The sequence below is a fragment of the Diplocloster modestus genome (assembly GCF_019042245.1).
Classification (GTDB): domain Bacteria; phylum Bacillota; class Clostridia; order Lachnospirales; family Lachnospiraceae; genus Diplocloster; species Diplocloster modestus.
Genome location: NZ_JAHQCX010000001.1, coordinates 604,901 through 647,725 on the forward strand (window position 1 = coordinate 604,901; position 42,825 = coordinate 647,725).

Here is a 42,825-nt window from a genome sequence, read left to right on the forward strand (position 1 = left end):
AACTCTAAAAGCCGTCGCCGAGGATATGACGGCGAAAAAAGATCAGTTGGGAATTAAAGGTGTATTTGCCTCCACTTCATTTTCCGCAGGAAATGACTGGAGATGGCAGACCCATCTGATGAACCTTCCGATGTATTATGAATTTAAAGACAGCGGTAACAAAAACCCGGACACCATTGAGTTTTCTTACAACGAGAATTTTAAAAATATATTTGACCTGTATTTGAACAATTCTCCGACTGCTCCGGAAGCACTGGGAAGCAAATCCGTGGATGACTCCATGGGCGAATTCGCCCGGGGAGAGGCAGCTATGGTACAAAATGGAAACTGGGGCTGGAGTGAGGTACAGAAAGCGGAAGGCAATACGGTAAAAGAAGAAAACATCAAGTTCCTGCCCATCTATATCGGTGTGGAGGGAGAAGAAAAACAGGGACTTTGTATCGGAACGGAAAATTTCTTAAGTGTAAACAGCCAGGTGTCGGCAGACGATCAAAAGGCTTCCATCGATTTTATGGAATGGGTGTTCAGCTCTGATAAGGGAAAAGAATTTGTGGCGAAAGACCTGGGCTTTATCACTCCATTCAGCACCTTTGAGGATGCGGAAAAACCGGTGGATCCTCTGGCAAAGGAAGTGGACCGCTATATGAAGAATGGGGATCTGTATACGGTAACCTGGGATTTTACCGCCTTCCCCAGCCAGGAATTCAAAAACATGCTGGGCGCGGATCTGCTTTCTTACGCGCAGGGCAATCTGAAATGGGAAGAGCTGGTTACGAATACCACCCGGAACTGGGCGGATGAAAAGGAAATGTCAGCTCAATAAAAGCCGTCTGTCAGGCGGGGTATTCAAAAGAGAAAATGTCGAGAAGGGTGAGTACCGATGGAAGAATGCTCACCCTTTTTCCGAGCATCCATACAAACAGACCTATAAAGAAAAGGAGAAGTAATTTATGCAGAAAACGTATAAAAAATACTTTCCGGTATTTGCCCTGCCGACACTGATCGCTTTTGCTATTGCATTTTTGGTTCCGTTCCTCATGGGCATATATTTATCATTCTGTAAATTCACTACGGTGACTAACGCAAAATGGGTAGGAATCGCCAATTACACCCGCGCGTTCTCCAACCGGGATTTCCCCAACGCTCTATGGTTTACGGTCAAATTTACGGTGATTTCCGTAATCCTTATCAATATTCTTGCCTTTCTGCTGGCTTTGCTGCTGACCAGGAAAGTAAAGGGGACCAATGTGTTCCGCACGATCTTCTTCATGCCGAACCTGATCGGCGGCATCGTACTGGGTTATATCTGGCAGCTGATCATTAACTCCGTACTCCTATCGACAGTCGGTGCGGATATCACGGCCAGGGCAGGCTACGGCTTCTGGGGGCTGGTGGTTCTGATGTGCTGGCAGATGATCGGTTATATGATGATCATCTATATCGCGGGAATTCAAAATGTGGCACCGGAGCTGATCGAAGCCGCCCAGATCGATGGCGCCACCAGATGGCAGGTCCTCACCAAGGTGACCATCCCCATGGTCATGCCGTCTGTTACGATCTGCCTGTTCCTGACCATATCCAATTCCTTCAAGCTTTTTGACCAGAACCTGTCGCTGACGGCGGGGCTGCCTGGGAAGCAGACCCAGATGATGGCGTTAGACATCTTTAACACGTTCTATGGCAGAAACGGATGGGAAGGGGTCGGACAGGCGAAAGCCGTGATTTTCTTTATTATCGTAGGAATTATCACTTTCTCCCAGCTTTGGCTGACCAGACGAAAGGAGGTTGAGGGCTGATGGAAAAAAAGCAGTCTGGAAATACTATATTATTTCTATTCCTTTTGCTTCTGTCGGCGGTTTTTTTGGCGCCGATCCTGATGGTGCTCATGAATTCCTTTAAAGGAAAGCTGTATATCAGCGACGCTCCGTTTCAGCTGCCTTCGGCAGCATCCTTTGCCGGTTTATCGAATTATTTTCAGGGTGTGGAGAAAAGTGGATTTTTTTCGGCTTTTGGATACTCCCTGTTTATCACCGTTTTCTCGGTAGCTGCCATCGTATTACTGACTTCCATGACTGGATGGTGGCTGACACGGGTTAAGGGCAGATTTACAGGAGGCTTGTATTACCTGTTTGTATTTTCCATGGTAGTACCGTTTCAGATGGTCATGTTTACCATGAGTAAGCTGGCTAATATGCTGTATCTGGATAATCCTGCCGGTATGATTGTGCTGTATGTGGGATTCGGTGCGGGTCTGTCTGTGTTTATGTTCTGCGGGTTTGTAAAATCCATACCCATCGACATCGAGGAAGCGGCGATGATCGACGGCTGTAATCCGATCCAGACTTTTTTCCGGGTGGTGCTCCCCATCATGAAACCCACGGCTATCACGGTGGCGATCTTAAATACGATGTGGATCTGGAACGATTATCTGCTGCCCTATCTGGTTATCGGGTCGGACTATAAGACGATACCGGTAGCAGTCCAGTATCTGCGGGGAGGCTATGGGTCCGTCGATATGGGACATATGATGGCCGTGCTGGTTCTTGCAATAATTCCTATAATTATCTTTTATATTTTTTGTCAAAAGTATATAATTGAAGGAGTGGTCGCAGGAGCGGTCAAAGGCTGAAGGAAAGCCATAATCATAAGGAGGATATACAATGAGAGCGAATGGAATATTACTGCCGGTTTCCAGCCTGCCCTCCAGATATGGAATCGGCTCGTTTTCCAAAAGTGCCTATGAATTCATTGATTTTCTGAGAGACGCGGGACAGGCATACTGGCAGATTCTGCCCCTGGGCCCTACGGGATATGGGGACTCCCCGTATCAGTCTTTTTCCACGTTTGCTGGAAACCCATATTTTATTGACCTGGATGAGCTGATCGTGCAGGGGCTTCTCACCCGGGAAGAGTGTGAGGCCTGTGATTTCGGAGACAACCCGGTCTATATCGATTATGAAAAGATCTATCTGTCCCGATTCCGGATTCTGCGGCGGGCTTTCGAAAGAAGCCATATCCAGCAAAATCCAGATTTTCAGAAATTCTGCCAGGATCAGGCCCTGTGGCTGGAAGATTACAGCCTGTACCGGGCGGTAAAGGATTCCTGCGGCGGTGTCAGCTGGATCGAATGGCCGGAAGGCATCCGTCTGAGAAAACAGGAGGCTCTGGCCGATTACGAAAAAAATTATGCGCAGGAAATCGATTTTCAGAAATATCAGCAGTATCTGTTCTGGACTCAGTGGAAAAAATTGAAAAATTATGCCAATGCAAACGGCATCCAAATCGTCGGTGACCTTCCGATCTATGTGGCCTTTGACAGTGCCGACAGCTGGGCCAACACAGACCTGTTCCAGTTCGATCTGGAGCTGAAACCCATAGCGGTGGCCGGCTGTCCGCCGGATGGATTCTCCGCAACCGGACAGCTCTGGGGAAATCCGCTCTACGACTGGGAATACCACAGGCAGACCGGCTTTGTCTGGTGGATGAAACGAATCGCTCACTGCTTCCAGCTATACGACATGGTCCGGATCGACCATTTCCGTGGCTTTGATGAATATTACTCCATTCCCTACGGCGAAAAAACCGCAGTGAACGGAACCTGGAAACCAGGCCCGGGTCTGACATTATTTGAGACTTTGCAAAGAGAGATGGGGGATCTGAACATCATAGCTGAAGATCTGGGGTATTTGACCGACTCCGTCCGTAAGCTTTTAAAAGATACCGGTTATCCCGGCATGAAGGTCCTGGAATTCGCCTTTGATTCGCGGGAAGAGAGTGACTACCTGCCCCATAATTACACCAAAAATTGCGTTGTGTATACTGGGACCCACGATAACAACACCGTTCAGGGATGGTACGATGAACTGTCAGACCACGACCGGGAATTCTCAGCCAGATATGTTGATAACAAAGATCATACCAGAGGACGCATCCACTGGGATTTCATTCGTCTGGCCATGGGAAGCGTAGCAAAGTTGTGTATGATCCCGATCCAGGATTTCCTGGGACTTGGAAGCGAGGCCCGGATAAATACGCCATCTACGTTGGGAGATAATTGGAAGTGGAGACTTACCGATGGGCAGCTGACTGTGGAATTGGCCCGGGAGGTCCGTGAGTTGACCTGGCTGTATGGGAGGGGATAGGGGAAGGCAAGCCAGTCTCCCCGCCTGCGCAGCAGGATTGCAGGATTTATAAAACTTAAACCGTAATCTTCCCTGTAAACAGCTGATCCAGGACGATACAGACAGATCCGTAAAGGGCACTGTTGTCCTCGAAGCGGGTCTTAAAGATCCGGATCGTGCGGTTGTTTTTGAAGATGCTGATCTGATTGACCGTGTAGGCGATGGAGGCCAGGATTTCATCGGGAAGATAGAAGGCTGAGTGGCCGAAAACCAGGGTGCTGATATCTATGATATTGATCAGGTTGTTCAGCGCATAGGCTAACTGCTCGGAGACGTTCTCAAGGATGCTGTATGCCTTGGGAGAAGTCTTGCAATATTCCATGGCTTCCCGGAAAACGGTAAATTCTGTTCCGCAGGCCTCGTTAATTTTGGAAAGGATCACAGGTACACTGGCGTACAGTTCCAGACAACCCCGGCTACCGCAGTTGCACTTGGGACCGTCGAAGTTAATCGTGGTATGGCCCAGCTCCCCGCAGGAACCAGTGAGATTGTTCACCAGCTGCCGATTGGACACGATGGCGGAGGCAATCCCATTTGCCAGTCCGATATAGAGAAAATTCTCTTTTTCCTGACCGATGCCGTAGTACATTTCACACAGAGCGGCGGCCTGCATGTCGTTTTTTACGAAAACAGGAACCGGAAGGCGGGATTGTAAATATCCCAGGATGTCCAGCTCTTTGATATCGAAGAAATTGGTTACGTTTTTAATGATACCGTGGATTGTGTCCACGACACCGATCGTGGAGATCCCTATCCCCAGGATCGGTCTTTCGCTCAGGTGAAGCAGATGATCCGCCAGATGCCAGATCTTTTGCAGAATCGTATCCGGAGTTTCATCCGGCTGAAATTCCTCCCGCTTAGCAGCGATCAGTTTAAGGCTGAAATCACTCAGAATTCCGAATAAAAAATCCTTGGAAACCCAAATCCCGGCAACTAACGGGGAGTGTGGAGAGATGGTCAGATACTTCGGATTCCGTCCCACATTTTTAACGTCATTTTCCATATCAGACTCAACAATTATTTTCTGCTGCAGTAATTCCGATGTTATGTTGGTCAGGGTCATAGAGGTCAGTTTCGATGCTTTGGCCAGATTATTTCTGGTAGTCTTGCTGCTGGTCGAAATCAGTTGCAAGATCAAAGCACGATTAAATTCCTTAACACCGATAAGATTTAATCCTGACTTTTTCATAAACAAATACTCCTGATTAGTAAAATATTTTTATTATTTTATTGTAACTCATTTCAAAGACGATGTAAACCTTTTAAGAGAAAGATATTACCATTGAAGGATGAAAAGTAACATGAATGGGGAGAGTACGGAACATCAAACATCCCGCAAAAACTGCTTAGGAGACAACCCGGTTTCTTTCTTAAAGACCTTACTGAAATACAGCGGGTCATCATAGCCCACGAAGGCGGCTACGTCTTTGATCATCAGCTTTGGATCGGAGGTGAATAGTTTTTTTGCCTTCGTGATTCGCAGCTTTACAATATCGTCCAACAGGTTGGTGTTTTTGTTTTCACGGTAAAGCTTGCTGAGATAGGCCGGAGTGAAACCAAAATGATCGGAGATCTGTTTGATGCTGATGGGTTCGGTGTAGTGCTGATGGATATAACTGTCAATGCGCAGCAGAATTTCGTTTTTGTCATGGCTGTTTCCCTGGGAATTGCTCATCTCACAGAAAAAGTCGTAGAAGACGGAGATGATATTTTCATAGAGCGCCTCGTAGGATTCGGAGAAGATAACAGCGTCATTGACCAGCTCCATGGAGGAAGCGCCATTGGTTGTAAGCTGTTGGTTGTTCAGGCAGTTGCTCATCAGGACATTTAAGTATTCGGTCACACCAAACTGTGTCATTTTCCGCTGGTGTAAAGCCTGCAAAAAGTGCCGCAGCACAGTTTTAAACAGCGAGATGTTGCGCTGGGTAAATAAATTGGTCAGCTGATTTAAATAATTATTGAGCAGTTCATCGTAGGGAAGCCGGTAATCCGGCTGCTTTTTCTGATAGAATAGCAGCTGGGATTTGCCGATGATGATACCTCGGCTTAACTGGAAACGAAGGTTTTGAATTGACTTGCCTACAGAGTGGATGCTGGGAGCGTCGGCGCTGACGATGACGGTCAGCGGAATGGGATGTTTCAGAACCGGTTTGAAAATATTGCGGATCTGCTCTTCGCGGTTGAGGGTCTGGCAGGTTTTTAAAGAAAACATCAGGTTTTTTTCAAATATGGACTTTCCTGGAATAATCCAATAGTCCTGGACCATGTCCGTATTCTGGTCAAACAGCGCGTTGACGTCAAAGGAGTCGCAGTAATTCTTTGGAACTGCGTCAAAAGCGGTGGGGAGAAACGGAAAATTACCCATACATAGAATGGCCAGACAGTATTCCGGATTCATCCCGTCTTCCCCGACCGGGGGGAGGGACGATGCGGGGTTGTTGTTCTGCATCCCCTCCAGACATTTTTGCTCATAAGCCTTCTTCAAATGTTCCTGGATCTCATTTTCATCAATGGGCTTTAGAAGGTAGGCAAATACCCGGAGCTGGATCGCGCGTTTCGCATAGGAAAATTCACTGAAACCGGTCAAGATCATACACAGGATATGGGGATAGTGTTGATTGATATGTTCAATCAGTTCCAGACCGTCGACAACCGGAATGTGGATATCGGTGATGACCACGTCGATCTGATTCCCTTTTTCAGACAGAAGGTCGATTGCTTCCTGGCCGTTGTAAGCGCTTCCCGCGATTTGATAATTTTGCTGAAAGGCTTCTATGGTACATGACAGACTTCTGAGAATCAAAGGCTCGTCTTCAACAAGTAAAATATTCATCATCTAATTTTCCTCCTATCTTGATCATGGTGCCGCCTTCAGCGAGAGACTGGATTTGGAAAGTCAGACTGTCCGGATAGCGCATTTTTAACCGGGCGATCGTGTTGATTAAACCCATTCCGCCGATTTTCAGGGAGGCTATGGTATTGGATGAATTATCCATGAATTCCGATAACTTCTTCTGAATCTTTTCCGCTTCCTCATCCGTAATCCCCAACCCATTATCCTGAACCGTAATGGACCAGAAATAATCATTTTTAATCGTGCAGCTGATCTTCAGGTGCCAGGGAGGTACCACTTTCTTAAATCCGTGCTGGAAACTGTTCTCCAGAAGCGGCTGAAGGAAGAGCTTGGGAACCCGGAAAGCATCTATATCCAGCTTGGAATTTATGTACAGCTCATAGTCAAACAGTCCCTCATAGCGGATTTTCATCAGATTCAGATAAGTTTCCGCGTCGGTGATCTCCTCGCGCATCGGGACGCCTTCCTCGTCATAGGCCGAGATATACCGAAGCATACGGGCCAGATAGTCGCAGATCTGCCCTATTTTTTCCGTATCCTGCTCCTTACTCATCGCCTTGATGATGGTCAGGATATTGCAGATGAAATGTGGATTTACCTGGGACTGGAGGGCGATCATATTGGCCCTGGCCTCATAGGCCTTGGTCTTGACATTCTCCTCCATGGAATTTTTCAGCCGTTTCATCATTTCGTCAAAGGCCATGGTGAGGCCGACCAGTTCGTTGGAATACTGGCTGGTGTCCACATTCAGGTACGGAGAGTTTAAGGTGATCATGTTGACGGATGCGGTCAGCTGGCGAAGGGGTTCCGTTGTATTCTTCATAATTTTAAACAGGACTGCAAGGCAGATCAAAAGGATGCAGACGCTGATAAGAAGTACGGATATGCACAGCCGGGATACGATCTGGAAAACCTGATTCTGGTGTTGGGCCAGCATCAGGAACCACCCGTTTTCCAATCGAACGGCACTGTATACATGATTATCCGCTATGGTATAGACAGGAGTCAGATCAGGGGTGGGTTCCTCCTGATCAAAGGGAAGGCCGGCCAGAGCAGGAATTTCATCCGATGTTCCGTAGATCGCTGCGCCGTCGGCTGTATATAGGTAACTGTCCACATTGGGGACATCCAGTGTCATGATCTGGTCGATAAACTTGGAGGGACACTGGATTTCCACAATTCCGGTAGGCAGATCGATGATCAGGGAATCAAAGATTTCCCGGTACAAAGATATGTATTGGATCGGTTTGGAGTTCCAGGTGTCCGGGGATAAGGGAGTGATATTGGAATTACTGTGAATAATCGGGAGCGAATGGTACCATTGCAGATAATCATCGGAGCGAAGCTTCTCTTTCACCATCGATTTGCTGTAAGGGATACCGGTGGATATAAAGTTGCGCTTGCCGTTAAACAGATTGATGCGGAAACGGGAGGAAGAGTTAGGAACCGTGATGGAAGTAATAATATTATAGATAGACACAGAAAGTTCCTGGTTGGTTACCTCACGCATCCGGGTATCATGAAAGGCGCTGATAATGTCCGGATTCGTGGACACATACAGGGAGATTTTGTCCATGTCATCAAATAGAAGCGTCAGCTCATTGCCCGTTTTGGCAGCCAGTTCATTCAGGTTATTCCGGGATGTTTTGGATATCTCGCGGTAAACATAATTGGAGAAAAAGATCAGGAAAATCAAAACCATGGAAATGATAATGATAGAACTTTTCAGGAATAATTTTTTTTGAAAACTACTTTTCATAATAACCTCCGGAAGTAGGCATTTATAAACGCTGATATTTTATAGCATTATTATAGAATAAGGAGATGAAAAAAGATACTTGATGCAAAATATTTCCATATTTTAGGCTGACATTTTCCATTTCGATTTTGGGAAATAGCTCCTATAATAAAGGACATGAAAGAAATGTAAATTTACACGATTTCAAGGGCACTGTAAAAATAGCAGCGCTCGAAAGCACCTCGAAATGCAGTGCAGGGGATATGCAGCTATCAATAGCCCCGGACGCTTTCCGTTACTGGAAAGAGGGAAGAATCTAAAGGAGGATTCAGTATGAAAAGAAAAGTTTTAAGCAAAATTTTAGCAGTCTCTATGGTGCTGGCTATGACCGCAGGCATGACAGCCTGCGGCAGCAAAAGTGAAGAACCTGCGCCAGCAGCCACACCCGCAGCAGAACCGGCAGAGTCTAAAGCACCCGCCGCGACCGACAGCGGATCGGACAGTGGGCAGGCAGGGGACACAGATTTCTCGATTCTGGAAGGAAAGACCATTTCCTTTATGACCAGCCAGGCGAAGTTCTTTGACGCTTATAATACCATGGCGGAAGCAATCAAAGCAGATTACGGCTGTGAAGTAGAATTCCAGGTAATCCCGGATGAAGAATATGACTCATTAATAAAAGTAAAATTATCCACTTCAGAAGTACCCGATGTGTATGAGGCGAACCTGCCCAGTCTGAACGAGGCGTACGGAGCTCCCCAGTACTGCGAGGATCTGAGCAATGAACCGTGGGTGGCAAGACTTGTGAATCCGGACCTGATCAAAGATACTGTGGACGGCAAGATCTATGGCATGCCCAAGGAATCATCCTCCGGGTATCAGGCAGTATATTACAATAAAAAAGTAATGGCAGATTGTGGAATCACAGATCCCCAGCCTAAGACCTACCAGGAGTTCCTGGACATCTTAAAGACTGTCAAGGAAAAAGGAAACGGTGTGGTTCCTTTCTATCAGACCAACGCGGACAACTGGACCACCCAGATCTTCATGACAGGAGGAATCGCCTGTGCACTAGGAGATAAAGCGGTCGAGACCACAGATAAATTATTGAAAAATGAGATTAAATGGACGGATATTCCCGAGACCTCCCAAGTGCTTCAGAATTATGTAGATCTGTACAAAGATGGATATATGAACAATGATATGATGTCTGTCGGCTATGACACAGCGGCAGAAGCCATCTGCACCGGCAAGGCTGCGATGTATTTAACCATCGAGCAGTGGGCGGCCGACGCCATGAAAAAATATCCAGACTGTGAAATGGGTTCCTTTGTAATCCCTCATGCAGACCATGCACTGCTTCCTACCGGAAATTATGTACAGGGCCTGTTCGTACCGAAAGCCGGCAAGCAGGTAGACGCGGTAAAAGCCTTCCTTCAGGTATGGTCCATGCCCAAATACCAGAATCTGTACTATGAAGAAAATCCCGGATTCCCCGCCTACAACGACGTGGACGGCGGTGACGTAGTACCTGTTGTACAAAGTCTCGTAGACCAGTATATCACCACAGGGAACTATGTATTTGAAATGAACAGCCTGATGGCTGCATCCAGCGGTATCAATGTAGATGTCTGGAACTATTATATCGAAGCACTTCAGGGCGACAAGACACCGGATGAGGTGTTCAAAGCAGTCCAGGCTGACTATGTGGATTACATGGAACAGCAGGGGGCAGAAGGATTTTGAGTTAGTTGATTAAAGGGACTGAAACGGTCTGGAGTGGTCCGGAGCGGTCCGGCGCAAGGGGTGGCTGTGCGGGGAGGAACCAAAAAGTAACGGGATCCGAATCGCATCAGCCAGGCCTAAGAACGGGTAACTCCGATGGTGGGAGAACCTCTTATTAGCAGGGCCTGGAACAAACTCGCCAAAAGCGGCTCGGACAGTGTTCCAGGCCCTGCGAGGTTCTCCCACCATCTGCGTAACCCGTTCTAAGGCCTGGCTTCAAGCGATTCGGATCCCGTTACTTTTTGGTTCCTCCCGCACAGCCACCCCTTGCGCCGGACCGCTCCTGCTTTACTATTAGTTTCGTTAGATGTTCAAATTCAAATTCCGTCTATTTTATATCCTGCATAATTTGACTGACAGAAATACTTTATTATAGTTATAGTTCCAACAAAATATAGTTATAGTTCCAACAAAAAACAGGAAACCCATTAGTGTATTAGGAATTTTGTTTTTCAATCTTTCAGGGACACTATTGAATAGATTGTAAATATGCTGCGAAATCAACAAAATATTACTATGATAACACGGTCCTGAAAATTCCATTTCAGAATACATACCACAGCGTCCGAAATTTTTAAAGGACCATATAAATAACATTGCAAATAACGCTGAAAAGCCATATAAAACCAGTTAGAACATGGCGCTTCGCTTTCACCAGGAAAGGGAGCGTGGAGTCCAACGGGCGGGACAGAAGTATCGGGGGCCAAACCGCTTGAGGCCCGGCCGATGCGATTTGACCCCGATACTTCTGTCCCGCCCGTTGGACTCCACGCCCCATCCCTCAGCAGCCCTCCCCCCAGACTAGCTGAGCAAAATAATCCAAAAGGGGACTGCAGTAAGGAGGAATCTATATGGAGAAAAGAAAGAATAAGTTTTATCCGAATTATTTTACATTTCCGGCAATTATTATTTTTAGTATATTTTTTGCGCTGCCGATTATTGCCGGGTTTGTCTTAAGTTTTACGGACTGGAATATGAAACGGCTGTATGAACCCCATTTTAATGGGTTGAAGAATTTTATTTATCTGTTTCAGGATGAGTATTTTCTGCTGGCTTTAAAGAATACGTTTATCTTTGCGATCATTACCACGGTTCTGATTGTGGTGCTGGGACTGCTGTTAGCGCTGGTTTTGAATAACGCGGTGAAGGGAAAGAGTTTTTTCCGAACGCTGTTCTATCTGCCGGCAGTGCTGAGTTTTATTGTTATTGGTATTATGTTTACTTCGGTATTTAAGATGAATAACGGGGTGTTTAATCAATTTCTGACCATGTTGGGCCTGGAAGGGCTGGTGACTGACTGGCTTGGAAATAAGACCACGGCCATGGGATGTATTATCTTTGTTCAGGTCTGGAAATGGAGCGGGTTTGCCATGGCGATTTTCCTGGCAGGACTGCAGGGGATATCCAAAGACTATTATGAAGCGGCTCTGATTGACGGCGCTAACAAATGGCAGCAGTTCAAGTCGATCACATTTCCACTTCTGGCGCCGGCTTTCACGGTAGTCGTTACGATGAATACGATCGGCGGTTTCAAAGTGTTTGAGCAGGTGTACGTTATGACGGGCGGCGGTCCGGGTAACGCCACACAGGTGTTGAGCACCTATATTTATAAAGCGTTCTCAAAAGGGACTCTGGGAAGATCAACGGCTATGGGCCTGGTTCTGTTCCTGATGATCGCGGTGATCTCGGAGGTCATTAACCGGATGCTGCGTAAGAGGGAGGTGGATCTGTAATGAGTGCAAAGACCAGAAAAATAATGAGTTCCGGTGCCCTGACGTTTCTTATGGCTGTGATCAGCCTTGTGATTATTATTCCGTTATTGGTGATGATTCTGGGATCCTTTAAGAATCCGACGGAAGCGCAGCTGTTTAATCTGCATCTGCCTACGGAATGGCATTTTGACAACTATAGCTATGTGATTCAGAAGGGCGGGATCGGACTGGCATTTGTCAACAGTTTGATTATTACCGTGGTTGTGACGGTATTCGTCCTGATCAGCGGGAGCCTCTGCGCGTTCGTGGTTTCCAGGAAAAATACCAGATATACGAATTTTGTTTACAATCTTTTTTTGCTGGGTATGATCTGTCCCATCCAGATCGTTACCACCTTCGGTGTGTTAAAAAGCCTGAATCTGGTGGGTACTTTCCTGGGAGTTATGGCGGTGGAAGCTGCCCTGCAGCTGCCCTGGACGATATTTACACTGTCGGGATTTATCAAGAATGTACCCAGGGATCTGGATGAGGCGGCTTTCATCGACGGGGCTTCCCCGGCCCGGATGTTCTTTACGATCATTATGCCGCTGATGAAGCCGATCCTGGCTACCGCGCTGGTTACGACGGCGATGTATGCGTGGAATGAATTCATGATCCCCATGTATTTCTTTAATTCCTCATCAAAATGGACCATGCCTCTGACCGTTTATAATTTCTTCGGGCAGTACGCCAGCAACTGGAATTATGTGTTCGCGGATCTGGTACTGACCGCTCTGCCTATCGCGATCCTGTATCTGTGCTGTCAGAAATACGTAATTTCCGGGCAGACGGCAGGTGCGGTGAAAGGTTAATTTGCATAAAGTAAATGGTACACGGTGTTAAGAAGTAAGCTCAGGGAAAAGCGTTTATAGGCGCGGCAAACGCGCCGCTGGAGGAAAAAATGGATATGCGGTTTCGTCAGGTACATCTGGATTTCCATACTTCGGAACAATTAGAACATATAGGGGAGAAATTTGACAAGAAGCAGTTCCAGCAGGCACTAAAAACAGGACATGTGGATTCCGTCACGGTATTTTCCAAATGCCAGCACGGCTGGTCCTACCATCCGACAAAGGTGAATCAGATGCATCCGCATCTGGAATTTGACCTGCTGGGGGCAGAGCTTTCGGCATGCAGGGAAATCGGAGTAAATGCCCCGGTATATCTATGTGCCGGCCTGGATGAGAAGGAAGCTGTGCGCCACCCGGAGTGGCTGGTCAGAAACCGGGATGAGAGCTGCGGATGGACAGGAAATTTCTCAGGGGATGCCGGGGTGCATCTGCTCTGCTTTCATACAGGGTATCTGGAACTTCTGCTGGAGCAGATCGGGGAGGTTATGCAGAACTACAGCCCGGATGCGCTGTTTCTGGATATTGCCTCGGTTCATCCCTGTTACTGTGCAGCCTGCAGAACTGATCTGATAAAGAAAGGAAAGGATCCCCGTGATGAACAGGCCGTCATGGAGCAGGCGGAGGAGGTATACCGGAATTATGCCCAAAGGGTCCGGGAAACCGTGCGCCGTTACAGCGGTACCTGTGAGATCTTCCACAACGCCGGGCATCTGATCAGAGGCCGGAGGGATCTGGCTGCCTATAACACCCATTTGGAACTGGAAAGCCTGCCTACCGGCGGCTGGGGATATCACCACTTTCCGATGTCTGCGTCCTATGTGGCGAATCTGGGTATGGACTATCTGGGCATGACCGGAAAATTCCACACCACATGGGGAGAATTCGGCGGATTCAAGCACCCCAATGCACTGCGGTATGAGACCGCTCTTTGCCTGGCTCTAGGAGCCAAATGTTCCGTGGGAGACCAGCTGCATCCTTCCGGGGAGATGGATATGGCTACCTATGAACTGATCGGGAAAGCTTATGGGGAGGTAGAAGAGAAGGAGAAATGGTGTCTGGACGCACAGAATTGTTATGATATCGGGATCCTGGGGGATGAGGCGGTGAACTGCCGGGTATCCGACAAAAGTGTCCGGTCCTTTGCGGATATCGGGGCTAACCGGATTATGCTGGAAGGACATTACCTGTACCGTTTTATTGATCTTGAGGAGGAGTTTCATTCATATAAACTGTTAGTTCTTCCGGATACTATAAGGCTGGATGATAAACTGGCCAAACGTCTTAAGGAGTACGTAGACGGCGGTGGAAAACTGCTGATGAGCGGGCAGAGCGGCCTTGAGAAGGATCGGGAACATTTTGCCCTCGAATTCGACACCGAATACAGGGGAGAGAACCTTTATAAGCCGGATTATATGATCCCCAGTTTTGCGTTGAGTACCGGAAACAGTGCCCATGTGATGTATGAGCGCGGATATCTGATCGAGCCTGGACATTCGGCACAGGTATTTGCCGGGCGGCAGAATCCATATTTTAACAGGGATCTGCTTCACTACAGCTCTCATCAGCATACCCCCAATGACAGCCGGGTGACTATGCCGGCTGGGGTGATAAACGGGAATATTGCCTATATCGGCTGGGATATCTTTACGGATTACGGAAAATTAGGATCACTGCACCATAAGGAGATGGTACGGTACGCGATCGACCAGTTACTGGGCCAGGAGAAGACACTCGTGACTGACCTGGTGGACCGGGGGATCACCACAGTGACAAAACAGCCCCGGGAAAACCGCTATATCCAGCATCTGCTGTTCGCCCACACGACAAACCGCGGGACATTTACCTGGGAAGGCAGGGAGAATCCCATGGAAGTGATCGAAGACATCGTGCCGCTGTACAGGGTAAATGTGTCACTGAAGCTTCCGGAAAAGGTGAAAAGCATTTATCTGGCGCCTGGGATGACAAAGCTGGATTTCCAAAAAGAGGACGGACGGATCGTCTATCAGGTACCGGAGGTGGAGTGCCATCAGATGGTCGTTATAGACGTGGAACCCGAGTAAGATAAAATCGTTGCCAAAGGAGTATAAAAATGACTGGCCGAAACTTTTTAGTCACTGCGGAAGCAAGTATTCATAGAATTGTGCAGGAGGAGATGAGACAGCAGCAGTTTGCCGGCGCGTCTGTCCGGATCCTGCACAAAGGTGTGCCGGTTTTATGCGGAAACTACGGATACGCGGATCGGGAAGCGGGAAAAGTAGTCCAAGACGACACGATATTCAGGCTCTATTCTTTGAGCAAACCCATAGCAGCGGTAGCGGCTTATATACAATTAGAGCGTGGGCTCCTGGATCTGGAAGCACCGGTTGCCAGGTATCTGCCGGCATTTTCAAAGATGCAGGTTTATACGGATAAAGGGCTGGTACCGGCCAAACGGCCTATCCTGGTCCGGGAATTATTGAGCATGACATCGGGATTAGTCTATCCGGATCCAGACCCGGTAGGGGCGTATATGCAGGAAGTATTTACCAGGTCGGGGACCAGGTACCGGGACGGGAATCCCATGAGCACGGCAGAGGTCGTTGACGCGATAGCCGAAAAGCCTCTGGCGTTCCAGCCGGGAGAACAGTGGAGATATGGGACCAGTACGGATGTGATGGGCAGGATTATTGAGGTGACAGCGGGGATGAGTCTGGGAGAATTCTATCGGAATGAGATCTTTGAACCGTTGGGAATGAAGGACACCGGATTCTATGTCCCAAAGGAAAAAACAGACAGGCTGGCACAACTGTACTCCATGGAAGCTCACGAAGATGGAAGCCAGAGGCTGGTTATCGAAAAAGAGAGGACCATGGGACTAACGGACTGTCTCTCTTTGCCGGCTTATGAATCAGCAGGAGCTGGCCTGTTGTCCACGATGAGTGATTATGCCAAATTTGCCGTGATGCTGTTGGGAAATACACAGAGAAATGGAACAGGGATACTGGGACGTAAAACTCTGGATCTTATGTTAAGGCCGCAGCTTACACAAGAGCAGGATAAAACCATCTATTTTGAACATCTGAAGGGATACAGTTACGGGAACTTTATGAGATTTTACAAGGAGCCCAACGAGGCGGCCAGCAGCGGCTCACCCGGTGAGTTCGGCTGGGACGGCTGGACCGGTCCTTATATGGCGGTGAACCGGGAAGATGATTTTATCCTGCTCTTTATGACACAGCGCTGCGGTTACTGTAATCCAGCTTTTATCCGGAAGCTTCGCAATATTGCCTATGCCATACTATAATGACAGGGAGGAAAAATATGCTGACAGATACATTACCACAAATCAGGGAAGACATAGAACTTAAACTTCCCCATTTCCCCACAAGAATGCAGGCTGCCGTTTTCAGACTCTGGGAAATGGTGCCGGCCTTTAGGCTGGCAGAAGTTCTGGAGACCGATGAGGCCCATATCCGGCAGCTGGCACAGGATATGGCGCTTCCGCCGCAGAAAAATACCGGCGAGTGGATGGAAAAAGGATATATAACCATAATTCGCAGCGCCTGGTATCTGCTGCCCTATGAACAGCTGCTGAAGCTACTGGGCTGGGATTCTGAACAGCTGGCTTTTATTCTGAAGGAGGACGATTTCCTGGATATCAAGCTGGGAAGTCTGAAACCAGCCTGTAAGCCGGTTTTATACCGGGAGCTGAACCAGGAAGAGCGCCGGGAGACGAAACAGCTGCGGGAAGTGATGGAGCAGTACATCCGGAATTTTGACGGGGAAGACTGCACCCTGCCCTTTGCATTTTTTGAAAAAAAGGACTTGCATGCAGGGATGATATCCGGCTGTGCAGACAGATGGGTGTTAGAAGCAGACCCGGAATGTCTGCAGTCGGAAGCAGTCAATCAGTTTTTTCGCGATTTTAAAATAGATTATGGATTCGCATTTTCCGCGCAGGACGAGAAAAACCCTGTCCCTGAGGGGCGGCTCACACTGCGCATTCACCCGGAATGGCAGAAGCAGCGGGAATATCATGAACTTACCATCGAAAAGCACCGGATTCTGATAGAGGCGAAAGCGCCGGATGGAATCTTCAGGGGGCTGCTTTATATGGAAGCTCTATCCCAGGGCCCCGGACATTTGGCATTGCCCATAGCATCTTATAGAAGAACCCCCTCCTTTACTACCCGATTTATCTATTCTTACTGTGGGATCTATGGGAATGCCTTTGATGTACCGGTCTCAACCTCTTATCCGGAGCAGCTGATGAAATCCTACGCCAGGTTGGGAATCAACGGCGTATGGCTGCCCGCCGTCCTATACAAGATGGTGCCGTTTCCATTTGAACCTGCCCTTTCGGATGGATGGCAGGAGAGGATGGGACATCTGAACGAGCTGATTGCCCTTGGACAGCGCTACGGTATAAGGATATACCTGTACTTAAACGAACCGCGCTCCATGCCGCTGTCCTTCTTTGAAAAATATCCGGAACTAAAGGGACATACCTTTGGAGAAAATGCCTCCCTTTGCACGCAGTCGGAAGGAGTACAGCGGTATATCCGGGATGCGGTGAGAATGCTCTGTGAAAAGGCCCCTGGGCTGGGTGGATTTTTTACCATTACCCGCTCCGAAAATCATACAAACTGCTATTCCCACGTCGATACACAGGAAGCACAGGAATGTCCCCGCTGCCGGAACAAAAAACCCTGGGAAGTGGTCGCCGAACTGAATTCTCTCATAGCCAGCACGGCCCGGTCTGTGGATCCGTCCATACAGGTCTTTGCCTGGACCTGGTCCTGGTCACCCATGGGAAATGACGGCGTCCGCCGTTGCATCGAAGCGCTGGACCCGGGAATTACCCTGATGTGCACCAATGAGGAACATCTGGATTACACGGTAGGGCCTGTGAAAGAACACCTGCGGGATTATACCTTAAGCAGAATCGGACCCAGTGTCCAGAGCCGTACGTTCTGGGACTATGCCAAAGAGAACGGCCATGCAACGGCGGCCAAAGTCCAGCTGAACAATACCTGGGAGGCATCCACAGCCCCTTATATCCCGGTCTACGAAAATATCCTGAAAATCATGCGGAACCTGAAGGAGCTGGGTGTGGAAAACCTGATGGTGAGCTGGACATTAGGTGGATATCCCTCGGAAAATTTAAAATTCGCCTCCAGCTTTTTCTTTGAGGAGGAGAAAAATAAATCCTTTTCCTATGAGGAAGCCTTAAAATTCCTATATCACGAAAATGCACCGGCGGTAAGCCGGGCAGTACACAAATTCTGCGAGGCATTTTCCAACTATCCGTTCTATGTGGAAAGTGTATACAACGGCCCTCACAACGCGGGCCCTTCCAACCTCCTGTACAGCGAACCAACGGGGCTAAAAGCGACTATGACCTGCTATGCGTTTGATGATCTGGACAGCTGGAGAACTATCTTTGAGGAAGATCTCTACGAGGACTGTTTCCGGAGGGTGGCCGAAGGCTGGCAGGATGGCATGCAGGAACTTACATCCCTGGATGAATGTGAATTTAAGGATACAGCTCATATGTGCGGTATTCTATTTCGCTCCTCCTATAACCAGATCCGGTTCATCCGAATCCGGGACGGCCATATAAAGCTATCCGCACAGGAACGGCAGAGTGCGCTTTCCCAACTCGCAGAACAAGAACTGGAACTGGCCGTAACCACATACCGCCTGATGCTGCGCAATCCCAGTATCGGCTACGAGGCGGCGAACCATTACTACTTCAACCGTTCCATGCTGATGGAAAAAGTCCTAAACTGCGCGGAACTGATCCGAAAATACAATTCATACAACCAGAAGTGAACAATCCTTTAAACACCGTCCGGTTCAACGGACAAAAAGGAGAGATTACATGCGTACGGTCTACGAGATGGAAGAGAGCGCTGCCGCACTCTTTCTGGAAACAGCCCGAAACCACAAAATAACCTGCGCGGCCAGACCGGCACAGTTTACCAGAATTATGCGGCAGAACACCGGTATGGTAGGAGAATTACTACCCTGGGGCCATGAAAAAGACGGCCTGGAGCGGCACAATCCATTGATCGTGGCAATAGGAGACAGCGTCACAGCCGGACATTTTGAAAATCTGCAGCCCTTAAACGGCCCATTTGACAAGACGAGGCCAATCGAGATCGCAGATCCCAGGGAAGTATACCACGAAAAATTCCGCCGAAAACTGATCGACACATATGAGCAGACCTCGGTAAGTGTTCTCAACGCCGGAATTGCCGGAGATACCATATTCGGCATGGAACAAAGGCTGAAGCGGGATGTACTGTCCCACAACCCGGATCTGGTCCTTATAAACGGAACCATTAACTGGCAGCCGGACAAAACCACCGCCGATTTCCGTCAGGCTCTGATCCGCATGATCGATCGGGTCCGTTCGGAAACCCAGGCCGATCTCATCCTGATGACGCCCAACCCTGTCATCTGGAGCAGCCAGGACATGCACCGCCTGTTCCGGGAGCGGATAGACTGCGTCCGTGATCTGTCAGCGAAACAGAACATCTGCCTGGCCGATATCTGCGGCATCTGGGAAGAATTCCTGAAATCCGGCTATCCGCTCCGGAAAATGCTGTCCAATAAAACCAGCCATCCAACAAAGACCGGTCATGAAGTATGCGCCCTGGAACTGATGAAACTTGTAGTGGAGGCGGAATGAATGGATAATAGGGCCGGGAATGTGGGAGCCGGCGGAGGAACAGGACACCTGGAAGGGCACAAAAGGATTCCGTGGACTGGGGAGAGGAGCGAAAAGTCCGGTGCTGCGGGATGCATCGGGAAAACCGAATCAGATCTAACTACGAAGAAAAAAGAACCCTTTATTACGCAGGGCCGGGACAAACTCGCCGTTCGGCTCAGACAGTGTCCCGGCCCTGCAGGGTTCTTTTTTCTTCTCCGTAAGATCTGAAACAGTTTTCCCTCAAGCATTCCGCAGCACCGGACTTTTCGCTCCTCTCCCCAGTCCACGGAATCCTTTTGTGCCCTTCCAGGTGTCCTGTTCCTCCGCCGGCTCCCACATTCCCTGCACTGGTACAAGCGACGGCCCCTTCGGGACCACCAGCCCTTTGCCCGGCACCCGGACCTATGAAAAAACCAAGTTATAATATGCCCAAAATAATACCTGAATCATGGAATAAATTATGGAAAAAGTCCTATTGACTTTTTGGAGTGTCAGTGATATTATTTTCATGTGATGAAAATAATTTCACAAACACATTGCAAACCAAAATGGAGGAATTAAAATGAGAGCGATTCAGATGACAGAAGTAAAACATTTACAGCTGATTGAGACAGCGAAGCCTGCACCGGGCAGCGATGAAGTCCTGCTGAAAATTATGGCAGTCGGTATCTGCGGTTCCGATATTCCCAGAATCCTGCAGTTCGGTTCCCATGTACTTCCGATTATCCCTGGTCACGAATTCGCCGGAGAAATCGTTGAGATCGGATCTGAAGTAGGCGGATGGGAGATCGGCGACAGAGCTTGCGCAGCTCCGTTACTTCCCTGCCACGAATGCGAGTGGTGCCAAAAGGGTGAGTACTCCCTCTGTGAAAAATATAAATATTATGGTTCCAGAAACGACGGTGCGTTTGCGGAATATTTGGCGGTAAAAGCGGAGAACCTGGTGAAATTGTCCCAGGATACGCCTTTCGACTGGGGCGCAACCGTTGATCCCGCGGCCAATGCGATCCACGCGTTCTTAAGAGGAGATGTGACACCGGAGGATTCCGTTTGTGTATTTGGTCTGGGGGCCATCGGCTTATTCGCGATTCAGTATGCGAAGGCAATGGGAATCAAAACGATCGTTGCTGTGGATATCGATGATTCCAAACTGGAAAACGCAGTGGAGTGCGGCGCTACCTTTACTGTGAACTCTTTAAAGAATGATGCGGTGAAAGCGGTGCTGGATCATACGAATGGTAAAGGAGTTACGGTATCCTTTGATATGTCCGGTGCTCCGGTTGCGCAGCATAACGCGATTTTGGTTACCGGCAAGATGGGAAGAGTCGTATTTCTTGGGATTTCCCACAAGGGATTGGAATTATCCGAACAGGCCGTGGACAATATCTTAAGATATCAGCTGGCTATAAAGGGAAGCTGGAACTCCTTCTCCAATCCTTTCCCAGGAAAAGAATGGACTGAGGCAGCCAGACTGATGGGCGAGAAGAAATTGAATCCGGATCTGCTGATTTCCCACAAATTGCTGTTGGAGGATGTGCCGGATACGTTCAAAAAGATCGATGAGAAATCTATTATTTTTAATAAGATTATGTTTTATCCCAACGGTTTCTTAAAATAGAAGCAAACATATGTAAATGTGGATTAAAACAATAGCATAGCCGGATACATAAATGAGATTAAATCAAGAAAAAGCGTAAACGAAGATAGTGTAACTTTTCAATGAGATAACAGAAAAACATATTAAAAAAGGAGATATTATCATGAATACAAATATTGCAGGTTATGTAGATCACACCATTCTGAAACCCCAGGCTACCACCGAGGACGTTAAAAAATTATGCGAGGAAGCGAAAAAATACAGTTTTGCTTCCGTGTGCATCAATCCGAAACATGTAAGTTTCGCTTATGACATCTTAAAAGATACCACTGTCCAGGTTTGTACCGTGATCGGTTTCCCTCTGGGAGCCAACACTTCCGAGATCAAAGCCCTGGAAGCTAAGAAGGCAGTGGAAGACGGAGCGGGCGAAGTGGATATGGTCATCGATATCGGCGCTGCCAAAGAGCATGATTATGCGCGGGTGAAAGAAGATGTGGCCGCGGTAAGAGCAGCGGCAAAATCCCCCACGATCCTGAAAGTGATCATCGAGACCTGTCTGCTGACGGATGAGGAAAAGGTTGAAGTATGCAAGGTTTGCAAGGAAGCGGGAGCCGATTTCGTCAAGACCTCCACCGGATTCTCCACCGGCGGCGCTACCGTGGAAGACGTGGCTCTAATGTATAAAACAGTAGCACCGGAAGTGAAAGTAAAAGCATCCGGCGGTATCCGGAATAAAGAGGACGCGGACGCCATGATCAAAGCAGGTGCTTCCAGGCTTGGAACCAGTGCAGGAATCAAGATTGTAGAAGGTTAATTATATACTGGGAAATAAAATACGCCTGAGGGTAGTGCCAAATGGAACACATTTTGCCGATCCTCAGGCGGCTTACCACTGTAAGGGATAGGAAGCGGGCGTATATCCCGCGATTGGAGGAAGATTATGAAAGCATTTATTATGGACGAAGAACGTAAGCTCAAGATCAGCGATATGCCGGATCCGGTGCAAAAAGAAGATAATTTGATCGTTCAGATCAAAGCGGCGTCTATCTGCGGCACGGATATGAGAACGTTTTTAAAGGGCAGCAGTAAGATTGCAGTTCCGCGTATTCTGGGCCATGAGTGTGCCGGAGACATTATCTATGCCAGCCCCTACGCGAAAGAATTCGGCTGGAAGGAAGGGGACCGTGTCACGGTGGCACCTGCGATCGGCTGCGGGGAGTGTTATCCGTGTAAATCCGGACATACCAATATGTGTGATCATCTGGAAACCATCGGCTTCCAGTATGAAGGGGTTTTCGCTCCGTACCTGGAGGTTCCGGCCAAAGCGATTCGGATGGGAAATGTTTTAAAATTACCTGATACCATCGAATATGACGACGCTACCCTGATCGAACCGGCGGCCTGTGCGTTAAATGGCCAGAGCTATATGCATGTACAGCCGGGTGATGATGTGGTAGTCTACGGAAGCGGTATGATCGGCTGTCTGCACGCAGAGCTGGCTCTGCGAAAAGGCGCACGCAATGTTATCGTAGTGGAGCCGGTGGAAAAACGCGGTAAGATCGCCATGGAAAAAGTACCGGGCGTGAAATGGATCAATCCGTTCACCCAGAATACCAAAGAAGAGGTTATGAAGCTGACGGACAACAAAGGAGCGGACGTGGTGATCACCGCCACCTCGGTGCCTTCTGTTCAGACGGAGGCCCAGGAGATCGCAGCTAAGATGGGAAGAATCTCCCTGTTCGGCGGTCTTCCGGGTGAGAGCAAGGGATTTATCGATTCTAATCTGATTCATTATAAGGAGCTTCAGATATGCGGAGTTCACGCGACGACACCCGGGTTTATGCAGCAGATCATGGATATGATGGAGGCTCATGAGCTGGACGCGAAAAAATATATCGAGAAAATTGTCACTCTGGATGATATCGAACAGGGCTTTACATCCATCCGGGATGAGAATATTATGAAAGTAGTGATCCATCCGTAACAGCAATACACAGAATCCGTAAGAAAATACATAGATAAGGGAAGGGATTTTTATGGATAATTATATTATTGTGGATCTTGGAGCCAGTAACGGCAGAGTTATCGTAGCAAATTATGGGGATGAGAAGTTTGATTTTGACATTGTCTATCGATTTGACAATGTTCCGGTGTTTGCCAATGAGGGAGAGTATTTCTGGGATATCTTACGAATCCTCTCCGATGTCAAGACAGGAATTCAGAAAGCACTGAAAAAGTATCCGGATGCACATTCCGTAGCCATCGATTCCTTTGGCTGTGATTTCGGTTTTATCGATGAGGAAGGCCGCCTTATGGGGAATCCTCTGCACTATCGGGATGAAAGCCAGCACCGGCTGTCCGCTCAGATGCACTCGATTCTGTCCGAGGAAGATTTGTTTGAACTGTCGCAGGGCCCCTGCAACCGGATTATGGGAATCTATAAGCTGTACTCCTTGAAAGAGAAAAACGCTTCCGAATACAGGTATGGCGCGCATCTGCTGATGATACCGGATCTTCTGAATTATTTTCTGACCGGCAAGGTGACCAATGAATTCACCAATGCCACCATGACCCTGATGGTTGACCAGAAGAACCGCTGCTGGGAGACAAAGATATGTGAAAAACTGGGACTTCGGTCCGACATCTTCACTAAACTATCCGAACCCGGAACGCTGCTCGGGCCGATCAAACCTTCGGTCTGTGAGGAACTGGGCATTAACCCGATCAATGTGGTTATACCGGCGACCCACGATACCGCGTCCGCCGTGTCTGGAATTCCGGTAGTAGAAAATGATAAGACCTGGGGATTCGTAAGCCTGGGCACCTGGGCCCTGGCCGGTTTGGAGCTGGACGGTCCTATGACGGACCCGGCAGTGGTTCCGCTGGAATTCGGAAATGAAGGCGGTGTGGCCGGCAAGAGTATGCTGCTAAAGAATATCAACGGCCTGTGGGTAATCCAGCAGTGCAGGAAAAAATGGAACCACGATGCCGGAAGAGAGATTTCCTGGGATGATATCGTAAAAGAAGCCCAGGCGGCCGATGATCTGAACTGTGTGTTTGATGTGGATGAAGGGCCCTTTGGCGAATTCCAGCCGGATATGCCCGGAATGATCCGGAAATACTGCCGGGAAACTTATCAGGATGTTCCGCAGACACTGGGTGAAGTGGCCCGCTGCGCCTATAAAAGCCTGGCGCTGACCATCCGGAAGAATTTTGAAGCTGTGACCAGCGTGACCGGCGATAAGCTGGAGCTTCTCCAGCTGGTGGGCGGCGGTACCCAGAATCATATGCTGTGCCAGTGGATCGCAGATGCCATGGGTATTCCTGCCGTCTGCGGGCCTACAGAGACTACGGCTGTCGGAAACCTGATCTTCCAGCTGATCGCGGATCAGAAGATTAAGAATGTGGAAGAAGGGCGCGCGCTGTGCGCAAACTCCAGCGAGCTGTATCACTGTGCCCCCGCGGATAGGGAATATTGGGAAAATCAGTATAAATGCTATATTAAAATACTGGATAGAAGAAAATTGTGATACAATACCAGGAGGAAATGGTACCACCATACCTGAAATAGAGCCGCAGTAAATGCGGCACTGGAGGAAATGGTATCACCATACCTGAAATAGAGCCGCAGTAAATGCGGCACTGGAGGAAATTATGGATAAGATTGAGAACCTGATAGAAAACCTGAACCACGCACAACGGGAAGTACGGCTCCAGGCGGTCCGGGATTTAAAGCAGGCTGTAGATAACGGGGAAATCCCGAGTGTGCCAAGACAGGATGAATGTAATAACCATGTGCATTCCCAATATTCTTTTTCTCCGTACAGCCCTTCCAAAATTGCATGGAAAGCGTACACGGTAGGTTTGGCCACCTGCGGGATCGTAGACCATGAATCTGTAGCGGGCTGTCTGGAATTCAAAGAGGCCTGTGGAATTTTAGGCGTGATACCTACGGTTGGTTTTGAAGTGCGGTTAAACTGGGATAATACTCCGCTGAAGGGAAAGAAGTTCAATAATCCGGATCAATTATCCGTGGGCTATTTCCCGGTTCATGGAGTTCCCATCCGTTCGCTTGGGCAGATCGAGGAATTCCTGGTCCCGATCCGGGAGGCCCGTGAGATCAGAAACCGGGCGATGGTGAAAAAAGTTGACGCAATCTTAAGTAATTACGGCATGAATCTGGATTTTGACGCCCATGTGGTTCCGGTATCCCGCTGGAAGGAAAAGGGCACGATCACCGAAAGGCATCTTTTGTTTGCCACCGGCCAGCGGATGATTGAGAAATATGGCAGGGGACAGGCTCTTGTGGATTTCCTGGAGAAGAAACTGGAGATCCCGTTGTCCGGGAAGGTGAAGGAGTATCTGTTGGATACAGCCAGCCCGATTTATGATTATGACCTGACGAATCTGTTAAAAGGATTTTTCTCTGAAAATATGTATGTGCCGGCCAATGCGCAGGAGACGCCGGAGGTGGAAAAGACGATCCCGTTCCTGAATTCGCTGGGATGTATACCGACCTATACGTACCTGGGCGATGTCCGGGGAGAATCCGTTACCGGAGATAAGAAAACTCAGAAATTCGAGGATGATATCCTGGATGATTTGTTCAAATACGTATCCGAGTACGGAATGCAGGGATTCAGCTATGCGCCCAGCCGGAACAGCGAGGATCAGGTAAAGCGGGTCCGTGATCTGTGTGCCCGCTATAATATGCTGGAAGTCTGCGGGGAGGATATCAATCAGCCGCGCCAGCCGTTCATCAACACCACGCTGACCACAGAAGAAAAGAAATATTTCGACGATGTGGCCTGGGCGGTCATCGGACATGAAAAGATGGCTGACAAAGCGCTGGAAAGGGGCATACTTTCCGAAGAAACCAAACGCAAGTATCCATCCGTTCAGGAGAGAATCCGGGTATTCAGGGAATATGTCACAAATAGTCAGTGCTAAACATAAATAAAAATTCAGAGTATTAAAATGGGATGCGCAACGGGGGTTATTACATGGATACAAATAATTCGGTACAGCTTTACCGGGTATTGAAAAAATATTTTCTACTTCGGATGAATCAAAAAGAGATCGCCCAAAGCGAAAATCTCTCCAATGCCACCATATCACGTATGATCAACAAAGCGGTCGATATGGGATATGTCAGCTATACCCTGAATCTTCCGGTTATCACCCAGTTCGACCTGGAACAGGAGATCAAGGAAAAATATCATCTGGATTATGTTTCGGTTGCTCATGTGGATATCGATGAACCGAATATCATTGCCCGGGATGTCTCGTTAGCGGTAGCGGATTATCTAAACCAGATCGTCAGGGACGGGGATATCATCGGACTTTCCTGGGGCAACACGCTGGCAAGAGTAGCCGAAAACCTTCGGCCCAAGAATGTGTCCGATGTAACTATAGTGGGATTGAACGGCGGTGTGTCCAGAAACGCTACCAGCACAGGCGCGGAAAATATCCTGGCCAAGTTTGCCAAAAACTACCGCGCAGTCGGATACAGCCTGCCCGTACCGTCCTTTGTAGACAATTCCGAAATTGCGAAGGCGTTAAACAGTGATTCGAAGATCCGGGAAATATTTGAACTGATTCACAAAGCGAATATCCTGCTTTTCAGTGTAGGAAAGATCCGGGAAGATTCCGTCCTGATCCAGTCAGGGTATTTTACGGAGCAGGACTACAAGACCCTAAAAGAAGAAGGATATGTGGGAGATATCTGTTCCCGCTATTTCAGGCAGGATGGTACCCATCTGGATAACGAACTTTACAACAGGGTCATCGGAATCAGCCTGGAAGAAGTAAAACAGAAAGATAAGAGAATCTGCGTGGTCATGGACGAGGATAAAATAAAGGGCCTCAAAGGAGCATTAGCCGGAGGATACATCAACTGCCTGTTCCTGGATGAAAAATCAGCCCGCAAATTAGTGGAAGAAATGTAGAGAGGGGACTGGCACATTCCGTTCAGCATGATAGGATACCTCCTAAGTAGACAAGGTAAATAACCAAAATCTACTTAGGGGGTAATTTTTATGCCAAAATCAAAACATTCTCCTTAATTCCGAGCTAAAGTTTCACAAGAATATCTAGATGGGCAGGATACACACTGCACATGTACAAAAAATGAAAGAATACAGCCGAAATGTGAATAGAGATTTCCTTCCGGAGCGAGTATGCTGAAAATACAGGACAATAAAATAACGCTGGCTTCAGAAAAATATAAGGCGAAGGATTACCGCACTGCGGGTTCAATGAACGGTCGTCGCCATTCGTGGAAAGGGGTTTACAGCTATGAGAAAACTAAAAATCGCAGTCATCGGCGCCGGGAGTACGTACTCTCCGGAGATGATACAAGGATTTATCGACCGAAAAGAGGTTTTGGACGTCGATTCCTTTTACATGATGGATATTGACAGAGAAAAGAATGAAATTGTGGCCGGACTTACCAAACGAATGCTGGAAGCGAACGATATGCACCCAAAATTTGTTTTGACCGAGGATCTCGGTGAAGCGGTCTCCAACGCGGATTATGTTTTGGGACAAATCCGTGTTGGAAAACTGGAGGCCAGAATCCTGGACGAAAAAATCCCCTTGAAATATGGGCTGCTCGGGCAGGAGACAACCGGCGCGGGGGGATTTATGAATGCCCTGCGGACGCTTCCCGTCATTCTTAATATTGCGGACACCATGGAAAAATTGGCGCCGTCCGCTTGGTTTATTAATTTCTCAAACCCATCCGGTATCATGGCGGACGCGGTGCTGAACCTTACTAAAATTAAGATGATCGGGTTGTGCAATGTGCCCACTGGGATTTTGCGGGATGCGATGCCGCGTGTGCCAAAGGGTACAAAAACAGTGGATTACGATTATGTCGGCCTGAACCACCTGGCTTGGCTGACGGGCCTTTACGCGGATGGCAGGGAGATTTTGCAGGAGCAGCTGGGGAACGAAACCGAGATCAGCGGGATGAAAAACACGCCGGTAATTCCGTATCCGCCGAAGATGCTCCAGCAGATTGGGGGCATCCCGGCGAATTATCCTTCTTATTATTATTTCCGGGACGAACATATTCAAAAATGCAGAGATGCAAAGCTTTGCCGCGGTGAAGAATGCGAGCAGATTGAAGCTCAGCTTTTAAAAATGTATAAGGACGTCTCTCTGTGCGGAAAACCAGACCTTTTAAACCAACGCGGAGGAGCGTACTATTCAGAAGCGGCGGTCTCTTTGATAGAAGCGCTGGAAAACGATAAACAGGAATATCATGTGGTGAATGTGCTGAACCAGGGCGCTTTTCCTTTCATGGCTCCCGACGACGCCGTGGAAGTAAAATGCGTTGTCGGGAGAGACGGCGCGAAGCCGGTTCCTCTTGGACATTTTGATAATTGGCATATGATCGGATTAATGCAGGCGGTAAAAGCCTATGAAAAGCTTACGATCCGCGCCGCCGTTACCGGCAGCTACACCGATGCGCTGCAGGCGCTTCTGGTTCACCCGTTAATCGGGGATTACAGAAAGGCGAAGGGTGTGCTGGATGAAATGCTTGAGGCAAACCGGGCTTTTCTGCCTCGATTCTTCTCCTGAGGCAATGAGTATGGATTACTTTCTGGGAGTGGACGGCGGCGGTACAAAAAGTGATCTGGCGCTGTTCGACAAATTTGGAAAACTGGCGGCGCGCAAGCGCATAGGCTGTACCAACCATGAACATCTTTTGGGCGGCTATGCGGAATTAGGCCGCATGCTGAAGCAGGCAGCGGAAGCCCTTACGAAGGATGCGATGGTTTCCATCAATCAAATCCGCGCCGGGGTATTCGGCCTGGCGGGAGTCGATACGCCCAGGCAGCAGCGGGAAATAACTTCTATCATCCAGACCGGTATTTTAAAAAATGCCTATGTTTACAACGACGCTTATCTGGCGATTAAAGCCGGATGCCCAAATGGGTTCGGCGCGGCGGCGGTCAATGGCACCGGCTGCACCGTGGCCGGAATCGACCGCAGAGGAGAGCAGATGCAGATAGGCGGACTGGGCGACGCATCCGGCGACTGCGGCGGCGGTGATTATCTGGCCGGCCAGATGCTCGCTTCTGTCTATGCTTCTTTATATAAAAACGCGCCTAAAACCGTAATGACCGACCTTCTGCGAAGAACCGTTGGGGCCGCGGCGGAGCAAAGTGTTTTTAACGAAGTAATGGATCTTATGCAATCCGGGGATCTTCTCCGGAGTGATCTGAATAAGATCGTATTCCAGGCTGCAAACCAGGAGGATTCCCAAGCCAGGGAAATTCTTGTTAAAATGGGTGTGGAAAATGGGCGCTCTCTCAATTCCCTCATCGATGTACTGGATTTTGGGAGTGCTTTTGACGTCGTTTTCGGTGGTTCGATTTATGTGAAAGGGGAAAATCCGACCGCAATTGAAATGATTAAAAAAACAGTGACGGAAGCCCACCCCGACAGAAGCATCCGCTTCCATTCCCTCGGATATCCTCTGGTGGCCGGGGCCGCGATATGGGCCGCGGAAATTTTTCTGCCTCCGGAGCTTTACGCGCCTTTTTACAGGCAAGCGCTGCATAGCATCACATAAGAAAGAAGAGCATCTGAGAGCATCCTTTGCGGAGTTGTTTCTTTGGCGCATATGTGCTATTATGATTTAACGAAATAAGTGAGAATTCTCCCATCTCTGCAGGTGGCGAGATGAATCACCCAAAACAAGATTAACGGCAGTGGTGGGCGGAGAGAAATCGGTATCCCCCACTGACATGAGGTCAAGACACGCAGCAATAAAAGTCGTATTCTGTGAAATTACCGAGCGTGGATTGAAACAACAAAATCAATTGTATTCTCTATATTATAAAAGTACCGCAAAAGAAATGGAATTCTGTTTCTTTCGCGGTTTTTACTAAGTAATTTACCGCATATGAGGGAATGAAATGAATCTGTTTATGAGGATGAAAAATAAATATTTGGATATGCGGATCGGGACAAAGCTGATTTTGCTGTACCTATGCTCGATGCTTCTGATAATCGCGGGGGTCAGCGCGATCTATCAGATGATTTATGCCAAAATATTGTATGAAAGGGTCAGTTCCTCCGCTTCCCAAACCCTGTCCACCGTGCGGATCGGCATTGATTCCATCCTTGAAAATGAAAACGTGTTTTCTAAAATCATAATATTTGACCCCAACGTGCAGTACCTGCTGAATAATTCTCAGGAATTGGACGACTATTCCTATTTTGGAAAGCTGATGCAGTCACTTTCACGCCATTTAGAGGTAAATTCCTCAGTGTCGGCGATTCATATCATGGATCGCTCGGTACAGGGGTATGGAGTGGAGCGCTCCAATAAGCGGAGCATTGATCCGGCCATCACAAGTTTTTCCGACATTCCTTGGTATGATGAAGTGATCAGAAAAGCCGGAACCTATATTCTGGTGACCGATGGAGGCGGAATCTTCCAAAACAGCGATGAGGAACAGTTTGTGACGATGGCCAGAGTGATTAACGACATAAATAACTTCCGTCCGATTGGCATCCTGATGCTGAATATCCCCATCACCACCTTTGAAAAATCTTATCAGGAAATTTGTGTAGAATACAACACGGGAATTCTGATTTTGGATGAGAACGGTACCAAGGTGACGCAAACCCTGCCTCCCGGCCTGGAGACGCATAAAGATCTGATAGCGGGACAAATTCAGCTTCTTTCCGAGCGGGAACTGGGTCACAGCACCATGGAGGCGGATGGGGTACGCTATCTTCTCACGCGGGAGTCTCTTGCACAGGCGCCCTGGACGGTCGTCAGCATTATGCCCTACCAGAGCGAACAAGTGGATCTGAACGTATTGGGCGCCGCGACACTTTTCATTCTGTTTGTAACATTTCTGCTCCTGTTTGGGGACGCGGTTTTCGTATCTAAGTTTGTTACGCATCCGCTGAAGCGTTTGATTGCGTCGATGGGGCGGGTTGAGGATGGGAATTTTCAAAAAATTGATATTATTGTAGGAAGGGATGAAATCGGGCAGTTTAAGGATCGATACAACGCGATGACCGAACAGATCAAAACCCTTTTGGAGAAAGCGGTGGAGGATCAAAAGCGTATGCGAACCATTGAACAGGAGCTGCTTCAGGCCCAGATCAAGCCTCATTTTTTATATAATACTTTAGATACGATCAGCTACCTTGTGCTCTCTGAAGAGAATAAGAAGGCTTATTCTGTAACAAAATCTTTGGGCAGCTACTATCGGACTTGTCTTAGCAAGGGGCAAAAGATGATCACAGTACAGGAAGAGGTGGATTCGGTTCGCAATTATCTGAAAATTCAAAAAATGCGTTACGGAAAGCTGTTCCGCGTTTATTTTCATGTGGCAGACGCGGCGAAGGAGTGTATGGTATTGAAGCTCCTCTTGCAGCCCTTGGCAGAAAACTGCCTGTATCATGGCATTAAGCCCAAGGGCCGCGGAGTCATCCGTATAACAGCGGAGCGGATGGGAGATATGCTGGAGCTTGTTGTGGCTGACGATGGCGTTGGTATGAGCGCCGGCTTTTTGCAGACGCTGCTGTCCGCCCAGGAGGATAATAATAAGGGAAGTTTTGGGCTATGGGGGACGCTGGAGAGGATCCGTATTTTTTATGGGGTTGAGGACGCGGTAAAAATTGAGAGCGCAGAGGGGCTTGGCACTAAAATCACAATTCGGGTTACTGCTATGGGGGGGAATTCAGATGACAAAAACAGAATGGTTTCGTTTGATGATCGTTGATGACGAGAGGTTTATCCGAAATCTGCTGAAAAAAAGTGTGGCATGGGAAAATCTGGGGATAAAGATCGTTGGGGAAGCGGAGAATGCAGAGCAGGGACTCCCCATACTGGAACGCCTTCGTCCGCACATCGTTATCACGGACATTTGCATGGCGGAGATGGACGGAATCTCCTTTAGCGCGGAAGCGAAAAAGCGGTGCCCCGAGGTTAAAATCGTCGTCTTAACCGGATATGAGGAATTTGAATATGCGCAGAGAAGCATCGAGGCGGGGGTATCCGCGTTTTTATTAAAACCAATCGATCCTCGGGAGATCAAAAAAACCATGGGACGTCTGAAGGAGCAGATCAAGAGTGAATGGGAAAAGCGTGAAGAGCTGAATAAGCTGCGCGCTAAGAGTACAGACGAACCGCAGCAGAAGGCGCATATGTCCGGCTGCCGGCCTGTCGTCACAGAGCTGCTGGGCGATTACATTATGAAAAACCTGTCCTGCCACGATCTTTCCCTGTCCGACCTGTCACGCGAGGCGCATCTGAGCACGGGCTATTTGAGCCGCCTGTTTAAGCAGGAATTCGGCGTTACGTTTGTTCGGTATTTGCTGTGCGTCCGTATCGAAAAGGCCAAGGAATTGATGCAGGACGGCAGTCTGCCGTTTTACCAGGTGGGGGAGCTTGTGGGAATTCCTGATCCGCATTATTTCAGCATTTGTTTTAAAAAGCAAACAGGGATCGCTCCGGCGGATTATCGTAAGAGCCTTATAAAAGGAAAAGGAGTGCGGGAACATGAGGAATGTCAAAACAAGGAAAAGGATTAAGGAAGCATGAGGAATGTCAAAATAATGAAATGTTACGTACAAAATGTGAATGGAGAACAGCCTGATCCGTATATATACTAAATATATAAAATAAATTAATAGGGGGAGATAAAAATGTTGAAAAAGATTTTAAGCGTAATAATGTCAGCCACTTTGATGCTTTCTGTTGGAGCATGCGGTTCCGCTGCCACTCCAGCGGAGCCGGCCGCACCCGGCACATCCAGTGAAACGGACGCGCCCGAGTCCGAGGAGCCTCAGAAGCCGATCACCTTAACACTTTGGTCCCAATGGCCCTCCGATTCCGACGGCATGAAAAAGCCGCTGGACAATGTGATCGCGGCATGGAATGAAGAAAATCCAAATGTACAAATCGAAGTGGACACGATCAATACAGAATCTTATAAGCAAAAAATTAAAATAGCGTCTTCGTCCAACGAGCTTCCGGATATTTTCTTCAGCTGGGGCGCCGGCTTTGCAAAACCCTTTGTCGACGCAGGGCGGGTGCTGGAGCTTACCCCTTATATCGATGATACGATCAAAAACAATATCCTTCCCGGTACCCTGGAAAATTATACATACGACGGAAAGGTGTATGGACTGCCTTCTTACATGTGGCTGGGGGTACTCTATTGCAATCAGAAGCTGTTTGACGATAACGGTGTAAAAGTACCCGATACCTATGATGAACTGCTTACCGCAGTGGAAAAATTTAAGTCCGTGGGCCTGACCCCTATTGAATGCGGGGAGAAAGAGCTTTGGACTGGAATTCAATGGCAGAACGCCTTTGCGCTGCGCACCGCCGGAATGGAGGAATGCGTCAAAGCGCTGTCAAAGGAAACCAGCTTTGACACCCCGGAATTTGCGCAGTCCGGTCAATTGCTCGCGGATCTGGTTTCCGCCGGAGCTTTCTCTGATGCGGTCATGGGACGTGAGGAAGCGGAGGCCGAGGCGAATTTCGCTCAGGAGAAAGCCGCGATGATCCTGATGGGCGACTGGGCGGCGACCACCTTTATGGCGGAGGATTCCTTGGCCCGCGATCATATTACGGTAAAGAACGTTCCGTCTGTAAGCGGCGGTAAAGATCCTGACGTCTTTTTGGGCGGCGCCATCGATACGTTTATGGTCAGCGCTCAGACCGAGCATCCGGAAGAGTCCGTGGCCGCGCTGAAGTACATCTGCGAAAATTTGTGCCGTGAAAGCTATCTGGCCGGCGCGAGCCTGCCCGCCTGGAAGCTGGATGTGGATATGTCGGAAATCGATCCTCTGACACGTCAAATCACCGAATTGTCACAAACAGCATCGGGCTTTATGCTGGCATGGGATACGTTTCTTGAGGGGGAGGATGCTGACATCCACCTAAGCGCTGTTGCTAATTTGTTCGGCGGTAAATCCAATGGAGAAGAATTTGCGAAAGCAATGGATAAAATATCCGATTAAAACAAATGGGCAGTCGGGGGCAGTCGGGGAAAAGCCCGGCTGCCCATTGCTTTCTCTGCCAAGTAATATAACGGAAAGGTTTTGGCGGCTCAGCCTCCATGAGAAAAGGTGCTCCTATGAAACAGACACTGGGAAATAAAAAGGTTATATGTTTATTTGTATTGCCTGCGTTGACCCTCTTTCTTCTGATTGTTCTATTCCCGATTATCATGTCTGCCTATTACAGCCTTTTGGACTGGGATGGGATCGGCGAAAAGATGTGGATTGGTATTGAAAACTACAAAACGATGTTTGTGGGGAATACCGACGGATTTTTTCAGGCGATTGGGAATTCTATCCTGCTGGTTGCTTTATCCGTGTTAGTCCAGCTTCCGATCTCTTTGCTTTTAGCGCTCGTTTTGGCCAACGGTGTGCCGGGCGAAAACTTTTACCGGACGGTCTATTTCGTTCCGGTCATTCTCTCCACAGTGGTAATCGGCCAGCTTTGGACTAAAATCTATCAACCCGAGTATGGCCTTTTAAATACCTTGCTGAATGGGATCGGGCTGGACGGTTTGGCCCATCAATGGCTGGCTGATCCTAAAACCGCGCTGCTGTCTGCGTTTGTTCCAACCGTTTGGCAATATATCGGATATCAGATGCTGATCATGTACGCGGGAATCAAAGCGATCCCAACCGAAATTTTCGAATCTGCCAGAATAGACGGGGCTTCGGGTCCGAGAATAGCCGCCAAAATCACCATTCCCTTAATCAAATCCACGCTGACAACGTGTGTTATTTTTGCGGTGATCGGTTCTCTGAAGGTGTTTGACATTGTATACATCATGACAAAAGGCGGCCCCATGCACGCGAGCGAGGTTCCAAGCACTGTAATGTACAGCGCAATCTTTCAAAGGAATCAATATGGGTACGGAAGCGCAATTGCAATCTTTATTGTGATCGAATGTCTCATTTTCACTTTGATTATTCAAAAAGCTTTACAGAAAGAAAATAATTGAGGAAAGGAGAATAAAAATGTCCGCAAATACATTCCAGTCCCGCGCCCGTCATCAATGGCCACTGAAAAAGTGGCTTTTGTGGATTTGCTTAGCCCTTGTGGCAGTCCTTCAGATTTATCCTCTAATATGGCTTGTGTTTTTCTCCCTGAAAACCAATATAGATATCTATTCCGGAAATATCATGTGGCTTCCGTCTAAATTCATTTGGGAGAATTATGCAGTTGCCTTTCAGGATTCCGACGTTGGTGTTTATTTGCTGAACAGCGTTATTGTAACCGCCGCCACTTTGTTTTTTACACTGACCTTAGCTTCCATGGCGTCCTATGCCATTGCAAGGATGCATTGGAAGTTAAAGCAAACGGTTTTTAATATTTTTTTACTGGGAATGATGATCCCGCTGCATGCGGCGCTTTTGCCCGTTTTTCTGGTACTTAAAAATATCCATCTGTTAAATACCTATTGGGCGCTGATTATCCCTTATGTGGGCTTTGCAATCCCTTTAGCGGTTCTTTTGCTGACCAATTATTTTAAAACCATTCCTAACGAGATGGAAGAGTCGGCGGTAATTGACGGGGCCAGCGTTTGGAGGATGTTCGTATCCATCATTTTTCCCTTGGCGAAGCCGGCAATTTCCACGATTATGATTTTCACTTACCTTTCTTCCTGGAATGAGCTGATGTTCGCTGTCACCTTTATCAATAAACAAAAGCTGAAAACCCTGACCGTAGGGCTAATGGCAATGGTGGGGCAGCATAGCACGGAATGGGGGCCGATTGGCGCGGGTCTTGTCGTGGCGACGATTCCCACGATGCTGATATACGTTCTTTTAAGTAAGCAGGTACAAAACGGCATGATTGCCGGCGCTGTAAAGGGATAAGCGCGCGGGAAAGCCGCACGCACGGTTCTGAAAAGGAATAACATTGCGGAAAGTGTATTTACTAGGCGCAGGAAGACGAAAGGAGAATGAAAAGCAGTGAAGCAGAAGAGGAAACAAATGAAGGGTAGTATTACGGTTTTTCTATGTGCTTTTTTTGTATCAGCCTTAGGGTTGGTCTGTTCCGCACAAGCGGCCGAACCGGTTTCCGGTGAAAAAATACTGGTGGTAGCGCCTCATGAGGACGACGAGATGCTTGCCTTTGGGGGAATTATGAGGCAGGCCCTGATCTGCGGGGATGAATTGCGGGTTGTTGTCGTCAGCAACGGCGACGCAGAGGGTGGGGCTGAAAAGGGAAAAACGCGCATTGCGGAAACGACGAACGCCCTGCTTAAAATCGGTGTACCCCGGGAAGCGGTTATCTTTTTGGGATATGGCGATACGGGCTGGGCAGTAAGCGGACTTCATCCCAGCTTTATGGGTAAGCTGTATCAGTCAACGGATCCGGAGAAGATTTATTCCTCTCATGTGGGAAGCAGTACTTACGGGAACCCTGCTATTGGCAAAGATGACTATCACTTTACCGTATATGGGGAACACGGAGCTTATAACCGCACCACATTACTTGGCGATCTGCAGAGACTGATCAATGAATACCGCCCGGACCGTATCTATACAACCTCGATTTATGACTACCATTGGGGACACAAGGCGACCGGACTCTTTACAAACGAAGCCGTTGTCAACATCAAGCGGGGGGATCCAAGCTATTCCCCGATCCTGGGCAGCAGTATTATCCACGCGATGCTTACTAATGGGAGCCAGGACAACAACTGGCCCAAGGTGATCACGGATCCCAATGCCGCGCTGGAGTCCTTTACTCCGCCCGGAGACTTGCACGCAAACTCGCCGCTGGAATGGAGTGACCGCATTACAGTGCCCGCCCCCGTGGGAATGGATCAGGCTCCTTTGTCGGGAAATCTGAAATACCAGGCGATTCAATTATATCAGTCTCAGCTTGGAAGCACATTTGAAAAAAATTATTTGGCATCTTACGTGAAAAGTGACGAGTTCTATTGGGAAAAAGACTATTCCAATATCGCTTTGTGCGCGTCCGTTACAGCTTCCTCGGAAAACACCGGGACAGGCCAGACTGGAGAAAAGGCTATTGACGGCGTTACGGATGGCAATCCCCGCTTTCCGGACAAGGAGTGGGTCACCGCAGGGGAAGGAAGCGGGGCATGGATCCAACTGAACTGGGAGAAGGAGCATGAAATTGACCGAATCGCCTTATATGACCGCCCCAACAGCGTTGAATGGGTGCAGGGCCTGGATTTGACCTTCAGTGACGGAACCACCTTAGCGGTTGGGGCTTTGCCTAATAATGGTAAGGCTAAAATTGTAAGCTTTCCATCAAAAAGGGTAACATGGGTGCGGGCCACAATCAATAAATGTCAGGGAATGAATATTGGGCTGGCCGAATTTGAAGTCTATGAGAGAGGCGCGCAGCTATCGGAACCGGGAGAGAATCTGGCGCTTGAAGGGCTTGTTAACGCTTCCTCGATGCAAAACGATAGCTACTCGGCCATTTACGCCTGCGACGGCGGATACGATACCCGCTGGGCCAGTAAAACTGGAGAAACCGCGTGGATTTGCGTGGATTTGCTGGAACAAAAGCCTATTAAAAGGATTGTATTAAATTGGGAAAAGGCTTATGCGAAGGACTTTGATATTGAAACCTCCAGCGATGGCATGACTTGGGAGGTGCTTGCTAATGTAACAGGCGCCGGCGGCGGGGAACAGGAATATCAGTTTGAGAACGCCTCCGCGCGCTATGTAAGGATTTCCTGTAAAAGCCGCGGAACTATTTACGGTTACTCCCTGTGGGAATTTCAGATCTATTGATCAGAAAGAGAGGACGGTTTAATGAATAGTTGGAAAAAAACATTACGGAGGGTCTTAGCGTGTGTCCTGGCGTTTTCCACGGCGGCTATTTCCGCTACAATCCGGGCGGATGCGGCAATGGTGCCCAATGCGGAGGTTAGGATTTCATGGAACGACACCGCGCAGGAGATTGATGGCTTCGGCGTCTCCCAGCCCTGCGACGTATATGGAGATGAAATCTATAATCATCCAAAGCGTGATGAAATCATGGATCTGCTTTTTTCAAAAGACAACGGAATTGGCCTGTCCCTGCTTCGATGCGAAGTGGGAAATGGGAGAAATATGCCGACGATAGAACCGCAGGACGGCGTTTGGGATTTTTCCGGGTCCGCCGCGGAATTATGGGTGATGAATGAAGCGAAGACAAGAGGGATTGATAAAATATACAGCACGGTATGGAGTCCTCCGGCATGGATGAAAACAAATAACAAAGTGACAAATGGAGGTTATCTGCGGAAGGATTGCTATCAAAAATATGCGGAATATTTAAAGAGATATGTGGAAGGGTATAAACAGTATCACGATATTGATATTTATGCGATATCCATTGCCAACGAGCCGGAATATGCAGCAATTTGGCAGTCCTGTTTATGGAAGCCGGAAATGCTTACAGACTTTTTGGCCAATTTCCTTGCGCCGGCGCTTGCGGCAAGCAATACCAATGTGAATGTTATCGTTGGCGAAAAAGGCCAGTGGAGCGAATCCATGGTAACGAACGCACTTAATACGAAAGAAGCGTGTGACCGGATTGATATTGTGGGCGGGCATCAATATAGCGGTACGATCGGCCCCTTTACGCTTGCGGAAAGCAAAGGGAAACGGGTTTGGGCAACCGAAGTATCCAGTACCGGCACGTTCACGGCCAGTATGAAGGATGGGATTAGCTGGGCTGAACGGGTTCATGAATTTATGACCACAGCAAACGCGAATGCTTTTACGTACTGGCTTGGCGCCTGCCAGACCGCAAGCAACGAGGCGTTGATCCGGCTTTATACGGACGGCACCTTTGAAACGACAAAAAGGCTTTATACGTTAGGAAATTTCAGCCGCTTCATCCAGCCCGGTTCGGTCCGTTTAAATGTGGATTCCTCGCCGGCAAAGGGGATCAGCCTTTCGGCCTATAAGAATCCGAAAACCGGTGATTTTTCGCTGGTGGCTATCAATAATTCCAATACCAGCCAAGTACTGGATTTCATTCCGGATGGTTTCGCGGCCGGCAAGCTCACACCATATGTCACCAATGAGGCCTGCAGTCTGGAGGAGTTTCCTTCTATCCCGTTAATAAACGGAAAATTTACGGTGACATTAGGAGCGGGCAGCGTTACCACCTTTACGGGAACAGAAGGTTCTTCCGTACCGGTGCAAAAAGACTGGAGCTTAACGGATGAATTAGATGACTGGAGTCTTATTTACTCTGCTTCCCCAGACTGGATGCTGGAGGGTAATAACCCTTACGGCGGATTTGACGGCGATCCGTCGCGCTTGCGCCGCACAGCCCTTTCACGGCAGGAGGTTATTTATCATTTTAATCATATTACCGATTTTGAGGCCGATGTTTACTTCCATGATTCCCTTGAAGGGCTTAAATTTTATACCTCGCCGGATAATAAAGCCTGGAGTGAAGTGAATTTCAATTTAGACAAGGCCCTTTCCACCGGAGGCGGCTGGAATAGGACAAAGGCGGCGCCGGCGGATTTGCTGCCGCCGGATACCAGCTATTTCAAGGTTGAGTTTGATAAAGGCAAGGATTCTTGGGATAAACATTTGGCGTCTATCCGATTTGTCTGCGATGCTCCCGAGAAGCCTTACGACACCCTGGAGGATTGGTCGAAAACGTATGAACATACGGATAATTGGATGCTTGACGCTGAAAATCCGGACTATTTTGAGGGTGACACAGCCCGGGCCCGCAGGACGACGGCGACCACGGAGTCCATCATCTATTCCGTGCCCGAAGAGAAAACCCTTGCCGATTTCACCGCGAAACTTTTTTATTTTAGAACCTATCGCGATCCTATGGCTTTTTATCAATCCGCGGATGGAGTTATATGGACGCCGGTTGAAATGGATTATACCGGCACAGTGGACACGGGAAACCATTGGAACCGTATGTATGCCACCCCAGCATCTGACCTATCCGATTGTAGGCTCCTGAAAATTGAATTTTCAGGCGGTGGTCTTTTTCAGTGGGATAAGCAGCTATCGGAGATTTACTTTACCTATTTTTAAACGGCAGCTAAAGCGCAGCCCTGAGTTAAGCCAGTTTTGGCCGGAAGGTCAAGGCTGGCTTTTTCCGGTGCACCTGGCGGCGCACGTTATAAGTTTGGTCTCGTCGTTGTCAAAAGAGATCCGTACGCCCTCATAGGATTTCGGCAGATGCCCGATCCCCATACGCATACCGTCAGACTCTGGAGATCCCGAAAATATTAGGCGCGAACGACTGTAAATGTACTAATTTATTTTCAGTTATGTGCAGTTTTATGATATCCTCAACGGTTTCCGCATCCTGATTATTCAGCGCCTGAACCAGTGAGACATGTTGTAAATGAGAACGCTTTACATTGGAGGAATTGACCAGGATCAGATTCGTGATCCGCTCGATCTGTCCGGATATCTGTGAATACAGCTTCTGTAGTATCAGGTTGTGACTGGCTTCAATCAGTATGCGGTGAAAGATGATGTCAGAACGGGTCAGTGAATGATAATGGTGTTCTTCGATATCCCGCTCCATCTCATCACAAAGCTGTCTCATGGCTTCCAGTTGATTCGGATGCATCGCGAGAGCCGCCTGCCGGGCGGCAAAGCGCTCCAGATATTCCCGGACTTCATACAGCTGAGTAATACTTTCATAAGAAATATCGGAAACCAGATATCCTTTGGACGGAATGGATACCACCAGACCTTCACTGATTAACGCCTGGATCGCCTCCCGGATTGGTGTGCGGCTGCTGTTTATTTCTGCCGACAATTGCTTCTCGCTGATCACAGATCCGGGCATGAGCCGCCGGCAGATGATCTGTTCCTTCAGATATTGATATGCCTGCTCTCTTTTAGACAGCTGTACATTTTCATTCATTAAAAATTCCATAACAGTTCCTTTCTGCCCTCCTCGGATGTAACTTCCTTAAGCAGAGCAAAAATGTCAAAAACCCCTCCGGGGAGGATCGCACAACGGCGGAAAGGGAGATGCCGCATACGCGGCCCGCCGTTGGCGAAGAGTTTCGCAAGCGAAACTCTTTTTATTCAATAGGAAAATACGCCTATTGAATAAAAACCCCTCCGGGGAGGATCGCACAGCGGCGGAAAGGAAGATGCCGCATACGCGGCCCGCCGCCGGCGAAGAGTTTCGCAAGCGAAACTCTTATTTTATTTCCGTATACTCGTGATCGTGATCGATTTCTTTGTAACCTCTGGACTCCAGCGCGTAACCCGCTTCTCGCAGGGAGGCTTTCGTATAGATCCACAGCATAACTAACGGCTCGTCAAAGGGATTATAGAACCAGTGCTCCACGCCTTTGGGTGCGAAAATGGTATCTCCGGCGCGCTGCTCGGTTTCGATATCGCCTACCCCTCCGATTCCTTTGCCGGAAAGGATGTACATAATCTCTTCGCAGCCGACATGGGAATGTTTTTTGTGCAGTGAGGTACGCGGGGCGAAGGAACAGATGCCGAAGGTAAGTTCTTCAGATGGCACAGGGGTCTGGCCATCCACCAGTATCAACCGTTCGGCCCCGATCAAATCAGGAATCGGAAAGTTCTGTCCGTCCTCCTTGGTAATCAGATAAGGGGATTTCTTTCTTCGTTCTTCCATTTCCTCCGCAGTAAGACTTAATGCATCCTTGTTCATTTCTTCTGACATTGTAAAAACCTCCTTGTGTGGTGTGCTAACATGTATTTTGAATGTATGCCTTATGAATACCCAGTGTATACCACAAGCGTAATATATCATATCACCACCTAAAAAGCAAGCAGAATTTCTAAGAGTAATTCTCTAGAGGTTACTGTTTACAGATAACTTTAATAAAGGGGGAGTTGATTTGACTAAGGGCCGGGCTGAGAGGGAGCGGGCGAACCCGGGCGGCATCCGGCGGCAGTTCTCGTGGTACCAAATCACTTCGACCGGCCCTAAGAACGTCTAACTCCGAAGGCAGGAGAACCTCTTATTGGCAGGGCCTGAAACAAACTCGCCAAAGGGCGGCTCGGACAGTGTTTCAGGCCCTGCGAGGTTCTCCTGCCTTCTGCGTAAGACGTTCTAAGGCCCGGTCTCAAGTGATTTGGTACCACGAGAACTGCCGCCGGATGCCGCCCGGGTTCGCCCGCTCCCTCTCAGCCCTATTTTACTATAAGCTTATTTACAGATCTCACTTGCCGGATATTTTATACTTAAGATTCATATACCAAAAACGACGGCGGCCGTCGAGCTGCAGTACATAACACAATCGATAAGACCATGGAAAAAGGCCATTTGTAAAGCAGGGATGAAGGGAAGCGGCGTATCCTGGGGAACCGGGCGGCAACTCCTGGGGGGCCAAATCACTTCGGCCGGGCCT

31 protein-coding genes (1 of these 31 running past the window's edge) are annotated in these 42,825 nt (G+C 48.5%); 26 read left to right on the forward strand and 5 right to left on the reverse strand.

The features are described 5' to 3' along the window. The 4 genes from KTH90_RS02700 to malQ all read left to right on the forward strand — a co-directional run. Positions 1-823, forward strand: the 3' portion of a protein-coding gene (locus KTH90_RS02700; protein WP_158352758.1) for an ABC transporter substrate-binding protein. It extends 560 nt beyond the left edge of the window; the window shows 823 of its 1,383 coding nt (coding positions 561-1,383); the start codon falls outside the window, past its left edge; the stop codon is at positions 821-823. Positions 824-950: 127 nt separating this feature from the next. Further along, positions 951-1,796 carry a carbohydrate ABC transporter permease gene (locus KTH90_RS02705; RefSeq protein WP_158352581.1) on the forward strand — a complete coding sequence of 282 codons (846 nt, stop codon included), beginning with the start codon at positions 951-953 and terminating at the stop codon, positions 1,794-1,796. Then, entirely contained in the window at positions 1,796-2,629 is an 834-nt protein-coding gene (locus KTH90_RS02710) for a carbohydrate ABC transporter permease (protein WP_158352580.1), read from the forward strand. The genes KTH90_RS02705 and KTH90_RS02710 overlap by 1 nt, the downstream gene beginning before the upstream one ends. Before the next feature lie 31 nt (positions 2,630-2,660). Continuing rightward, the gene (gene malQ / locus KTH90_RS02715; RefSeq protein WP_158352579.1) at positions 2,661-4,142 is read left to right on the forward strand and encodes a 4-alpha-glucanotransferase; all 1,482 of its coding nucleotides are present in this window, start codon (positions 2,661-2,663) and stop codon (positions 4,140-4,142) included. 55 nt (positions 4,143-4,197) lie between these two features. On the opposite strand, the gene KTH90_RS02720 is transcribed toward malQ, so the two are convergent. From KTH90_RS02720 to KTH90_RS02730, 3 genes are all read right to left on the reverse strand, one after another. Beyond that, positions 4,198-5,370 (reverse strand): ROK family protein, encoded by a 1,173-nt coding sequence (locus KTH90_RS02720; protein WP_158352578.1) that lies wholly within the window; start codon positions 5,368-5,370, stop codon positions 4,198-4,200. Between the two features lie 135 nt (positions 5,371-5,505). After that, on the reverse strand, positions 5,506-7,017 hold the full coding sequence (locus KTH90_RS02725; RefSeq protein WP_158352577.1) for a response regulator transcription factor: 1,512 nt from the start codon (positions 7,015-7,017) through the stop codon (positions 5,506-5,508). Beyond that, positions 6,995-8,794 carry a sensor histidine kinase gene (locus tag KTH90_RS02730; RefSeq protein ID WP_158352576.1) on the reverse strand — a complete coding sequence of 600 codons (1,800 nt, stop codon included), beginning with the start codon at positions 8,792-8,794 and terminating at the stop codon, positions 6,995-6,997. Before KTH90_RS02730 ends, KTH90_RS02725 begins: the two co-directional genes overlap by 23 nt. 312 nt (positions 8,795-9,106) lie before the next feature. Between KTH90_RS02730 and KTH90_RS02735 the strand changes: the two genes are divergently transcribed. From KTH90_RS02735 to KTH90_RS02840, 22 genes are all read left to right on the forward strand, one after another. Then, on the forward strand, positions 9,107-10,519 hold the full coding sequence (locus KTH90_RS02735) for an ABC transporter substrate-binding protein (RefSeq protein WP_158352575.1): 1,413 nt from the start codon (positions 9,107-9,109) through the stop codon (positions 10,517-10,519). Between the two features lie 890 nt (positions 10,520-11,409). Continuing rightward, on the forward strand, positions 11,410-12,291 hold the full coding sequence (locus tag KTH90_RS02740) for a carbohydrate ABC transporter permease (protein ID WP_158352574.1): 882 nt from the start codon (positions 11,410-11,412) through the stop codon (positions 12,289-12,291). Then, the gene (locus tag KTH90_RS02745) at positions 12,291-13,121 is read left to right on the forward strand and encodes a carbohydrate ABC transporter permease (protein WP_238726209.1); all 831 of its coding nucleotides are present in this window, start codon (positions 12,291-12,293) and stop codon (positions 13,119-13,121) included. The genes KTH90_RS02740 and KTH90_RS02745 overlap by 1 nt, the downstream gene beginning before the upstream one ends. An 89-nt stretch (positions 13,122-13,210) precedes the next feature. Beyond that, complete coding sequence (locus KTH90_RS02750; RefSeq protein ID WP_238726210.1) at positions 13,211-15,220, forward strand: alpha-amylase family protein; 2,010 nt, start codon at positions 13,211-13,213, stop codon at positions 15,218-15,220. Between the two features lie 29 nt (positions 15,221-15,249). Further along, positions 15,250-16,443 (forward strand): serine hydrolase domain-containing protein, encoded by a 1,194-nt coding sequence (locus tag KTH90_RS02755; RefSeq protein ID WP_158352573.1) that lies wholly within the window; start codon positions 15,250-15,252, stop codon positions 16,441-16,443. Between the two features lie 17 nt (positions 16,444-16,460). Continuing rightward, on the forward strand, positions 16,461-18,974 hold the full coding sequence (locus KTH90_RS02760) for a hypothetical protein (protein ID WP_158352572.1): 2,514 nt from the start codon (positions 16,461-16,463) through the stop codon (positions 18,972-18,974). Positions 18,975-19,023: 49 nt separating this feature from the next. Continuing rightward, the gene (locus tag KTH90_RS02765; RefSeq protein ID WP_158352571.1) at positions 19,024-19,836 is read left to right on the forward strand and encodes an SGNH/GDSL hydrolase family protein; all 813 of its coding nucleotides are present in this window, start codon (positions 19,024-19,026) and stop codon (positions 19,834-19,836) included. Positions 19,837-20,419: 583 nt separating this feature from the next. Next, entirely contained in the window at positions 20,420-21,475 is a 1,056-nt protein-coding gene (locus KTH90_RS02770) for a galactitol-1-phosphate 5-dehydrogenase (protein ID WP_158352570.1), read from the forward strand. 142 nt (positions 21,476-21,617) lie between these two features. After that, positions 21,618-22,268, forward strand: a complete 651-nt coding sequence (gene deoC / locus KTH90_RS02775; RefSeq protein WP_158352569.1) for a deoxyribose-phosphate aldolase — start codon at positions 21,618-21,620, stop codon at positions 22,266-22,268. Between the two features lie 126 nt (positions 22,269-22,394). After that, positions 22,395-23,438 carry an alcohol dehydrogenase catalytic domain-containing protein gene (locus KTH90_RS02780; RefSeq protein ID WP_158352568.1) on the forward strand — a complete coding sequence of 348 codons (1,044 nt, stop codon included), beginning with the start codon at positions 22,395-22,397 and terminating at the stop codon, positions 23,436-23,438. Positions 23,439-23,490: 52 nt separating this feature from the next. Further along, positions 23,491-24,984 carry a rhamnulokinase gene (locus tag KTH90_RS02785; protein ID WP_158352567.1) on the forward strand — a complete coding sequence of 498 codons (1,494 nt, stop codon included), beginning with the start codon at positions 23,491-23,493 and terminating at the stop codon, positions 24,982-24,984. Between the two features lie 124 nt (positions 24,985-25,108). Next, the gene (locus tag KTH90_RS02790; RefSeq protein ID WP_158352566.1) at positions 25,109-26,404 is read left to right on the forward strand and encodes a PHP domain-containing protein; all 1,296 of its coding nucleotides are present in this window, start codon (positions 25,109-25,111) and stop codon (positions 26,402-26,404) included. A 53-nt stretch (positions 26,405-26,457) separates the two neighbouring features. After that, positions 26,458-27,402, forward strand: a complete 945-nt coding sequence (locus KTH90_RS02795) for a sugar-binding transcriptional regulator (protein ID WP_238726211.1) — start codon at positions 26,458-26,460, stop codon at positions 27,400-27,402. A gap of 349 nt (positions 27,403-27,751) precedes the next feature. After that, positions 27,752-29,041 (forward strand): 6-phospho-beta-glucosidase, encoded by a 1,290-nt coding sequence (locus tag KTH90_RS02800; protein WP_158352564.1) that lies wholly within the window; start codon positions 27,752-27,754, stop codon positions 29,039-29,041. A 10-nt stretch (positions 29,042-29,051) separates the two neighbouring features. Then, a complete protein-coding gene (locus KTH90_RS02805; protein ID WP_238726212.1) occupies positions 29,052-30,038 on the forward strand; it encodes an N-acetylglucosamine kinase in 987 nt (328 codons plus the stop codon). 346 nt (positions 30,039-30,384) lie between these two features. After that, positions 30,385-32,211, forward strand: a complete 1,827-nt coding sequence (locus tag KTH90_RS02810; protein ID WP_238726213.1) for a cache domain-containing sensor histidine kinase — start codon at positions 30,385-30,387, stop codon at positions 32,209-32,211. Continuing rightward, positions 32,174-33,022, forward strand: coding sequence for a response regulator transcription factor (locus KTH90_RS02815; RefSeq protein ID WP_158352561.1), 849 nt, complete (start codon positions 32,174-32,176; stop codon positions 33,020-33,022). The genes KTH90_RS02810 and KTH90_RS02815 overlap by 38 nt, the downstream gene beginning before the upstream one ends. 114 nt (positions 33,023-33,136) lie before the next feature. Continuing rightward, positions 33,137-34,459 carry an extracellular solute-binding protein gene (locus KTH90_RS02820; protein ID WP_158352560.1) on the forward strand — a complete coding sequence of 441 codons (1,323 nt, stop codon included), beginning with the start codon at positions 33,137-33,139 and terminating at the stop codon, positions 34,457-34,459. A 116-nt stretch (positions 34,460-34,575) separates the two neighbouring features. Beyond that, complete coding sequence (locus tag KTH90_RS02825; RefSeq protein WP_158352559.1) at positions 34,576-35,457, forward strand: carbohydrate ABC transporter permease; 882 nt, start codon at positions 34,576-34,578, stop codon at positions 35,455-35,457. 16 nt (positions 35,458-35,473) lie between these two features. Continuing rightward, the gene (locus tag KTH90_RS02830) at positions 35,474-36,334 is read left to right on the forward strand and encodes a carbohydrate ABC transporter permease (RefSeq protein WP_158352558.1); all 861 of its coding nucleotides are present in this window, start codon (positions 35,474-35,476) and stop codon (positions 36,332-36,334) included. Positions 36,335-36,451: 117 nt separating this feature from the next. After that, positions 36,452-38,236: a DUF7402 domain-containing protein gene (locus KTH90_RS02835; RefSeq protein WP_158352557.1), complete on the forward strand. Its 1,785-nt coding sequence runs from the start codon at positions 36,452-36,454 to the stop codon at positions 38,234-38,236. Positions 38,237-38,257: 21 nt separating this feature from the next. After that, positions 38,258-40,504 carry a glycoside hydrolase family 30 protein gene (locus tag KTH90_RS02840; RefSeq protein WP_158352556.1) on the forward strand — a complete coding sequence of 749 codons (2,247 nt, stop codon included), beginning with the start codon at positions 38,258-38,260 and terminating at the stop codon, positions 40,502-40,504. 172 nt (positions 40,505-40,676) lie between these two features. Here KTH90_RS02840 and KTH90_RS02845 read toward each other — a convergent pair whose 3' ends face one another. After that, positions 40,677-41,363 (reverse strand): GntR family transcriptional regulator, encoded by a 687-nt coding sequence (locus tag KTH90_RS02845; RefSeq protein ID WP_158352555.1) that lies wholly within the window; start codon positions 41,361-41,363, stop codon positions 40,677-40,679. Positions 41,364-41,636: 273 nt separating this feature from the next. After that, positions 41,637-42,134 carry a cupin domain-containing protein gene (locus KTH90_RS02850; RefSeq protein ID WP_238726214.1) on the reverse strand — a complete coding sequence of 166 codons (498 nt, stop codon included), beginning with the start codon at positions 42,132-42,134 and terminating at the stop codon, positions 41,637-41,639. Positions 42,135-42,825 lie beyond the last annotated feature (691 nt).

Excerpts from the sequence above, each read along its gene's own strand:
- KTH90_RS02705 (WP_158352581.1), top strand. The coding sequence starts at position 951 with ATGCAGAAAACGTATAAAAAATACTTTCCGGTATTTGCCCTGCCGACA.
- KTH90_RS02710 (WP_158352580.1), top strand. The coding sequence starts at position 1,796 with ATGGAAAAAAAGCAGTCTGGAAATACTATATTATTTCTATTCCTTTTG.
- malQ (WP_158352579.1), top strand. The coding sequence starts at position 2,661 with ATGAGAGCGAATGGAATATTACTGCCGGTTTCCAGCCTGCCCTCCAGA.
- KTH90_RS02720 (WP_158352578.1), bottom strand. The coding sequence starts at position 5,370 with ATGAAAAAGTCAGGATTAAATCTTATCGGTGTTAAGGAATTTAATCGT.
- KTH90_RS02725 (WP_158352577.1), bottom strand. The coding sequence starts at position 7,017 with ATGATGAATATTTTACTTGTTGAAGACGAGCCTTTGATTCTCAGAAGT.
- KTH90_RS02730 (WP_158352576.1), bottom strand. The coding sequence starts at position 8,794 with ATGAAAAGTAGTTTTCAAAAAAAATTATTCCTGAAAAGTTCTATCATT.
- KTH90_RS02735 (WP_158352575.1), top strand. The coding sequence starts at position 9,107 with ATGAAAAGAAAAGTTTTAAGCAAAATTTTAGCAGTCTCTATGGTGCTG.
- KTH90_RS02740 (WP_158352574.1), top strand. The coding sequence starts at position 11,410 with ATGGAGAAAAGAAAGAATAAGTTTTATCCGAATTATTTTACATTTCCG.
- KTH90_RS02745 (WP_238726209.1), top strand. The coding sequence starts at position 12,291 with ATGAGTGCAAAGACCAGAAAAATAATGAGTTCCGGTGCCCTGACGTTT.
- KTH90_RS02750 (WP_238726210.1), top strand. The coding sequence starts at position 13,211 with ATGGATATGCGGTTTCGTCAGGTACATCTGGATTTCCATACTTCGGAA.
- KTH90_RS02755 (WP_158352573.1), top strand. The coding sequence starts at position 15,250 with ATGACTGGCCGAAACTTTTTAGTCACTGCGGAAGCAAGTATTCATAGA.
- KTH90_RS02760 (WP_158352572.1), top strand. The coding sequence starts at position 16,461 with ATGCTGACAGATACATTACCACAAATCAGGGAAGACATAGAACTTAAA.
- KTH90_RS02765 (WP_158352571.1), top strand. The coding sequence starts at position 19,024 with ATGCGTACGGTCTACGAGATGGAAGAGAGCGCTGCCGCACTCTTTCTG.
- KTH90_RS02770 (WP_158352570.1), top strand. The coding sequence starts at position 20,420 with ATGAGAGCGATTCAGATGACAGAAGTAAAACATTTACAGCTGATTGAG.
- deoC (WP_158352569.1), top strand. The coding sequence starts at position 21,618 with ATGAATACAAATATTGCAGGTTATGTAGATCACACCATTCTGAAACCC.
- KTH90_RS02780 (WP_158352568.1), top strand. The coding sequence starts at position 22,395 with ATGAAAGCATTTATTATGGACGAAGAACGTAAGCTCAAGATCAGCGAT.
- KTH90_RS02785 (WP_158352567.1), top strand. The coding sequence starts at position 23,491 with ATGGATAATTATATTATTGTGGATCTTGGAGCCAGTAACGGCAGAGTT.
- KTH90_RS02790 (WP_158352566.1), top strand. The coding sequence starts at position 25,109 with ATGGATAAGATTGAGAACCTGATAGAAAACCTGAACCACGCACAACGG.
- KTH90_RS02795 (WP_238726211.1), top strand. The coding sequence starts at position 26,458 with ATGGATACAAATAATTCGGTACAGCTTTACCGGGTATTGAAAAAATAT.
- KTH90_RS02800 (WP_158352564.1), top strand. The coding sequence starts at position 27,752 with ATGAGAAAACTAAAAATCGCAGTCATCGGCGCCGGGAGTACGTACTCT.
- KTH90_RS02805 (WP_238726212.1), top strand. The coding sequence starts at position 29,052 with ATGGATTACTTTCTGGGAGTGGACGGCGGCGGTACAAAAAGTGATCTG.
- KTH90_RS02810 (WP_238726213.1), top strand. The coding sequence starts at position 30,385 with ATGAATCTGTTTATGAGGATGAAAAATAAATATTTGGATATGCGGATC.
- KTH90_RS02815 (WP_158352561.1), top strand. The coding sequence starts at position 32,174 with ATGACAAAAACAGAATGGTTTCGTTTGATGATCGTTGATGACGAGAGG.
- KTH90_RS02820 (WP_158352560.1), top strand. The coding sequence starts at position 33,137 with ATGTTGAAAAAGATTTTAAGCGTAATAATGTCAGCCACTTTGATGCTT.
- KTH90_RS02825 (WP_158352559.1), top strand. The coding sequence starts at position 34,576 with ATGAAACAGACACTGGGAAATAAAAAGGTTATATGTTTATTTGTATTG.
- KTH90_RS02830 (WP_158352558.1), top strand. The coding sequence starts at position 35,474 with ATGTCCGCAAATACATTCCAGTCCCGCGCCCGTCATCAATGGCCACTG.
- KTH90_RS02835 (WP_158352557.1), top strand. The coding sequence starts at position 36,452 with ATGAAGGGTAGTATTACGGTTTTTCTATGTGCTTTTTTTGTATCAGCC.
- KTH90_RS02840 (WP_158352556.1), top strand. The coding sequence starts at position 38,258 with ATGAATAGTTGGAAAAAAACATTACGGAGGGTCTTAGCGTGTGTCCTG.
- KTH90_RS02845 (WP_158352555.1), bottom strand. The coding sequence starts at position 41,363 with ATGGAATTTTTAATGAATGAAAATGTACAGCTGTCTAAAAGAGAGCAG.
- KTH90_RS02850 (WP_238726214.1), bottom strand. The coding sequence starts at position 42,134 with ATGTCAGAAGAAATGAACAAGGATGCATTAAGTCTTACTGCGGAGGAA.